Origin of the sequence: Flavobacterium branchiophilum NBRC 15030 = ATCC 35035, from assembly GCF_002217205.1 — a bacterium.
Taxonomy (GTDB): domain Bacteria; phylum Bacteroidota; class Bacteroidia; order Flavobacteriales; family Flavobacteriaceae; genus Flavobacterium; species Flavobacterium branchiophilum.
In genome coordinates this window covers 1-41,829 of sequence record NZ_MUGT01000030.1, presented here as the reverse complement: position 1 = coordinate 41,829, position 41,829 = coordinate 1, and the positions used below count along the sequence as shown (strand labels likewise).

Below are 41,829 nucleotides of genomic sequence, written 5' to 3'. Positions count from 1 at the left end.
TGTATATTTGGTATTACTACAACTTAAATTTTTCAAAAAAATTCTATAAGGCAGGGAAGGTATTGTTATTTATATCAAACACATGTGTAAAATCGCCCCATTATAATGATTCCTTAAAAGGGTTGCGTTCGTTCCAAATGGTTTTAGGCTCTAAAAAATCAAATAGTCGTGGCATCAAATAATTGATCCATTTGTTTTCGTGCTTGATTAATCCAAATACGGTTACGGGTTTTGCACCAACAGCACTTTTGATTTCTAAAGCCGTTCTTGAAAAAATTACTTTTTGAAATTGATGCTTGATAGAATACCCCAACATGTCATATAACATGTTTAAATACAGCATTTTATCTTTTTGAATATGGTGGTTGTACCCTAAAAAATACGTGTCGATGTGTTGATTGTTTTGAATCAATGTATTGAAGCCAATTAAATGACCGTCTAAAAAATAGCCATAAAACAAAAAACAATCGCCTAAATTTTGTTTCAAATTGCTAAAATGATTTGGTGCCAAAAAAAAAGTATTGAAAGGAGCATTTTGTGCTACATGCTCATATAAATTATGGATAGCGGGTTCATGTGCCTTAATAGCTTCAAAATCCATTTGTAGTTTTGTTATACCCGTTGCTTTTTTTCTAGCTCTTTTGTATTGATCTCTATATTTTTTACTCAACAAGGCAGTATAATCCTCTATTGATTGCCATTGTACTGGAATTTCAAAAACCATGTTTGGTTGGGTCGAAAAAACAAAATAATCTTTATATAATGTTGTATCAAATTGTTCAATAGTTTCTTTATCAAAATCTTTAAATGATGTTAAATGAATGGCAACACCTTTTTTAAGATAATTTTTGATGAGCATTTCCGACGCTTGCCGCAGCCAATACAAGCCTTCGCTCAACGGGATTGTTGCCGAAAAATAAAACGCATGTTGCCCCGTGAGCATGTTATTGCCCATAAACAATACATGCGAACTAAAATGTTTGAAAATAAAATTGCGAATACTTTTTTTTAAGCATTGGTCTCTATCTCCAAAGGATTTTAATTGATTCAAATCAACATATTGAGCCAAGGCAATACCTACTAAAAGGTTGTTTTGAAAAAATCCAAAAAAATGACATTTCATATTTTCGGGTGCCGATTGTTCTAATACTTTTAAATATTTTTTGGACAAAAAAATATTGTGTTGCCCCAATGCATCCCATTCTGAAGGGAGTTCGGAGGTGTATTGATACATTTTGAAAGTCCATTGGTTTGATTTTTCCATCTTTATTTTTGTTTAACTTTCAATTTTTGCCAGATTAGGATTTTATAGTCAATAAATAAACAACATTTGTAGTTTTATGATTTAATAGCTTTATTGTACCTTAAAATTTTTCAATACTTAAAACCATTTTTTATTCATTTGACCAAAAGTATAGATTGCACAGCACAAAACTTTGGCATATCAAATCATAGAAATAAGGGGCACCACGGCTTTTTAGGTGTTATAAAGAAATTTTATTAGCTAAAACTGTCTAATTCCTCTTGTACCATTTCCCATTGTACTAATAGGTCGTCCAATTCTTTTTTCTTTTTATGATATGCCGTAAAAAAATGGGCATCTTCTACATGTTTATCATAATTAGAAGCCAATGCTTTGTCGTCGTTTTGAATGTCTTTTTCCAATTGCTGAATTTGACTTTCTATTTTACTCAATTTATTTTGTAATGCTTTGCTCTTTTTTTGATCTTCATACGAAACCTTATTATTTTCTTTTGGAGTTTCACGCTTGATTTCTTCTTTTTTCTCCACTTCACGCATATTTTCCAAATTGCGTTGCTCCAAAAAATAGTTGATATCGCCAAGGTATTCTTTTATTTTTTGATCTTTAAATTCATACACAATATTAGACATTCCTTGCAAAAAATCCCTATCGTGCGACACTAATAATAGGGTGCCTTCAAATTTTTGTAAAGCGGCTTTCAACACGTTTTTAGACTTGATGTCCAAATGGTTTGTGGGTTCGTCCATTAGCAATACGTTGATGGGTTGGAGTAGTAATTTACACAAAGCCAATCGGTTACGTTCGCCACCAGAAAGTACTTTTACCTTTTTTTCCACATCGTCGCCTCTAAACAAAAACGACCCCAACATATCCCGAACTTTACTTCTGTTGGTATCCGTTGCGGCATCTTCCATGGTTTGGAGCAAAGTTATTTCGCCATCTAAATATTCGGCCTGATTTTGTGCAAAATACCCCAATTGTACATTGTGCCCCAGTTTGATAGTTCCTGTATATTCAAATTCATCGACAATTGCTTTGATAAACGTAGATTTGCCTTGTCCGTTTTGGCCAACAAAGGCAATTTTGCTGCCCCGTTCTACTAAAAGATTGATGTTTTCCAAAATAATTTTATCGCCATAACTTTTGCCAACATTTTCGGCCTCTACAACCACTTTTCCTGGTACTTTCGACAATGGAAAGGCAATATTCATAACCGAATTGTCGTCTTCATCAACCTCAATTCGCTCCACTTTATCCAATTTTTTTATCAACGATTGTGCCATAGAGGCTTTCGAAGCTTTGGCCCTAAATTTTTCTATCAATTTTTCGGTTTCCTCAATTTTTTTCTGCTGGTTTTTTTGAGTAGCCAATTGTTTTTCTCTTATTTCATGCCGCAATTCTAAATATTGCGAATAAGGTTTGTTAAAATCATACGCTTTGCCCAGCGAAATTTCGATAGTACGGTTTGTTACATTATCCAAAAACATTTTATCATGCGAAACAATGACCACTACACCAGGATAGCTACGCAAAAAATTTTCGAGCCAAATGATACTTTCTATATCCAAGTGGTTTGTGGGTTCGTCCAGCAATAAAATGTCGTTGGACTGCAGCAACAATTTGGCCAACTCAATTCGCATTCGCCATCCACCCGAAAAAGTTTCGGTTTGATTGTTAAACACCTCCCGTTTAAAACCCAATCCCAACAATATTTTCTCGGTATCGCCCACATAATTATAGCCTCCTAATAATTCAAACCGATGGGTTAAATCTGAAAGCTCTTCAATAATTTGCGAATATGCCTCGCTCTCATAATCTGTTCGGCTAACCAATTGGTGGTTTACCTCTTCTAGTTTTCGCTCTACTTCTTTTATATCTGTAAATGCCTGATAAGCCTCTTCCAAAACAGTTCTACCTCGTTCAAAATCAATATCTTGACGTAAAAAACCAATCCGAACTTCTTTCTCCGTGGCAATACTACCAGAGTCGGGGGCAATGTCTTTGGCCAATATCTTCAGCATGGTCGATTTTCCTGCACCATTTTTCCCTACCAGACCCACTCGATCGCCAGCACCCATTCTAAAAGTTACTTCTTCAAACAAGTAAGTTCCACCAAACGAAACCGATAAATTGTGTATGTTTAACATAATTATGTGACTATTGTTACAATTCAAAAAATACAATTACGTACCTTTGCTAAAAATTTATGCAAATGTTAAAAAAAGGATCCAAATTATATAGTATTTTTACAGGAACTTGTCCACAATGTCAAAAAGAAAATATGTATGTAGATAAAAACCTACTACATTTTTCAAATATATTAAAAATGAACGACAATTGCAGCCATTGTGGTTTGCAATATCAAATAGAGCCTTCATTTTTCTACGGTGCCATGTATGTAAGTTATGGTTTAAATGTAGCAGTAGGCATAGCTACTTTTATTATTGCTTATTATTTTTTAAATTTATCACAAATGCAAAGTTTTTTCACCATTATAGGTGTTTTAGTTTTGTCATTTCCAATGATTGCCAGAATGGCTCGTAATATTTATATCAATATTTTTATAAAATATGATAAAAAATACGAAAGCAACAATTAATTTATGTTGCTATTATATATTACATCGCTTAAATTGTTCTCGATACGACTTTTGAAACTATTGTTTAATCTACAAAAAAAATGTATTTTTGCAACTTCAAAAAAATAAATCTATTGTAGATGATAGTCCAAAAATCACGAGAACAAATTGAGTTGATGCGAGAAAGTGCCCTAATTGTTTCTAAAACATTAGGGATGATAGCAACAGAAATCAAAGAAGGAGTAACCACCTTATATTTAGACAAAAGAGCCGAAGAGTTTATCCGCGATCATGGAGCTGTTCCTAGTTTTTTAGGACTATATGGATTTCCTAACTCTTTGTGTATGAGCCCAAATGCTCAAGTAGTTCACGGCATCCCAAACAACAAACCACTTCAAAATGGCGATGTCATTTCTGTAGATTGTGGTGCTTATAAAAATGGCTTTCATGGGGATCATGCTTACTCATTTGAAATTGGCGAAGTAGCTCCAGAAGTCAAAAAATTATTGCAAATTACCAAAGAAAGTTTATACATAGGCATCAAACAGTTCAAAGCCGGCAATAGGGTAGGCGATGTAGGAGCTGCAATTCAAAACTACTGCGAATCGCATGGCTACGGTGTAGTCCGAGAATTAGTAGGGCATGGCGTTGGTCAAAAAATGCACGAAGCACCAGAAATGCCCAATTACGGCAAGCGTGGCAAAGGCAAACTTTTTGTAGAAGGTATGGTGGTAGCCATAGAACCCATGATCAATTTGGGTACCCGAAACGTCAAACAGCTCAAAGACGGTTGGACAATCCTAACAGCAGATGGCAAACCCAGTGCTCATTTTGAACACGATGTAGCCATCATAAACGGCAAACCAGAACTCCTTTCAACCTTCAAATATGTATATGAAGCCCTTGGAATTGTAAGCAACGAAGAAGATGAATTTCGTCAAAATCCGCTTTTAGTCTAATTATAAATTAATCAAAGCTTCAAAAAAATGAAAATCACTACGGCCGAATTTATTATTAGCAATTCAGATGTAAGCAAATGCCCTGCCGAATTTTTACCAGAATATGCCTTTATCGGAAGATCAAATGTAGGTAAATCATCGTTAATCAACATGCTTACCAACCATAAAAATTTAGCCAAAACATCGGGCAAACCAGGAAAAACACAACTAATCAACCATTTCAAAATCAACAACAATTGGTTTTTGGTCGATTTGCCAGGCTACGGATATGCCCGAGTATCCAAAAAAACCAAATCAGTTTTTCAACAATTCATAACCGATTATTTCGAAAAAAGACAACAACTCGTTTGTGCCTTCGTATTGATAGACATCAGGCTTGAAGCACAAAACATCGACATAGAATTCATGAGCTACATGGGCGAAAGCGAAATCCCTTTCTGTATCATTTTTACCAAAGCCGACAAACTAAGCAAAACCAAAATAGACTCCAATATTGCGGCCTACAAAAAAGCCATGATAAAAAACAATTGGACCGAAATGCCACAACATTTCATCACCTCCTCGCTTGATGCCACAGGCAAAGAAACCGTTTTAAACTATATTGAAGCCGTAAACAAAGACGTTTTTGGCAACGATTTCTAAAACATCAACCACCTTAACTATAAAACCCGCATCAAAAATAGCATAAACCAAGCCAAAATAGTCAATACACCATCCCATCCACCAAAAATATTGAACTTATACCTAATAAATACCATATTTGGTATAATAAACCATTTCAAATCAATAGGAGTTCATCCAGCTTTCCATTACAAGTCCTCCATCCAAAAGGGTTTTTTGTTTGCCACAAAAGGAGCTTCCGCTGGTCGCTCTTTTGTAGCAACAAAAAATCCCTTTTGGATTCTCGTACTTTTCATTACAATCTGGGCTAGGGCACCCCGTTTATCAAACAAACCCTTTCTTCAACAACAAACAAAATAATACAACCACAAATTTTGAAGATCAATTTTCAATAAACCATACAACTTTACCAAAAAAACAATCAGCAATCCACACAAAGTGGCAAAGCCAAAACATTTTCAAAAAAAACAAATATATCGAGCCATGTTACATATATATTTTTGAAAAAATATTCAAAAAATAAACAAATCGAAGTATAAAAGAAGCAAAAAAACAACCCTAAAAAACGCAAATAGTACCATTCCAAAACAAAAAAATAAGCCATTGAAAATGAATAGATTAATAAAAAACAGTAAAATCAGAAAGAACAAAAATTAACTTTAAATTATTATTTGGTAGTTACAAAATAAATTGTATCTTTGCACGCTCGAAAGAAAAGGTGTAACATCTTTTCTAATTATCTAATTAATAAATGTTTAATATGTCTGGGTTAATCGGAAGAAAAATTGGCATGACCAGTATCTTTGACGAAAATGGAAAAAACATTCCATGTACCGTAATAGAAGCTGGCCCATGCGTTGTTACCCAAGTCAGAACCAAAGCGGTCGACGGGTACGAAGCGTTGCAACTTGGTTTCGATGACAAAAACGAGAAACATTCCACCAAAGCGGCTTTAGGTCACTTTAAAAAGGCTGGAACTGTTGCTAAGAAAAAAGTCGTTGAATTCCAGGATTTTGCAACCGAACAAAAATTAGGAGATCTAATAGATGTTTCTATTTTTGAAGAAGGCGAGTTTGTAGATGTACAAGGCGTTTCAAAAGGAAAAGGTTTTCAGGGGGTAGTAAAACGTCACGGATTTGGTGGTGTTGGTCAATCTACTCACGGACAACACAACCGATTGAGAGCCCCAGGATCTGTAGGAGCTTCATCTTATCCATCACGAGTATTCAAAGGAATGCGAATGGCTGGAAGAATGGGAGGAGAAAATGTAAAAGTTCAAAACCTTAGAGTTTTAAAAGTAGTAGCTGAAAAGAACCTACTTGTAATCAAAGGATGCGTTCCTGGATGTAAAAACTCTTACGTAATCATTCAGAAGTAATGGAAGTAAAAGTATTAGATTTCAACGGAAAAGATACTGGAAGAAAAGTACAACTTTCTGATTCAGTATTCGCAATCGAACCTAACAAACACGCTGTATATCTTGATGTAAAGCAATATCTTGCAAACCAACGTCAAGGAACGCACAAAGCCAAAGAAAGAGCAGAAGTAGCGGGAAGTACACGTAAAATTAAAAAACAAAAAGGGACAGGAACTGCAAGAGCAGGAAGCAAAAAAAGCCCATTGTTTAAAGGTGGTGGAACGGTTTTTGGACCAAGACCAAGAAGTTATTCATTCAAATTGAATAAAAACTTGAAAAGATTGGCCAGAAAATCAGCGTTCTCAATCAAAGCCAAAGAATCAAACATTATTGTTGTAGAAGACTTTAGTTTTGAAGCTCCAAGCACTAAAAATTTCACTAATGTTTTGAAAGCTTTAGGGTTAGAAAATAAAAAATCTTTATTTGTATTGGGAGATTCAAATAAAAATGTATATTTGTCCTCACGCAATTTAAAGGCTTCTAGTGTTGTAACTAATTCAGAATTAAGCACTTATGCAATTTTGAACGCTAATAACTTAGTGCTTTTGGAAGGTTCTTTAGAAGGAATTGAAGAAAATTTAAGCAAATAATAGGAAAATGAGCATTATAATTAAGCCTATAGTAACTGAAAAAGTAACCAAAGAAAGTGAAGTTTTGAATCGCTATGGTTTTTTCGTGAACAAAAAAGCAAACAAAGTTGAAATCAGAAAAGCAGTTGAAGCTATATATGGTGTAAGCGTTGTAAGTGTAAACACGATGAATGTAAGACCAGATAGAACAACAAAATACACTAAAAGTGGTTTAATCAGCGGAAAAACAAATGCAGAGAAAAAAGCATTTGTACAAGTAAAAGAAGGAGAATCAATTGATTTTTACAACAATATCTAAGATACAATGTCAGTAAGAAAATTAAAACCTATTACCCCAGGTCAGCGATTTAGAGTTGTGAATGGTTATGACGCCATTACAACTGATAAGCCGGAACGCTCTTTGATAGCACCGATAAAAAACTCTGGAGGTAGAAATAGTCAAGGAAAGATGACCATGCGTTATACGGGTGGTGGTCATAAGCAACGTTATCGTATCATCGATTTTAAAAGAACTAAAGTTGGAATTCCAGCCACAGTAAAATCTATTGAGTACGATCCAAACAGAACTGCTTTTATAGCTTTGTTAGCTTATGCTGATGGAGAAAAAACTTACGTTATTGCTCAAAATGGTTTGAAAGTAGGTCAGAAATTAGTTTCTGGACCAGATTCACAACCAGAAATTGGCAATACACTACCATTAAGCAAAATACCATTAGGAACCGTAATTTCATGTATTGAATTACGTCCAGGACAAGGAGCTGTTATCGCTCGTTCTGCGGGTACATTTGCACAATTAATGGCAAGAGACGGAAAATTTGCAACAATCAAAATGCCATCAGGCGAAACAAGATTAATCTTGTTGACTTGCTCTGCAACTATTGGAGCAGTATCAAATTCTGATCATCAATTAGTAGTATCTGGAAAAGCAGGTAGAACAAGATGGTTAGGAAGACGACCAAGAACAAGACCTGTAGCAATGAACCCTGTTGATCACCCTATGGGAGGTGGAGAAGGCCGTTCTTCTGGAGGACATCCACGTTCAAGAAAAGGAATACCTGCAAAAGGTTATAGAACGCGTTCTAAGAAAAATCCGAGTAACAAGTATATTGTAGAACGTAGAAAGAAATAAGTAAGATATGGCACGTTCATTAAAAAAAGGACCTTTCGTTCATTATAAGTTAGACAAGAAAGTTCAAGAAAACATAGAAAAAGGAAACAAAGGAGTAGTAAAGACTTGGTCTAGAGCTTCGATGATAACACCAGACTTTGTTGGACAAACAATCGCAGTTCATAACGGTCGTCAATTTGTACCAGTTTACGTAACAGAAAACATGGTAGGACACAAACTAGGAGAGTTTTCACCAACTAGATCTTTTAGAGGTCATGCTGGAGCAAAAAATAAAGGTAAAAAATAAGAAGCAATGGGAGTTCGTAAAAGAGAAACAGCAGATGCAAGAAAAGAGGCTAACAAGTCTATTGCTTTTGCAAAATTGAATAACTGCCCTACTTCACCTAGAAAAATGCGCTTAGTAGCAGATCTAGTAAGAGGACAGAAGGTAGAAAGAGCACTAAATATATTAAGATTTAGTACAAAAGAGGCATCAAGAAAATTAGAAAAATTAGTATTATCTGCTATCAACAATTGGGAGCAAAAAAATGCTGATGCTAATTTAGAAGAAGCAGGCCTTTTTGTTAAAGAGATCAGGGTAGATGGAGGAATGATGTTAAAAAGACTTCGTCCAGCACCTCAAGGTCGTGCACACAGAATAAGAAAACGTTCTAACCACGTAACCATCGTATTAGGACAAATAGATAACACACAAAGCAATTCATAAGCAGCATGGGACAAAAGACAAATCCAATTGGAAATAGACTTGGTATCATCAGAGGATGGGATTCAAACTGGTTCGGTGGAAATGATTATGGCGATAAATTAGCCGAAGATTATAAAATCAGAAAGTACATTCATGCTCGTTTATCAAAAGCAAGTGTATCAAAAGTAATTATTGAAAGAACTTTAAAACTTGTAACCGTTACTATCACTACGGCCAGACCTGGTATCATTATCGGAAAAGGTGGTCAAGAGGTAGACAAGTTGAAAGAAGAACTTAAAAAAGTTACTGACAAAGAGGTACAAATCAATATCTTTGAAATCAAAAGACCTGAATTAGATGCTTATTTAGTTGCAACAAGCATCTGCCGTCAAATTGAAAGCCGTATTTCATACAGAAGAGCTATTAAAATGGCAATTGCTTCAACCATGCGAATGAACGCAGAAGGAATTAAAGTTTTAATATCTGGACGTTTGAATGGAGCTGAAATGGCACGTTCAGAAGGTTTTAAAGAAGGAAGAATACCGCTATCAACTTTTAGAGCTGATATTGATTATGCTTTGGCAGAAGCGCATACTACTTATGGTAGAATGGGTATCAAAGTATGGATCATGAAAGGTGAAGTTTATGGGAAGAGAGATCTTTCTCCACTAGCTGGAATGGATAAAAAACAATCTGGAACCGGTGGTGGTAAAGGTGGAGATGCTCCAAGAGGCAAATCTAACTTTAATAAAGGTGGAAAATCAGACGCTCGTAAAAGAAAGTAATTATTTAAATTAAAGAAAAATGTTACAGCCTAAAAGAACAAAATACCGTAAGGTACAAAAAGGTAGAATGAAAGGTAACTCTCAAAGAGGTCATGAACTTTCTAATGGCATGTTTGGAATCAAATCTGTACATGAAGATGGAATGTTTTTAACATCACGTCAAATAGAGGCCGCTCGTATTGCAGCAACTCGTTTCATGAAAAGAGAGGGTCAGTTATGGATCAAAATTTTCCCAGACAAACCAATTACAAAAAAGCCTCTTGAAGTACGTATGGGTAAAGGTAAAGGAGCCGTAGAATATTGGGCTGCCGTTGTTAAACCTGGAAAAATTATGTTTGAAGTTGGTGGTGTGCCATTGTCTGTTGCAAAAGAAGCATTAAGATTGGCAGCTCAAAAATTACCAGTAAAAACAAAATTTGTCGTTGCTAGAGATTTCGAAGCATAATTAATATTATATTATGAAACAATCAGAAATAAAAAATCTTTCTGCAGCGGAGTTGCAAGAGAAATTAAGCCAAACCAAAAAAGTATATGCTGATTTGAAAATGGCTCACGCTATCTCACCAATTGAAAACCCACTTCAAATTAGAAGTATAAGACGATCAATTGCTCGAATAGCTACAGAACTTACTAAAAGAGAGTTACAATAATTGTATTCTGCTGAAAGATGGAAAAAAGAAATTTAAGAAAAGAGAGAATTGGTGTTGTTACTTCAAACAAAATGGATAAATCTATTGTAGTTGCTGAAGTACGTAAAGTAAAACACCCTTTATACGGTAAGTTCGTGTTGAAAACAAAAAAATATGTTGCACACGACGAAACAAACGACTGTAACATTGGAGATACTGTAAAGATAAGCGAAACTCGCCCTTTGAGTAAATCTAAATGTTGGAGATTAGTTGAAATCATTGAAAGAGCTAAATAATTATGGTACAACAAGAATCAAGACTAAAAGTAGCAGATAACACGGGAGCAAAAGAAGTTTTAACTATCCGTGTTTTAGGAGGTACCAAAAGAAGGTATGCCTCTGTTGGAGACAAGATTGTAGTTTCTATTAAAGATGCAACTCCAAACGGAAACGTAAAAAAAGGAGCTGTTTCAACTGCAGTTGTTGTACGTACCAAAAAAGAAGTAAGAAGAGCCGATGGTTCATATATCAGATTTGATGACAACGCTTGTGTGTTGTTAAACGCAGCTGGTGAAATGAGAGGCACTCGTGTTTTTGGTCCGGTAGCAAGAGAACTTCGTGAAAAACAATTCATGAAAATTGTATCATTAGCACCTGAAGTGCTTTAATTATTATTGAAATGATAAAGCTAAAAATTAAAACAGGAGACATCGTAAGAGTAATTGCTGGAGACCACAAAGGGGCAGAAGGCAAAGTACTAAAAGTGGATCGTGAGAAAAACAAAGCGATTGTAGAGGCTGTAAATATGGTTTCTAAACATACAAAACCAAGTGCAAAAAATCCACAAGGTGGTATTGTGAAAAAAGAAGCTCCTATTCAAATTTCAAACATAGCTCTAATTGATCCTAAAACAAAGGAAACTACTAGAGTTGGAATAAGAATAGAAGGAGATAAAAAAGTAAGATTTTCAAAAAAATCTAATCAAGTATTATAGTAATGGCTTATATACCTAGACTAAAAGATGAATATAAGAGCAGAGTTATTGCTGCTCTTACAGAAGAATTCGGTTACAAAAACGTAATGCAAGTTCCAAAATTGGAAAAAATCGTTTTGAGTAAAGGAGTTGGTGCAGCAGTATCTGACAAAAAATTAATTGACTATGCAGTTGATGAATTGACTAAGATTACTGGACAAAAAGCAGTTTCCACTATTTCTAAAAAAGACGTTGCGTCTTTTAAATTAAGAAAAGGAATGCCAATTGGTGCAAAAGTAACATTGCGTGGCGAAAGAATGTATGAGTTTTTAGATAGACTAATTACATCAGCATTGCCACGAGTTAGAGACTTTAGCGGAATTAAAGCTACTGGTTTTGACGGACGAGGAAATTACAACCTTGGTGTTTTAGAACAAATCATTTTCCCTGAAATTGATATTGATAAAGTAAATAAAATATCTGGTATGGATATCACTTTTGTTACGTCTGCAAGTACAGATAAAGAAGCAAAATCTTTGTTATCTCAATTAGGATTACCTTTTAAAAAGAATTAAGACATGGCAAAAGAATCAATGAAAGCCCGTGAGGTAAAAAGAGAAAAAACTGTTGCAAAGTATGCCGAAAAAAGAAAAGCTTTATTAGAAGCTGGAGATTATGAAGGTTTACAAAAATTACCTAAAAATGCTTCGCCAGTTCGTTTACACAATCGTTGTAAATTAACTGGAAGACCTAGAGGGTATATGCGTCAGTTTGGTATTTCTCGTGTTACATTCCGTGAAATGGCTAACCAAGGATTAATTCCTGGAGTTAAAAAAGCGAGCTGGTAATTGCCAGAAAGAGCTGTTTTAAAATTAATTTAATTGATTTTAGGTTCAATAAAATAATTTTATTGAAAACCGGAATCGCAAATATAAAGTAAATGAATACAGATCCTATTGCAGATTATTTAACAAGAATTAGAAATGCGGTAGCAGCTAACCACAAAGTGGTGCAAATACCTGCTTCTAATCTTAAAAAAGAAATCACCAAGATTTTATTTGATCAAGGATATATTTTAAGTTACAAATTTGAAGAGAACGCTGTACAAGGTTCAATCAAAATTGCTTTGAAGTATGATAAAGATACTAAAGAGCCTGTAATTAAAGATATTCAAAGAATTAGTAAACCTGGTTTACGTAAATATGCGGGTGCTTCTAAACTTCCTAGAATCCTTAACGGATTAGGAATTGCTATTGTTTCAACTTCTAAAGGTTTAATGACTGGAAAGCAAGCAAAACAATTGAATGTTGGTGGAGAAGTAATTTGTTACGTATACTAATAATTAAGACTACAATATGTCAAGAATAGGTAAAAATCCAATTGTAGTTCCAGCCGGAGTAACAGTAGATGTTCAGGAAGGTGTAATTACAGTAAAAGGAAAATTAGGTCAACTAACACAAGAGTTTTCGGATGTAAGTGTAAAAGTTGAAGGCGATCAAGTTATAGTAGAAAGATCGTCTGATCATAAAAACCATAGAGCAAAACACGGTTTGTACAGATCATTAGTCAATAATATGATTATTGGAGTGTCTGAAGGTTTTACCAAATCTTTGGAGTTGGTTGGAGTTGGTTATAGAGCTTCAAATCAAGGTCAAAAATTAGATTTGGCTCTTGGATTCTCACACAATATTATTTTAGAAGTAGCTCCTGAGGTAACTTTGGAAACTATTTCAGAAAAAGGGAAGAATCCAATTGTGAAATTAACATCATTTGACAAACAACTTTTGGGTCAAATTGCGGCAAAAATTAGAGGTTTCCGTAAACCAGAACCTTACAAAGGAAAAGGTGTTAAATTCGTAGGTGAAGTATTAAGAAGAAAAGCAGGTAAATCAGCTTAAAAAATAAGATTATGTCATTAACAAAATCTGATAGAAGACAGAGAATTAGATATAGAATAAGAAAAACAATTAGTGGTACTACTGCTAAACCTAGACTTTCTGTATTTAGAAGTAATAAAGAAATTTATGCTCAATTAATTGACGACGTAAATGGAGTTACTTTGTTAGCTGCATCTTCAAGAGAAAAAGAAATAGGAAAAGGTACGAATGTTGAAGTAGCTTCAGCTGTTGGTAAACTTGTTGCCGAAAAGGCTTTAAAAGCTGGAATCGAAACAGTAACATTTGATAGAGGAGGTTATTTATATCATGGTCGTATTAAATCATTAGCAGAAGGCGCAAGAGCTGCTGGACTTAAATTCTAATATATATGTCTAATAAATACAAGAATGTAGAGTTTGTAAAACCAAGTGGATTAGAATTAAAAGATCGTTTGGTAAGTGTAAATCGTGTTACTAAAGTTACAAAAGGGGGTAGAGCATTTGGCTTTTCTGCTATTGTAGTGGTTGGTGATGAAAATGGTGTAGTGGGTCATGGTTTAGGAAAATCTAAAGATGTATCTGAAGCGATTGCTAAAGCAGTTGAAGATGCTAAGAAAAATTTAGTAAAAATTCCTTTGAATGGTCAATCTGTACCACACGAACAAAAAGGTAAATTTGGTGGTGCACGTGTATTTTTAATTCCTGCCTCTCATGGTACTGGAGTTATTGCTGGTGGTGCTGTTCGTTCAGTACTTGAATCAGTAGGTATTCATGATGTATTATCAAAATCTCAAGGATCGTCTAACCCTCACAACGTAGTAAAAGCTACTTTTGATGCATTATTGCAAATGAGAAGTGCTCATACGGTTGCAAAACAAAGAGGGGTTTCATTAGAAAAAGTTTTTAAAGGTTAATTCAACGGAAATTATGGCTAAGTTATTAGTAAAACAAGTTAGAAGTAAAATCAATTGTCCTCTTACACAAAAAAGAGGATTAGAGGCTTTAGGACTTCGTAAAATGGGACAAGTAGTAGAGCATGAATCAAATGCTACTATACTTGGGATGATAAACAAAGTAAAACACTTAGTTTCTGTTGAAGAAGCTAAATAATTAATTACAGTTATGAATTTAAGTAATTTACAACCTGCTGAAGGATCAACACACAATCAAAATAAAAGATTAGGTAGAGGCGAAGGTTCTGGAAAAGGTGGTACTTCTGCAAGAGGACACAAAGGAGCAAAATCACGTTCTGGTTATTCAAAAAAGATTGGTTTTGAAGGTGGTCAAATGCCACTTCAAAGACGTGTGCCTAAGTTTGGTTTTAAAAACATTAATCGTAAAAATTACGAAGGTGTAAATTTAGATACGCTTCAATTATTAGTTGATAATGGTGCGATTCAAGATACTGTTGATATGTCAGTATTTGTTCAAAATCGTTTAGCTACTAAAAATGAAATTGTTAAAATTTTAGGTAGAGGCGAGCTTAAAGCAAAATTAAAAGTAACTGCTCATAAATTTACTGCTTCTGCAAAAGCTGCTATTGAAGCAGCAGGTGGTGAAGCTGTAACATTGTAAAATTCAATCAAGATGAAGAAATTTATTGAATCATTTATTAATGTTTGGAAAATCGAAGAACTAAAAAATAGAATCCTCATTACTTTGGGGCTTCTATTAGTTTATCGATTTGGAGCGCATGTTACGCTTCCAGGTATTGATGCTACAAAATTAGATCAACTTTCAAATCAAACTAGTGAAGGTATTGGTTGGTTAATCAACGTTTTTACAGGTGGTGCGTTTTCTAAAGCTTCTGTATTTGCATTAGGTATTATGCCTTATATATCTGCTTCTATTGTGGTGCAGTTAATGGGAATTGCTATTCCTTATTTGCAAAAACTTCAAAAAGATGGCGAGAGCGGAAGAAAGAAAATTAACCAAATTACCCGTTGGTTAACTATTTTGATTACATTAGTACAAGGTCCAGGTTATATTTATAATCTTTACAGAACGATACCAAATGCAATTATTTCTTCAACTAATCCAGAGTTGATTTCTGAGTTTTCTTTCCTATTTTCATCCGTAACGATATTAGTAACAGGGACTATTTTTGCTATGTGGTTGGGTGAAAAAATTACAGACAAAGGTATCGGAAATGGTATTTCTTTGTTGATAATGATTGGAATTTTGGCTAGAATGCCTCAAGCTTTTATTCAAGAGTTCTCGTCTGTTGTTTCTCAAAATAATGGAGGACCTATGTTAATTGTTTTTGAAATAATTATTTGGTTTTTAGTAATCATTGCTTGTGTATTGCTAGTGATGGCTGTTCGTAAAATACCTGTACAGTATGCAAGACGTACTGCTTCGGGCGATTTTGAACAAGATATGCTAGATGCTAACAGACAATGGATTCCATTAAAATTAAATGCTTCGGGAGTTATGCCAATAATTTTTGCTCAGGCTATTATGTTTATACCTTCTGCAATTGCAGGATTGTCTAAAACATCTGAAACTGCTCAATCTATTAGTGCAGCTTTTAGTAATATTTTTGGACTATGGTATAATGTTGTTTTTGCTACATTGATTGTTGTATTTACCTATTTATATACTGCAATTACAGTTCCAACCAATAAAATGGCAGATGATTTAAAAAGAAGCGGTGGTTTTATCCCTGGAATTAAGCCAGGTGCAGAAACATCTGACTTTTTAGACCACTTAATGTCATTAATTACTTTGCCAGGTGCATTATTTTTAGCATTGATAGCTATATTTCCAGCAATTGTTGTAAATTTGCTCAATGTTCAACAATCATGGGCATTATTCTTTGGAGGTACCTCTTTAATTATTATGGTAGGTGTTGTTATTGATACTATTCAACAAATTAACACTTATTTATTGAATAAAGAATATGATGGTTTAATGAAAACAGGCAAAAATAGAAAAGCATTAGCTTAATATTATGGCAAAACAATCAGCAATAGAACAAGACGGATCGATAATCGAAGCATTATCTAATGCAATGTTTCGAGTAGAATTAGAAAATGGACATATTGTAATAGCTCATATTTCTGGAAAAATGCGTATGCATTATATTAAATTATTACCTGGTGATAAAGTTAAGTTAGAAATGAGTCCTTACGATTTGTCAAAAGCAAGAATTACTTATAGATATTAAATAAGCAATAAGCAATAGGCAAGTACATTTTATGTTTAGCGTAAGGCATATAGCAAAAAGCAATTAAAAAATGAAAGTAAGAGCATCAGTTAAAAAAAGAAGTGCCGAGTGCATTATTGTACGTCGTAAAGGCAGATTATACGTGATTAACAAAAAGAATCCTAGATTTAAACAAAGACAAGGATAATTATGGCAAGAATTGCAGGGGTAGATATCCCAAAAAACAAGAGAGGTGTTATTGCACTTACCTATATCTTCGGAATAGGAAATAGTAGAGCTATTGAGATTTTAGATAAAGCTCAAGTTAGCCAAGACAAGAAAGTTAATGAATGGAATGACGACGAAATTGGAGCCATCAGGGATGCCGTTTCTTCTTTTAAAATTGAAGGAGAATTGCGTTCTGAAATATCTTTAAACATCAAACGTTTGATGGATATTGGATGCTACAGAGGAATCCGTCATAGATCTGGACTTCCATTAAGAGGTCAAAGAACTAAAAATAATTCTAGAACTAGAAAAGGTAAAAGAAAAACTGTTGCGAACAAGAAAAAAGCAACTAAATAATAAGTAATATGGCTAAAGCAACTGCAAAAAAACGTAAAGTTATTGTTGAGTCAACTGGAGAAGCTCATATTTCTGCTACTTTCAACAACATCATCATTTCTTTGACAAACAAAAAAGGTGAAGTGATTTCATGGTCTTCAGCTGGTAAAATGGGCTTCAGAGGTTCTAAAAAGAATACTCCTTATGCAGCTCAAATGGCCGCAGAAGATTGTAGTAAAGTAGCTCTTGAAGCTGGATTGAAAAAAGTTAAAGTTTATGTAAAAGGACCAGGTAACGGACGTGAGTCTGCTATACGTTCCATACATAATGGAGGAATTGAAGTTACAGAAATTATTGATGTAACACCAATGCCTCATAACGGATGTCGTCCTCCAAAAAGACGTAGAGTATAATTTTATAAAGTAAATAGTATAACAAGGTAGCAACATAATTATCGAAGGATTTGACCTGAATTCATAATTTCTACCTTAAATTTTTAAAAAAATGGCAAGATATACTGGTCCAAAAACCAAAATAGCACGTAAATTTGGCGAAGCGATTTTCGGAGACGATAAAGCATTCGAAAAAAGAAATTACCCACCAGGGCAACATGGTTTAGCTAAAAAGAGAGGTAAAAAATCTGAATATGCTGTCCAATTAATGGAGAAACAAAAAGCTAAATATTCTTATGGAATTTTAGAAAAGCAATTTAGAAATCTTTTTGAAAAAGCTTCTGCAACTAAAGGGGTAACTGGTGAAGTTCTTTTACAATTATGTGAAGCAAGATTAGATAATGTGGTTTTTAGAATGGGAATTGCTCCTTCAAGAAGAGCCGCAAGACAAATTGTATCTCACAGACATATTACAGTAAATGGAGAGTGTGTAAACATACCATCCTATCATTTAAAAGCTGGTGATGTAGTTGCCGTTCGTGAAAAATCTAAATCTTTAGAAACTATCGATCGTTCTTTATCTAACTCTAGCCATGTTTATGAATGGATAACTTGGAATAATGATAAAAAAGAAGGAACATTTGTATCTGTTCCTGCTAGAATTCAAATTCCAGAAAATATCAAAGAACAACTTATCGTCGAATTGTACAACAAATAATAATTGACTTAGTCGAAATTATGGCAATATTTAATTTTCAGAAGCCCGATAAAGTTATCATGATCGATTCAACCGATTTTGAAGGTAAATTTGAATTTAGACCTTTAGAACCTGGTTATGGATTGACTGTTGGTAATGCTCTTAGAAGAGTTATGCTTTCTGCTTTAGAAGGGTATGCAATTACCTCTGTAAGAATTGAAGGTGTAGATCATGAGTTCTCTACTATTTCTGGAGTAGTTGAAGATGTAACAGAAATTATTTTAAATCTTAAACAAGTTCGTTTCAAACGTCAGATTGATGAAGTTGATAATGAAACTGTTTCGATTTCAATTTCTGGAAAAGACAAACTTACTGCTGGAGATTTTCAAAAATTTATTTCTGGTTTTCAAGTATTGAATCCAGATTTGATTATTTGTAATTTAGATGCTAGTATCAAATTGAGTTTTGAGCTAACAATCGAAAAGGGTAGAGGTTATGTTCCTGCTGAAGAAAATAAAAAACAAAATGCAGCTATTGGAACTATTTTTACTGATTCTATTTTTACACCTGTAAAAAATGTAAAGTATTCCATTGAAAACTTTCGTGTTGAGCAAAAAACCGATTACGAAAAATTAGTTTTTGAAATTAAAACTGATGGTTCTATTCATCCAAAAGATGCTCTAACTGAAGCTGCAAAAGTGTTAATTCACCACTTTATGTTATTTTCTGATGAAAGAATTACTCTTGAGGCTGATGAAATTGCTCAAACAGAATCTTATGACGAAGAGTCTTTACACATGCGTCAGTTATTAAAAACGAAGCTTGTAGATATGGATTTGTCAGTAAGAGCTTTGAACTGTTTGAAAGCGGCAGAAGTTGAAACACTTGGAGATTTGGTATCCTTCAATAAACATGACCTTATGAAATTCCGAAATTTTGGTAAAAAATCTTTAACTGAACTTGATGAACTTGTTGCGGTTAAAAATTTAACTTTCGGAATGGATTTAACAAAATACAAATTAGATAAAGATTAATCTAGTCCACCTTTTGGTGAGATTAAATTTTACACAGCAATGAGACACGGAAAAAAATTCAATCATCTTAGCAGACAAACTGGGCATAGAAAATCTATGTTGGCTAATATGGCTTGTTCTCTTATTGAGCACAAACGTATAAACACTACTGTTGCTAAAGCAAAAGCGCTTAAACAATTTGTTGAGCCTTTAATAACAAAATCTAAACAAGATACAACACACAACCGTCGTATCTGTTTTGCAAACCTTCGTAATAAGTATGCTATAACTGAATTATTCAGAGAAGTAGCTGAAAAAGTAGGAGATCGTCCTGGTGGATACACCCGAATTATAAAAGTTGGTAATCGTTTGGGAGATAATGCTGATATGGCAATGATCGAACTTGTTGATTTTAACGAAATTTATAACGGTGGTAAAAAAGAAGTTAAAAAAGCTAAAAGCCGTCGTGGTGGTAAAGCTAAAAAAACAGAAGAAGTAGCTGAAAATCCTGCTACTGAAACTGAAACTACTGAATCTGCCGAATAATGATTTAATTGCATTAATATCAAAGGATAAACTTTATTAAGTTTGTCCTTTTTTTATGTTTTTACTTTATTTTTTCTTTTAATTTATTAATTTTGCATTTCAACTAACTACTAATGAAATACACAACAAGACAACAAGCAATCTTACTTTTAAGTGATGGAACAATATTTTATGGCAAATCTATTGGTATTAGCGGCAAAACTTTTGGTGAAGTTTGTTTTAATACTGGCATGACGGGATATCAGGAAATATTTACAGACCCATCATATTTTGGGCAAATTATGGTGGCTACCCATCCTCATATTGGTAATTATGGTGTAAATGATCAAGAAATTGAATCTCAAGACATTAAAATTGCAGGATTGGTATGTAAAAATTTTAGTTTTAATCATTCAAGACCAAGTGCTTCAGGATCATTAGAATCTTATTTTCAAAAACAAAATTTAATTTGTATTGCAGATGTAGATACTAGAGCACTTGTAAGTTACATTCGTGATAATGGGGCTATGAATGCAGTAATTTGTACGGACGATACCGATATTGAAACGCTTCAAGCTTTATTAGCTGCTGTTCCAAATATGAAAGGTTTAGAATTGGCTTCAAAAGTTTCAACTACAACACCTTATTATTTTGGTAATGAACTTGCTACATATAAAATTGCCGCTTTAGATTTGGGAATCAAAACTAATATTTTACGTAATTTAGCTAAACGTGATTGTTATATTAAAGTTTTTCCATATAACGCTTCATTTTCAGATTTATCTGCTTTTCAACCGGATGGTTATTTTTTGTCTAACGGACCTGGAGATCCAGAACCATTAGATAGTGCAATTGCAGTAGCAAAAGAAATTATGGCACAAAATTTACCTCTTTTTGGTATCTGTTTGGGGCATCAAGTTATTGCTTTAGCTAATGGAATCCCTACTTTTAAAATGTTTAATGGTCACCGAGGCATCAATCATCCTGTGCAAAATATTCAAACTGGTAAAGGCGAAATTACATCTCAAAATCATGGTTTTGCAGTCGATAAAAATGTATTGGATAGCAGTACTGATTTAGAAATCACACATCTACATTTGAATGACGGCACGGTAGCTGGAATGAAGATGACGCATAAAAATTGTTTTTCAGTACAATTTCATCCAGAATCGAGTCCAGGACCTCACGATTCTACATATTTATTTGATCAGTTTATAGACAATATAAAATTGGGACAACGCTAAATCGTTATCGTTAATAATATTATAAATTATTATATTATTGATAAAAAAATATAGAATATATTTGTAATTGTAAATTATAAAATCAACTTTAAAAATAATAATTATGAGCATTATAGTAAAAATTCATGCAAGACAAATTTTTGATTCACGTGGAAATCCTACTGTAGAAGTAGATGTTATTACAGAAAATGGTATTTTAGGTCGTGCGGCAGTTCCATCTGGTGCTTCTACTGGCGAACACGAAGCGGTTGAATTACGTGATGGTGGCAAAAACTTTTTAGGCAAAGGTGTCTTGAAAGCTGTAGAAAATGTGAATACTAAAATTGCAGAATCACTTGTTGGCTCTTCTGTTTTTGAGCAAAATGCCATAGACCAAATGATGATTGATTTAGATGGTACACCAAACAAATCTAATTTAGGTGCCAATGCTATACTTGGAGTTTCTTTAGCAGTAGCAAAAGCAGCAGCTAACGAATTAGGTTTGCCATTGTATCGTTATGTGGGTGGTGTTTCGGCCAACACGCTTCCGGTACCTATGATGAACATCATCAATGGAGGTTCTCATTCTGATGCTCCTATTGCATTTCAAGAGTTTATGATAATGCCCGTCAAAGCAACGTCTTTTTCACATGCTCTTCAAATGGGAACTGAAATTTTTCATAATTTGAAAAAAGTGCTTCATGATAGAGGCCTTTCTACAGCTGTAGGAGATGAAGGTGGTTTTGCACCAAACTTGGCTGGCGGAACAGAAGATGCTTTAGACACTATCAAACTGGCTGTTGAAAAAGCTGGTTATACCTTTGGAGACCAAATTATGGTTGCTTTAGATTGTGCTGCATCTGAATTTTATGTAGAAGGCAAGTATGATTATACAAAATTTGAAGGTGCAACCGGCAAGGTGAGAACCTCTCAAGAACAAGCAGATTACTTAGCGGATTTAGCATCAAAATATCCTATTATTTCAATTGAAGATGGAATGCAGGAAAACGACTGGGAAGGATGGAAATATCTTACAGAAAAAATAGGTAATAAAACACAATTAGTAGGAGATGATTTATTTGTTACTAATGTAGAAAGATTAGCTACTGGAATCGAAAAAGGTATTGCCAATTCTATTTTAGTTAAAGTAAATCAAATCGGAACATTAACTGAAACTATTGCTGCAGTAAATATGGCAAAAAACGCAGGCTACACTTCTGTAATGTCTCACCGTTCTGGAGAAACAGAAGACAATACAATTGCAGATTTAGCTGTTGCCCTCAACTGCGGACAAATTAAAACAGGATCAGCTTCTCGTTCAGATCGTATGGCAAAATACAATCAATTGATTCGTATTGAAGAGGAATTAGGTGCAACTGCTTATTTTCCTGGTGTAAAAGCATTCAAATAAATAGAGCTACATAATAATCAGCACTCGTTAAGTTATTATAACTTTTCGAGTGCTTTTTTTATTAATGACCCAATATTTTAACAGAAATATAATTTTTTATAAATTTTACGAAAACGTTTAAGTAAAAGTTTTTTTTTAATTTTTAATTTATTAAATTTGTTAAATTATTTTTATAAAAAGGAAAAACTTCAAACATATTATGTCAAAAACAGCAATTTTAGAATTAGATGGGAAAAAATATGAACTCCCAGTTATTATTGGTACAGAAAACGAAGTAGCCATAGACATCAATAAACTTAGAGATGTATCTGGTGCTATAACGATGGATCCAGGTTATAAAAACTCTGGTGTATGTAAATCAGATATTACTTTTCTTGATGGAGAAGAAGGAATATTGAGATATAGAGGTTATTCTATTGAAGATTTAGCCGAAAAAGCTGATTTTTTAGAGGTCTCTTATTTGGTTATTTTTGGAGAATTGCCAACCCAAAAACAATTAGAGGATTTTGAAAACGACATCCGAAAATATACATTGGTAAACGAAGAAATGAAAAATATCATTGATGGTTTTCCAAAAACAGCCCATCCAATGGGTGTTTTGTCTTCTTTAACAAGTGCCCTTACTGCATTTAACCCTAAATCGGTAAATGTTGAAAATGAAAAGGAAATGTATGAAGCCGTTTGCAAAACAATGGGTAAATTCCTTGTAATTGCCACATGGACATACAGAAAAAGTATGGGTTTCCCTTTGAATTATTATGACAATACCAAAGGATATGTTGAAAATTTTATGCGTTTGATGTTTGAATTACCAACAGGCCCTTATAAAATAGACCCCGTAGTTATTGCTGCTTTGGATAAATTATTTATTCTTCACGCAGATCACGAACAAAATTGTTCTACCTCTACCGTTCGTATGGTGGGTTCTTCTCATGCAGGTTTATTTGCTTCTATTTCGGCTGGTGTTTCAGCTCTTTGGGGACCACTTCATGGAGGTGCAAATCAAGCCGTGTTGGAAATGTTAGAAGAAATTCAAAAAGATGGTGGAGATGCCGACAAATATTTGGCAAAAGCCAAAGATAAAGAAGATCCTTTCCGTTTGATGGGATTTGGTCACCGTGTGTATAAAAACTTCGATCCAAGAGCTAAAATCATCAAAAAAGCTGCAGACGAGGTTTTGGCTACACTAGGTGTAAACGACCCTATTCTTCAAATTGCTAAAAAATTGGAAGAATCTGCTTTAGTGGATGATTATTTTGTCTCTAGAAAATTATATCCAAATGTCGATTTCTATTCAGGTATTATTTATCGTGCTTTAGGAATTCCAACCGATATGTTTACGGTACTTTTTGCGATTGGCCGTTTGCCAGGTTGGATTGCACAATGGAAAGAAATGCGTGTAAACAAAGAACCAATTGGACGCCCAAGACAAGTATATACAGGTTATGCACTTCGTGATTTCAAAGAAATGGACAAAAGATAAAAATTTATTTTTTTTAATAAAAAAGCCTCAAGTAATATTATATTTGAGGCTTTTTCTTGTATTAAAATCATTTCCATCCCATTTTATGACAATCAAAAAAAGGTACTTCTAAATTTGCTAATTGAATCTAGCACATTTTGAAAAATAAAAATTTATTTTTTATTATTGGTTTTATTTTATTATTTTTGGATTGTCAAATGAACACCCATATATAACAAACCTGAAGAATACCTAAAATAAGGAAACGAGGTATATCTTATGTGGGATTATTGTTACATAAGTTACCAAAAATCAAAAGTAAGCAAAAGGAATTTTTTATATTTAACATTAAAAATAATATAAAAATTACAATATTGAGAATATTTATTTTAAAAACTACAAAATTTTGTTAAATTTGCACAACTAAACTTTCAAAAAACGTAAACATTTTGCCAATGCCTCATCATACACGTGTTATCATTACCGATTTAGACGGAACTTTACTCAACAACAATCATTCCATTTCAGACTTTACTAAGCAAGTGTTTCAAGAACTCTATTTGAAAGATTATTTGTTTATTGTAGCCACAGGCCGTCACCATTTGGATGCGCTTCCGTTAGTAGAAAAGCTAGGAGTGCCGCTTTATTTGGTAACCTCAAACGGGGCCAGAATACACTCCCCAAATAAACAATTGATGTATGCCAAAAATATGGATTCCCAAAAGGTAGCCTCTATTTTGTCATTACACTTTGATCCAGAAGTTACTATGGTAATGTTTAAAGAAGATTATTGGCAAACAAATCAAGTAAACGAAAAATTGAATAGTTTTCAAAAAGTAGTAACATACCATCCGCAAATAGTTGATTTTAAGGCTATTACAGATTTTGATGCCATTAAAATATTTTTTTCTCACGACGACCATCAAAAGTTACAAAAAATCCAAAAACAAATTTTAGAGATTCATCCAAACGAGTTCAATCATGCTTTTAGTTTGCCCATTTGTTTGGAATTTATGGACAAAACAGTGGATAAAAGTCATGCCATTGCACAAATATTGGCAAAAGAAGGTTACTCGTTTTATGAAACTATTTCGTTTGGCGATGGTTTTAATGATGAAAAAATGTTGCTAGCATCACACAAAGCTTGTATAATGGGTAATGCTCCTCTATCTTTAAAAGAAAAATTAGCCCATTTGGAAGTGATTCAAACGAACCATCAAGATGGAGTAGCAACTTATTTGAATCAATATTTTTTAGTATAAATGCTGTTTATTACCGTGTTTAGCGTTAGTGATAGTAGTGAAAAGGTACCTACGAGGGGTTTGGTTAGCAGAACAATCAAATTATTTTATGATTGAAAGGCAACAAAATTATGTTTTCTGTTTCTTTTTTCGAGCTGCGGGAAACAATACGTTGTTTAAAATCAGTCTGAATCCTGGTGAATTAGGGTGCAAGTCTAAAACCGTTGGGGCATCTCCCACACGGTGTTGGTAGTCTTCGGGGTCGTGTCCGCCGTAGTAAGTAAACATGCCTTTGCCCTTTTCGCCATGCAAATAACGGACTTCGCCATTTACTTCGTTCGTTGCCAAAACTAAAACATTTGTTTTAATCAACGACGCATCAAATGAAGTGGTTTGCCCCATAAATCCTTTGATCAATTGCGTATGATTTTGACACAGCATGGTAGGTATTGCATCCCATTTTGCAGAAAAATCCATCAGTGTAAAATAGTCTTTTTCCATCGGAATTTTACGTTTTTCGGTCATATCGATATCCGAAAATTCATAATGATCTGGTTTTCTGTCCAATGTAAAATTTTTAAATGCAAAGCTATTAACATCGTGTATTTTCGATTGATAATTAGAGTCACTTGGGTCGCCATCAAACATGGTTTCGCAAATATCGGTACCCTCTGCCGCAAGTGCTATGTCGAAACTATCTGTTGCCGAACACATTGCAAATAAAAAGCCTCCTCCAATAACATAATCCCTTATCTTTTTGGCTACTGCCAATTTTTCTTCAGATACTTTATTATAACCCAACTTTTGGGCTAACAATTCGGCCTCTTGTTTTTGCTCCATATACCATGGAGCATTTCTATAAGCCCCATAAAACTTTCCGTATTGTCCCGTAAAATCTTCGTGGTGCAGGTGCAACCATTCGTATAACAACAATTGATCGCCCAAAACTTCTTCGTCATATATAGCCGTAAACGGAATTTCGGCATACGTAAGCACCATCGTAACAGCATCGTCCCACGGCTGTTTGCCTTTTGGTGTATAAACGGCAATTTTGGGAGCTTTTTCCAGCACTACGGCTTCCATGTTTTGAGACGGACTGGCTATTTCAGCCAATAGCGACGCCTGTTCTGCATCCGATAAAATTTCAAAACTCACACCCCTTACTTGACATTCTTTCCGAATTTCGGCTGCATCGGGCAACAAAAACGAACCCCCTCTAAAATTCAACAACCAACTAGCTTTGTAGTCTTTGCTTAGCACCCAATAGGTTATACCGTATGCTTTTAAATGGTTTTTTTGGGTCGTTTCGTCCATTGGCAACAAGATAAAACTTGCCCTTGAAAGTACGCTAATACTTATAAATAATAAAACAAATACACCTTTTAATTTCATTTTGCAATACAATTTAATTACCCAACGAAGGTAATGTTTTTTTATTCAATTCGTTTTTTGTTCAAAAAAAAAACCAATACCATTATTCATGCGAGGGCTCAATATGAATCAAAACATGTCCAATATTAGGTATCTTCAATCGTAAATAATCTTTTAAATTGTGGGCCAAGTCGTGCCCTGCTTTTACCGAAATATTGGCATCTACAATGGCATGCAAATCCACATGATACTGCATTCCCGCTTTGCGAATAAAACATTTTTCGGTGTCTATAATCCCCAAAACCTCTTTAGAATACTGCCTAATTTCTACAATCAAGTCGTCATATAAATGTTCGTCCATAATTTCGCCCAAAGCGGGTCTAAAAATCAAATAACTATTATAAATAATAAAACCAGAAGCCAACAAAGCCGCCCAATCATCGGCTGCTTCATATCCTTTGCCCAAATACAAGGCCATCGCAATCCCAATAAAAGCCGCAACAGACGTTATAGCATCACTCCGATGATGCCACGCATCGGCTATAAGCGATGAGCTATTGGTAGCCTTGCCTTTTTGCATAACCAATCTAAACGAAAACTCTTTCCACAAAATAATGCCTCCAAGGATATACAAGGTCCAAGTTTTGGGCAATTGGTGTGGTGTTTGAATATTGATAATACTTTCGTGAGCAATAAAAACGGCCGACGCTATAAGAAACCCCACCACAATAAAAGTAATCAATGGCTCGGCTCTGCCATGTCCATACGGATGGTTGTCGTCTGCCGGTCTGTTGGCATATTTTATCCCAAAAAGCACCAAAAATGACGCAAAAATATCCGTTGTCGATTCAATAGCATCGGCAATTAAGGCATACGAATTACCAAAAATCCCTGCAAAACCCTTTACCAACGCCAATCCAGCATTGCCCAAAATACTAAAATAAGTTGCCTTTATTGCAGTTTGTTCATTTGTCATCTAATAATTATAAATAAATATTTAATAAAAATACCGTTTTGCTCCTTGCTCTTCTCCGTCGAATAGCCAAAAAACAAAACGATATCAAGTCATAATCATGGCAAAAGGTGTTTGCTACAAATAGGTCGTTCATTTGGGCGTGCCCCTCCGTAAACTACGGGTCGGGCTATCCGTTACAATCTTTTTTGCCCCAAAAAGACGGGACAAAAAAGGATTTTCACTACTATCCCTCACGCAACACGGGGTTCCAACAAAATTGGTACAAAACAACCTACCCATCTTACAAACGAACAATATGTGCCCCAATGGCCCGCAAGCGTTCATCTATTTTTTCGTAACCTCTGTCTATTTGCTCAATGTTTTGAATGGTACTTGTTCCTTTTGCCGAAAGGGCCGCTATCAACAACGAAATACCCGCTCTAATGTCTGGCGAACTCATTACAGTGGCTTTCAATTGCGACTCAAAATTGTGTCCCATAACCACCGCTCGGTGTGGATCACACAACATGATTTTGGCTCCCATATCGATCAATTTGTCCACAAAAAACAAACGGCTTTCAAACATTTTTTGATGTATCAATACATCGCCTTTTGCCTGTGTAGCCACTACTAAAATTATGCTCAACAAATCAGGCGTAAAACCTGGCCAAGGAGCATCGGCAATGGTAAGTATCGACCCGTCAATATCGGTTTTTACTTCATAACCATTTGTATGTGCTGGTATATAAATGTCATCTCCTTTTTTCTCTATCGTAATTCCTAATTTTCTAAATGTACTTGGTATAATACCCAAGTTTTCCCAACTCACATTCTTGATAGTAATTTCCGATTTTGTCATGGCAGCAAGACCAATCCACGATCCTATTTCGATCATGTCGGGCAAAATGCGGTGTTCGCATCCACCAAGGGCTTCAACCCCTTCAATGGTTAATAAGTTTGAACCAACGCCACTAATTTTTGCCCCCATCAAATTAAGCATTTTACAAAGTTGTTGCAAATAAGGTTCGCAAGCAGCATTGTAAATAGTTGTTACCCCCTCTGCCAATACAGCTGCCATAACAATATTAGCAGTACCAGTTACAGAGGCTTCGTCTAACAACATATAAGTACCTTTGAGCTTTTCGCTGGTTTCTACACCATAAAAATGATCCTCTCGGTTGTATCTAAATTTTGCCCCCAAATTGATAAACCCTTCAAAATGAGTATCTAATCGTCGTCTTCCTATTTTGTCCCCTCCAGGTTTTGGTATATATCCTTTGCCAAATCGGGCCAACAAAGGCCCCACGATCATGATCGACCCTCGGAGCGACCCCCCTTCTTTTTTAAAGGCTTCTGTTTCCAAATAGCCCACATTTACTTCGTCCGACTGAAATGTCATGCTGCTTGGGCCATTTTTTTGAATTTTAACCCCCAAATTACCTAAAAGGGTAATGAGTTTATTAACATCTATAATGTCAGGGATATTATGGATGGTTACTTTTTCTGGCGTTAAAAGTACGGCACACAAAATTTGTAATGCTTCATTTTTAGCCCCTTGAGGCGTGATGGCTCCTTTTAGGCTTTTGCCTCCTTCAATTTTAAATGTCCCCATTTTTATTTTAATGCTTTTGGTTATCTTTTTAGTTTAGTTTTATTGTTGCCAAGTCAAAATTTGAGGTGTTAAAACTTCGACTTCATTTTTTTGGGTATAATTTTGCTGTTTTTTGGTCCTTTATTAGGAACAATTTTTTGATTAGTATTAGGAACAATTTTGTTTGAAACCCTCTTGTTTGTACGTATCAATTCGTTGGTGTTCAACAGTTCTTCTGTGCTTTGCATCAAGTTAAGTTTACCTTCAGACAATTCATACAAATGTTCAAAAATCACTGCATCGGTTACAGTATCTTTGTTCCAACTCAAGTACGATTTTTTCATGTGATTGGCAATTACTTTTACCAAAGCACTTTTCATTTCGCCCTCTTCCCATTTATTGGCCACATCAATCATGTATTTGATATTGTTGCCATAAAATCGGTATTTTGGATAATTTTGAGGATATTGCAACGCATCGGGTTTCATTTGCAAAACCTCTCGAGACGGAATAGGATATGGCGAATTTACATTGATTTTGAAATCAGACATAATAAACAATTGGTCCCATAACTTATGCTGAAAATCGGGAACATCTCTCAAATGAGGGTTCAAACTTCCCATAACTTGAATAATGTATTGGGCGGCTTTATTTCGCTCTTCATCATCTGCAATGGCAGTAGCTTGATTGATCAGTTTTTGCAAATGACGACCGTATTCTGGAATGATAAGATGCTGTCTTTCAGAGTTGTATTCTAAATTGAACACCACATCTTTGGCATTTTCTTTAATATAATTCATATTTTGTATTGAAAATAATAATTCGTTGGATATTATAAGCTCATAAAACCAAGCAGTTTTATAATGAAACAATGCCTTCTATTGTAGATACTTCTTTGTATTTTGAAATGACTTCGTCGGCATCTTTCATCGTTACATCTACAGAAATACTGGTAAACTTGCCCGTTTTGGACTTGGTGGTTTTGATAACAGCCCCCATACAATTAAATGCCTCCTCAACTTTTAAAACATTGTCATTCAAACTAGGTACTATAAATTTGTACAAATAAGTGGCTGGCCAAGTGTTGCTATTATCCAATTCTACCTTGAGTCGTTCATAAAATGCCGCTGTTTCTTTTGCTTTATTGTCTTCCATTTTTTTAATAAAATAAAAGCAAAGATACATTTTTGATTTGNNCTACGGAACTATTTTTTTTGAATAATTTAAGCAAAAAAGATAGCAGATTGGGCTATTTATTGGCGTTTTTGGATTAAATTTGTGATGTGGATTTTTTCATCATGGCGGGTGTGTTTATCTCTCTAAATTTCTTGGGAGATATACCTTTTTTCATTAGAAAAATGCGATTAAAATAACTCAAAGTTTCAAATCCGCAGGAATAGGAAATTTGATTGACGGTTGCATCCGATTGCAATAACAACCTGCTGGCTTCGTTGATTCGCAATTCGTTTACGTAATCGGAAAGCGTTTTTCCAGTTGCTTTTTTGAAAAATTTACAAAAATTACTTTCGGTAACATGAATCAATTCGGCAACCGCTTGCAAAGTTATTTTCTGATGAAAATTGTCCTGCAAAAAAGTACACACTTTGTTGATTCGCAATTCATTTTTTTTAGAAACTACATTATGAAAGGTGTTTGGAGCAATATATTTTGCTGGCATTTGAGCCAATTTGTCTAAAAGAGCAATAAATCGCATCACTTTTTCCATTCCTTGCAAATGGGGTAATTCCAAAATTGCAGTTACCATTTCTTTTTCGGGCGGAAAAACCAAACCTCTAGCTGCCTGTTCTAACATATTTTTTATGGCAATTCCTTCTTGTAATTTCAAAAATGGTAGCATAAAATCCATAGAAAACTGAATTACTACGGCATCAGATTCGGTGTCGTTGTCTGTTTTTCCTGTCCAAGTGTGAGGCAAATTGCTTCCCAACAATACCAAATCGCCTGCAGAAAAAGACTCGTAAGAATTGCCCACAATGCGATACCCATTGCCTTGTACAATATACGTCAGCTCCCATTCGGGATGATAATGCCATTTGAACTCAAAAAATGGAACTTGATACCGATAGGCACGAAAACTCGAGTTTCCATTATTAGATGAAATATTTTCTAAAATTGCTTTCATTGATGTAAAATTTATTTGATAGCATCCTAACTTTTATAGCCTTTTATTCCAATGTATTTTTTTGCACGAATGAGTTGTTAATGGCTAGTCATAATTGCAAATTTACTTCATCAAACAAAAATAATCAAATAAAATTCAATATAGTGTTAGTATTGAACAATTTTATGCTAATTTATTCCATCAATAAAAAATAATTTTGTGTTTCAATTAAACGAAATTTATTTAGAATATATTTTTCTCAAAATTTAAAACTTTGACAAATATTTCAAAAAACAGAAAAAATTTCAGAATTAAGGAATAACTAGAATTTAAAAAATGGAACAACATAAAAAAAACCTATTTGTATTTATCCTACTTCTTTCTTTTTTTACAAATGCTCAAAACAGCAAACACGTAAACCCTTTCATTGGAACCGATGGCACAGGACACACCTTTCCCGGTCCTTCAATGCCATTTGGAATGGTGCAACCCGGACCAGACAATGCAACTTCGGGCTGGAATCATACCAGTGGTTATCAATATAAAGACACCTTGCTTTTGGGTTTTTCGCAAATGCGTTTCAGTGGCACAGGCATTGGCGAAATGGGAAATATTTTGTTGCTTCCTTTTGATGAAAAACAACCTCATTTCAAAAATAGCTATCATAAAAACACCGAAAAAGCCAGCGTTGGCTATTATTCCCTAACCAAAAAAGACGGTGTTCAAGTAGAATTAAGTTGTTCCGAACGAGTAGCTTTTCATCGATATACTTATCCTGATGTTCATGCTAAATTGTTGCTCGATTTCCAGCATGGAATTCAATTTTTGAATGATAGCTTGGTTTTGGAAAGCGATATAAAAATTGAAAATAACAACACTATTTCGGGCTATTGCAAAACGAAAGCTTGGGTAACAAAAAAGTATTTTTTCACCATTCAATTTGAAACCCCTTTTTCAAAAATAGAGCAACTTCCAAGAGGTTCGAAAGAAAATGCACCCAAATTTCATTTGGATTTTGATTTAGCCAAAAATAAACTTTTGAACATCAAAATTGCACTTTCCACAGTGAGTGTTGAAGGGGCAAAATTGAACCTGCAAACCGAAATACCACATTGGAATTTTGAACAAGTGAAACACCATGCAGCAAAAGCTTGGGAAAACTATTTGAGTAGAATTTGCATCAAAGCAACTGCCAAACAAAAAGCACTATTTTATACCTCGCTCTATCATTTATTGCTGCAACCTTCCAATATTGCTGATGTGGATGGCAATTATCGCGGGGCTGATGATTCAATTTCTAAAGCACCCAACAACGCCTATTATTCCACTTTATCCATTTGGGATATTTATAGAGGTGCTTTTCCATTACTACAAATTATTGCTCCTGAAAAAATTGATGGCATTGTGAATACACTACTTTTGCATCACAAAGCAGCAGGTTTTCTACCCATTTGGACGGCTTGGGGGCAAGATAATTATTGCATGATTGGCAACCACGCTATTCCGATGCTTTTATCGGCATATTCTAATGGTTTTCAAGGGTTTGACCCAAATGAGGCTTTAGCAGCAATGATTGAAACTTCAACCAAAAGTCACATTAATTCCGATTGGGAGTTGTATCAAAAATACGGCTATTATCCGTTTGATAAATTGGACAATGAAGCCGTTTCAAGAACCTTGGAAAGTGGGTATGATGATTGGTGTGTGGCGCAAATGGCAAAAAAATTAGACAATTTGCCAATAGAAAATGAATTTAATAAAAGAGCTCATTATTATAAAAATTTATTTGACCCTGAAACACAATTATTTCGAGGCAAAGACAGTAATGGTAATTGGAGAATGCCTTTTGATCCGCTAACAGCCACTTCGCCCATGAACAACCCAGGTGATTATACTGAAGCCAATGCCTGGCAATATTTCTGGACACCTGCACAATTTGATGTGGAAGGCATGAAAAATCTTTTGGGTGGAAAAACCACATTCACCAAAAAATTAAATGATTTTTTCACTGTTGAAAGTATAAATCCAAATAAATTTTTAGGTCAAGAAGCGCTAATTGGGCAATATGCACATGGCAATGAACCGAGTCATCATATTGTTTACTTATATGCTTTTTCAGACACTCCTAAAGTGGGGCAAAAATACATTCATAAAATCATCAACGACTTTCACAACAACACCCCAGATGGCATGATTGGAAACGACGATTGCGGTCAAATGTCGGCTTGGTATATTTTATCTACATTAGGATTTTATCCTGTGAATCCAGCAAATGGCGAATTTGTTTTGGGAGCTCCTCAAGTGAAAAAGGCCGTTTTGCATCTACCCAACCATAAAACATTTACCATAAAAGCGTCTCATTTTTCAAAAGAAAACAACTTGCAAGAGCAGGCAAAATTAAACGGAAACGTACTAAAAAACCCGATTATTCACTTTAAAGATATACGAAATGGGGGAACACTTCATTTTTCGATGACTAACCACTAAACACTACTTCAGATGAAAAAAATAATTGCAATAACTTTGATTTTAGGAACCATGACTATTCAATCCCAAGAAAAACAAAACGAAAAATACAGCTTGTTTCCCTTTGGTAGCATCAAACCTACGGGTTGGTTGAAAGACCAAATGCAAAAAGACGTGGCAGGATTTGTGGGCAATTTGGATCAATTGGTGCCCGCTTTGATTCAGGATCCCATTTATTGCACCCAACGCTTGCACCAACACAGCGAAGTCAAAGATTTGGGCAACAACAAAGAAGGCGATGCTGAAGGAAGTGAGCAATACAAATGGTGGAACAGCGAAACCCAATCCAATTGGTGGGACGGTTATATCAGAAATGTGATTTTATTGAACGACAAATCAGGGCTGAAAAAAGTGGAAAAATACATTCAAAACATCTTAAAATCCCAAGATGCAGATGGGTATTTAGGTATTTATGATACCGATTTGCGCTATAATTTCCAATCGGAGAACGGCGAATTGTGGGCGAAAGCCACGCTTTATCGAGGGTTGTTGGCTTATTATGAGTATTCTAAAGACAAAAAAGTTTGGAATGCCTTAGAAAAAGCGGTTGCCAATGTCATGAAAAACTATCCCATCCATGCCTCTAGTCCCTATTCCTCTGGGAAGGAATTCAACGGAGGTGTTTCACATGGTTTGACCTTTACGGATGTTTTGGACAAAATGTATCAAATTACGGGTGATACTAAATATACCGATTATGCTTTGTTTTTGTATCAAGATTTTTGCAACACCTATCAATCGGAAAAAGATGTACAATTGCAAAATATTCTGAATCCTGAGTACAAATTGCAATCGCATGGGGTGCATACTTATGAGCATTTACGCCCCTTGCTAGTGGCAACTTATGCATCAAAAAACGCAGCAATGCAAACCGCTTTGAAACTGTATTTGCAACGGATTGAAAAAACAACCACTGCCACAGGAGGTGCCATTGGCGATGAATGGATTGCCGAACGAACTGCTGATGCCACGCACACGGGCTATGAATATTGTTCCTTGCACGAATTGCTAGATAGCTATTCCGTTTTGTTGCAAAAACAAGGCGATTTCAAAACGGCAGAAGCCATGGAAACGATTTTTTATAATGCGGCACAAGGATCCAGGCATCCCGAGCATTCTTGTATTGCCTATCTCAAAACGGATAATTCGTTTGAAATGATGGGTACCAAAAATGGTGAAGTGGAACCCCACCGCAACCAAACCCGATACAAATATTCGCCTGCACACCAAGATGTAGCGGTTTGTTGCAATCCCAATGCCGGTAGAATTACGCCTTATTTTATTGAAAAATCTTGGCTCAAAGAAAATGAAACTACCTTTGTTCAACTGCTATTGATGCCCAATGTGTTGGAAACAAAAATTAGAAATAAAACTATAAAAATTGAAACCATAACGGATTATCCCAATAAAAACAGCTTTGTTTATGAAATTTCCAACCCAACTGAAGTGGCATTTACACTAAAAATTAGAAAACCCGCTTGGGCAAAAGAAATTTTAACTACAGAAAACTATGTTTTGGATGGAGATTGCATTGTTTTTCAAAAGAAATTTAAGAAGAAAGACCGCATTTCTATAGCCTTTAAAGCAGAAATTGAAATTGTAGAAGACCACAACAAAGAAAAATATTTTCGATATGGGGCCTTGTTTTTTGCCAAACCCATTGCCGCTATGGAACAAAAAGGGAAAACCTATTTCACGAATTTCAGTGATTTCAACTACAAACCAATAGAAAACCAACGCTATCAATTTATAGAAAATCATCAAGCCAACTATGAGAATGGAAAAATTATTTTGAATGCCAAAAACACCACGACCAATCAAGTGGAAACCCTTACTTTAATTCCATTTGGAAAAACCATTTTGAGACAAGTGAGTTTTTAAAAATTAGTAAAATTTAAAAAAATAAATCAATCCATATTCAAGAAATGTAACAAATAATTCTGAAAAGGAACTAATACCATAAATTAAAAATCAATAAACTATGAAAACACCATTTAACAAATTTATTTACTTAGGATTCCTAATTTTGGGTACCTATCAAGCAATTTTTAATCACGATTATGTGCAAGCTGCTTCCTCCTTTGGAATTGGTTTGGCATTTGACCCATTCGATCCGGAGCAAAAATGGAACGACAGACCGCAATGGCAAAAAGCTGTGCTGCTTATTCATCTTGGAATAACCGCTGTTTTATTTGGATATGGAATTGGGTTTCATGAAAAATAATTCTAATAGAAGTCTTCTGGATTGCAAAAAATATTCCCACTATTTTTTCATACAAAAAAAAACACCTCTATTAATAAAGGTGGTTTTTTATATAAAAAAAGCGGTTTATAACTATGAAAACATATCCTTTACCTTTTCAAAAAATGATTTCTCACTTTTTTCAGGATTTGGCAAAAAGTTTTCGTCGTTTAAATATTTTTCAAAAAATTGACGTTGTTCTTTGTTCAAAGTTTTTGGTGTCCAAACATTAACATGTACAAGTAAATCGCCATTGCCATAGCCATTTAAGCTAGGGATACCTTTGCCTTTCAATCTCAAAATTTTACCAGATTGAATACCTTCTTCCAGTTTGATTCGTACTTTTCCGCTTACAGCCTCAATGTCTTTTGAAGCTCCCAAAACAGCTTCAGACAAGCTGATGTACAAGTCATAATGTAGGTTTTCGCCTTCACGTTTCAAAAAGTCATGTTCTACCTCTTCTATGGCAACAATCAAATCGCCAGGTACACTATTGCCAGGAGCATCGTTTCCTTTGTTTGACACTTTTAGTTGCATTCCATCAACTACACCTGCTGGAATTTTGATAGACACAGTTTCTTCTTCTTGCACCATCCCTTGAGCATCGGCATGAGATGGTTTTTTGTCCAGTGTTTGTCCAGTTCCGCCACAAGTTGGGCAGGTAGAAGCCGACTGCATACGACCCAAAATGGTGTTGGTTACTCGCATTACCTGACCTTGTCCGTTGCAAGTGCCACAAGTTTTATAGGTTACGCCTTGTGCCTGAATTTTTCGTTTTACTTTTACTTTCTTTTCTACGCCATTGGCTATTTCTTCAAGAGTCAGTTTTACTTTGATTCGCAAATTGCTCCCTTTCATACGGCGTTGTCCGCCGCCACCGCCAAATCCGCCAAATCCGCCGCCACCAAAAATGTCGCCAAATTGACTAAAAATGTCATCCATGTTCATACCACCAAAACCGCCGCCACCGCCGCCGTTTTCAAAGGCTTGATGTCCGTATTGGTCATATTTAGCTTTCTTTTGTGGGTCGCTCAAAATTTCATAAGCCTCTGCAGCTTTTTTGAAATTTTCTTCAGCTACTGCATCGCCTGGGTTTTTATCTGGGTGAAATTCTATGGCTTTTTTTCGGTAAGCTTTTTTTATTTCGGCTTCCGTTGCATTTCTATTAATGCCCAATATTTCGTAAAAATCTTTTTTCATTTGTGTAAATTTTTTTAACAATACTCACTTTTGATGTGCAAGAGTCAGCTGTTTTTTTCTCATTGGGTTTGTTGTTTTCTAAAACAAAGCGTGGATTTTAATACACTATTTCTTTCAATTAGAATTAATTACCAATTACAACTTTTGGAAAACGAATAATTTTTTCGCCAAGTTTATAACCTTTTTCTATAACATCTACAATTTTACCTTTTAAGTTTGGCGAAGGTGCTGGAATTTGGGTTATGGCCTCTGCAAAATCGGCATCAAATAAATCGCCTGCCCCAATTTCTATTGCTTCTAATCCTTTTGATACCAAGGTCGATTTTAATTTTTCGTGTATCAATTCGACTCCTTGTGTCAAAATGTCATTTTCTGATTTCTTGATTTCAATTAAAGCCCTGTCAAAATCATCTAAAATAGGCAATAAAGATTGTAAAACATCCTGATTGGCTGTTTTAAACAATTCTATTCTTTCTTTGGTAGTCCGTTTTTTGTAATTTTCGAATTCGGCAAAAAGACGCAAAAACTTGTCTTTTTCGGCAGCCAAATCTTTGGTTAATTGTTCTTCAATACTTAATTCTTCAACTAGCGTTTCCTCGGTTGTAGTGTTTTCAATCGTTGTGTCGTCTAATTCTTTTTCTATTTCAGTATTTTCAGTACTCATCTTTGTTTTATTTTTGAATATGTTTTTAAATTTCATTTATTGTATGTTATCAAAATTACTGCCAAACCTTAAAAAATGTCAAATTGTCATTGTTTTAACTTCGTATATTTTTTTGTTTTTAAAATTGTAGGCAAAAAAAATATTTTACCTTTGGCAAAAATATATATAAAGTGCGAATAAACCGTTATAAAAAAGAATTTTTAGACAACATCAAACTAGCAACTCCAGTAGTTTTTGGTATGCTCGGACACACCCTTATCGGGATTGTTGATAATTTTATGGTGGGCAATTTAGGTGCTACAGAGTTGGCAGCTGTATCTTTGGGCAACAGTTTTATTTTTATTGGAATGTCTATTGGCATCGGGTTTTCTACTGCCATAACCCCTTTGGCTTCTGAAGCATTGGCAGAAAAAAACGACAAAAAATGCCGTTCGATTTTTCATCACGGACTGTTGTTAAGTATTATTTTAGGGATAGTGTTATTTGTGCTCATTGTGTTGTCCAAACCATTGATGCTTTTGATGAACCAACCCAAAGCCGTTGTCGATTTGGCCACTCCTTATATCGATTGGGTAGCATTTTCGTTGATACCCGTAATTATTTTTCAGGGCTACAAACAATTTTCCGATGGTTTATCGCTTACAAAATATGCCATGTATGCCGTGTATTTGACCAACGTGGTTCATGTTATAGCCAATTGGATGTTAATTTATGGATTTTGGATTTTTCCAAAAATGGGTGTTGTGGGGGCTGCACTTGGAACTGTTGTTTCCAGACTGATGATGGTAGTATTTATGCACTATTTGATGAAAAACAACCACACACTACAACCTTATTTTAAGCATTTTAGTTTCAAAGAAATCAAAAAATCGGTGCTCAAAAAAATTGTAAAACTTGGGGCACCATCTGCCATGCAAATGCTTTTTGAAGTTACCCTTTTTACGGCAGCTATATGGCTTTCGGGTAGTTTGGGCAAAAACAGTCAAGCGGCCAATCAAATAGCCCTAACACTCGCTTCAACTACCTTTATGTTTGCCATGGGGCTCAACGTTACAGCCATGATCCGATTGAGTTATCTAAAAGGACTTCAGGACATCAAAGGGCTTCTTTTTACGGCAAAATCTATTTTTATGTTGGCCATTATGCTCGAAACTTTTTTTGCTATTATTTTTATTGTATTTCATCAATATTTACCCCATTTGTTTCTCAATATGAACGATGCCAATCAAGCTTTGGACAACACACAAGTAATCGAAATTACATCCAAATTACTCTTAATTGCTGCGTTTTTTCAAATATCTGATGGCATCCAAGTTGTTGTTTTAGGAGCCTTGAGGGGGCTTCAAGATGTAAATGTACCAATGTATATTACCTTTGTAGCCTATTGGGTTGTGGGATTTCCCATATCATACTATCTTGGTAAGCACACCACGCTGGCCGCTACAGGTATTTGGATAGGCCTTTTGGCGGGGCTAACCTTTGCAGCCGTTTTTTTGTATGTTAGGTTTTATTCGCTTACCAAAAAAATGACGGCATCAAAGCAGTTGTCTTAATCTAATTTTTTTAAATAAAGATTACAATATAAAAAACAATTGTAGTACATTCAAATACCACAATCAAAGCCATTGGATTCAAAACTTGATTATCTGATGAAAAGCCTACTTCTACTACTTGATATAAATGGATACCAAAAAATAATAAAGAAAATATGAAATATGAAAAATAGATTTTTTAGTAAAATAGAATAATATTCGTAAATTTTAAGTAGCCGCAAAAAAAATGACATACAATTTGAAAGCAGCTTATATACGTCAAATAATATTGATTTATAACAATTTATCAATTTAATATAAAAACAAAGAACAATTTTTATAAAAAAATTGCTCTTTATTTTAAAAATATTAAGCTGTTTTTTTTCTCAGCTCCCAAACATAGAATAAACAAAGCATAAGACTCGAAATTAACCCTGAATAGGGTAGGTATAAACCTGTATTTTTGTCTATTGCTTGGTTATTGAGTTCGTAAATTTCGACCCCAAGTTTAATTAAAGAAAGACAAAATATAGAAAGTAACAATGGCTTTCTATATTTTTCAATAATTGTATTCATAACTAAGGAATTTAAGTATTACAAATTTAAAACATTTAGTGTTTGGTTGGTAAAAAAAAGTAATTTTTTTTACATCAAATGATATTTGTTTAAACATGAATACTGTATCAAGGCGGCATACCATTACCAATATTTGAAACTCAAGACTTGTTTGCCTGATCAAACCTCCCGTATAATAAAGTCCCGTAGGGACAATTCATTTTGTAGCAACGGATTTCAATCCGTTGGTGAAAATATAATAACGGATTTCAATCCGTTGGTGAAAATATAGCAACGGATTTCAATCCGTTGGTGAAAATATAACAACGGATTTCAATCTGTTGGTAAAAATATAGCAACGGATTTTAATCCGTTCAAAAAACATTTTTTCGATTTGGATTTTTTCAAAAAGCAATTATTAATTGGTTTGGATTTTTTCAAAAATTAATGTTTTATTGATTTGGATTTTTTTTAAATAAATTATAAAAAACTCATTTTCAATATTTTATAAAAAAATAATTTCCCTCAAAAACTTCAAAACTTTTGAGGGAATTATTTGCTTTCTATTGCGATTTTTGAAACGATTTGAATTGCTCCAACAAGCCCAATATTTTTGATTTCCCAACGGGGTTCATCGAGTGACAATAAAACGCTGGACAAGCCAAATGATTATCCATACAATAGTCAACAAGCCAATTGGCACAATCAAATCCTGTTTTTTCTTGAGGGCTTTCAACGTCCGACAAATCGTGGTCAAATGAAACACAATCCGGAAGGCCGTTTTGGGTAATCCATTCCACAAATTCAGTATAACTGCGAACAATAATCCAGTCTTTTTCCAAAAAAACAGGATTAAAAGGGTATGGATAAGCCTCGGATGGAATTCGCAAATCATCCAAAAACAGATAGGAGGGAGGTGTATTTTTCATTTTATTTTTTTGTTTCTACCACCATTTATTTGTGTGGGTTTCCAATTAAAATTTATTAAATTTTGTTTTTGAACCATTAAGATATTAAGTTTCATTAAGTCTTAATTACCTTAATTTCTTAATGGTTTAAATTTTTGAATAGTTGTTTTATAATTTTATACATTTGTTAAAAACCCACACATTTCGTGGTAGAACCTATTTTTTGTTACGATTTAAAGTCATTTTTTGATTTGAATAAGCATTAACCAAAAACCTAAAACAAATCACGCATACAATCCCACCGCTTCAAGCAATCTCGCCTTTACTTTTTTCTGCAAACTTTTTGGTTCCAACACTTTCACATTGGCGCCCATCGAGAGGAGTTCCATCACAAAATCGTGGGTGGGACAAACAAACAATTCCAAAACAAGCTCCGTTGCTGTTTCCGAAACAATTTTTTGCGAATGGTGCAACGGCAAGGACTTGATATAATTACCCTGTTCCCGAGTTAGCCAAAGCCGAATTTTTTCGGGGGCTTCTTCGCCACTAATGATGCCAAAAGAGTGCTTGAATTTTTCTTCGGGATTAAACAATTTGGGATATTCAAAACGTCTCGAACTAATTTCCAAATCCGAAATCCGATCCAGTCCAAACGATTTAATAGCACCGTCATTCGGGTCTTCGGCTATCAAATACCAACGTTGGCGGGCTTCTTTTAAAACCAATGGGCGCAACACACGCTGGAATTTTTCATGGTCAAAAGCCCAAAATTTTTCATACACCAGGCTCACTTCCACTTGTTTCTGAATGGCATGCAGCAAACCATACATGTTTTCGGCACCCAGCGACTTTCTTTTTTCCAAAATCAAATGATTTGCCACCGAGTCCGAAACACTCAAAGCATTGAAAATCTGACTCGTTTCCATCAAGCGGTTGGTGTTGCCTTCATCAGCTTCTTGAATAATTTTATCGAGTTATTTAC

At 34.7% G+C, this 41,829-nt stretch carries 51 protein-coding genes; 39 read left to right on the top strand and 12 right to left on the bottom strand.

Going from position 1 to position 41,829, the window contains the following annotated elements; genetic code table 11:
* Positions 1-100: 100 nt before the first annotated feature.
* Both B0A58_RS04245 and B0A58_RS04240 read right to left on the bottom strand, forming a co-directional pair.
* Positions 101-1,264 carry a GNAT family N-acetyltransferase gene (locus B0A58_RS04245; protein WP_089080003.1) on the bottom strand — a complete coding sequence of 388 codons (1,164 nt, stop codon included), beginning with the start codon at positions 1,262-1,264 and terminating at the stop codon, positions 101-103.
* 236 nt (positions 1,265-1,500) lie between these two features.
* Entirely contained in the window at positions 1,501-3,411 is a 1,911-nt protein-coding gene (locus B0A58_RS04240; RefSeq protein WP_014085027.1) for an ABC-F family ATP-binding cassette domain-containing protein, read from the bottom strand.
* Between the two features lie 65 nt (positions 3,412-3,476).
* Here B0A58_RS04240 and B0A58_RS04235 point away from each other — a divergent pair, with 65 nt between their 5' ends.
* From B0A58_RS04235 to B0A58_RS04060, 35 genes are all read left to right on the top strand, one after another.
* Positions 3,477-3,863, top strand: a complete 387-nt coding sequence (locus tag B0A58_RS04235) for a DUF983 domain-containing protein (RefSeq protein ID WP_089080009.1) — start codon at positions 3,477-3,479, stop codon at positions 3,861-3,863.
* Positions 3,864-3,982: 119 nt separating this feature from the next.
* Positions 3,983-4,801 carry a type I methionyl aminopeptidase gene (map, locus tag B0A58_RS04230; protein ID WP_014085025.1) on the top strand — a complete coding sequence of 273 codons (819 nt, stop codon included), beginning with the start codon at positions 3,983-3,985 and terminating at the stop codon, positions 4,799-4,801.
* Between the two features lie 27 nt (positions 4,802-4,828).
* Entirely contained in the window at positions 4,829-5,443 is a 615-nt protein-coding gene (yihA, locus tag B0A58_RS04225; protein ID WP_014085024.1) for a ribosome biogenesis GTP-binding protein YihA/YsxC, read from the top strand.
* A gap of 739 nt (positions 5,444-6,182) precedes the next feature.
* Positions 6,183-6,800: a 50S ribosomal protein L3 gene (gene rplC, locus B0A58_RS04215; protein WP_014085023.1), complete on the top strand. Its 618-nt coding sequence runs from the start codon at positions 6,183-6,185 to the stop codon at positions 6,798-6,800.
* Positions 6,800-7,429: a 50S ribosomal protein L4 gene (rplD, locus tag B0A58_RS04210; protein WP_014085022.1), complete on the top strand. Its 630-nt coding sequence runs from the start codon at positions 6,800-6,802 to the stop codon at positions 7,427-7,429. The genes rplC and rplD overlap by 1 nt, the downstream gene beginning before the upstream one ends.
* A 7-nt stretch (positions 7,430-7,436) precedes the next feature.
* Positions 7,437-7,727 carry a 50S ribosomal protein L23 gene (gene rplW, locus B0A58_RS04205; protein WP_089080001.1) on the top strand — a complete coding sequence of 97 codons (291 nt, stop codon included), beginning with the start codon at positions 7,437-7,439 and terminating at the stop codon, positions 7,725-7,727.
* 6 nt (positions 7,728-7,733) lie between these two features.
* Positions 7,734-8,558, top strand: coding sequence for a 50S ribosomal protein L2 (gene rplB, locus B0A58_RS04200; RefSeq protein WP_014085020.1), 825 nt, complete (start codon positions 7,734-7,736; stop codon positions 8,556-8,558).
* A gap of 7 nt (positions 8,559-8,565) precedes the next feature.
* Complete coding sequence (gene rpsS, locus B0A58_RS04195; protein WP_014085019.1) at positions 8,566-8,844, top strand: 30S ribosomal protein S19; 279 nt, start codon at positions 8,566-8,568, stop codon at positions 8,842-8,844.
* A gap of 6 nt (positions 8,845-8,850) precedes the next feature.
* Positions 8,851-9,264 carry a 50S ribosomal protein L22 gene (gene rplV, locus B0A58_RS04190; protein WP_089080000.1) on the top strand — a complete coding sequence of 138 codons (414 nt, stop codon included), beginning with the start codon at positions 8,851-8,853 and terminating at the stop codon, positions 9,262-9,264.
* A gap of 5 nt (positions 9,265-9,269) precedes the next feature.
* On the top strand, positions 9,270-10,028 hold the full coding sequence (rpsC, locus tag B0A58_RS04185) for a 30S ribosomal protein S3 (RefSeq protein WP_014085017.1): 759 nt from the start codon (positions 9,270-9,272) through the stop codon (positions 10,026-10,028).
* A 19-nt stretch (positions 10,029-10,047) separates the two neighbouring features.
* Positions 10,048-10,473, top strand: coding sequence for a 50S ribosomal protein L16 (rplP, locus tag B0A58_RS04180; protein WP_014085016.1), 426 nt, complete (start codon positions 10,048-10,050; stop codon positions 10,471-10,473).
* A 13-nt stretch (positions 10,474-10,486) separates the two neighbouring features.
* Entirely contained in the window at positions 10,487-10,678 is a 192-nt protein-coding gene (gene rpmC / locus B0A58_RS04175) for a 50S ribosomal protein L29 (protein WP_014085015.1), read from the top strand.
* Between the two features lie 17 nt (positions 10,679-10,695).
* A complete protein-coding gene (gene rpsQ, locus B0A58_RS04170) occupies positions 10,696-10,953 on the top strand; it encodes a 30S ribosomal protein S17 (RefSeq protein ID WP_014085014.1) in 258 nt (85 codons plus the stop codon).
* A 2-nt stretch (positions 10,954-10,955) separates the two neighbouring features.
* Entirely contained in the window at positions 10,956-11,324 is a 369-nt protein-coding gene (rplN, locus tag B0A58_RS04165; protein ID WP_007803649.1) for a 50S ribosomal protein L14, read from the top strand.
* A gap of 11 nt (positions 11,325-11,335) precedes the next feature.
* A complete protein-coding gene (gene rplX, locus B0A58_RS04160; RefSeq protein WP_014085013.1) occupies positions 11,336-11,650 on the top strand; it encodes a 50S ribosomal protein L24 in 315 nt (104 codons plus the stop codon).
* Between the two features lie 2 nt (positions 11,651-11,652).
* The gene (gene rplE, locus B0A58_RS04155; protein WP_014085012.1) at positions 11,653-12,204 is read left to right on the top strand and encodes a 50S ribosomal protein L5; all 552 of its coding nucleotides are present in this window, start codon (positions 11,653-11,655) and stop codon (positions 12,202-12,204) included.
* Positions 12,205-12,207: 3 nt separating this feature from the next.
* Positions 12,208-12,477 carry a 30S ribosomal protein S14 gene (rpsN, locus tag B0A58_RS04150; RefSeq protein ID WP_014085011.1) on the top strand — a complete coding sequence of 90 codons (270 nt, stop codon included), beginning with the start codon at positions 12,208-12,210 and terminating at the stop codon, positions 12,475-12,477.
* A gap of 92 nt (positions 12,478-12,569) precedes the next feature.
* Positions 12,570-12,968, top strand: a complete 399-nt coding sequence (gene rpsH / locus B0A58_RS04145) for a 30S ribosomal protein S8 (RefSeq protein WP_014085010.1) — start codon at positions 12,570-12,572, stop codon at positions 12,966-12,968.
* 16 nt (positions 12,969-12,984) lie between these two features.
* Positions 12,985-13,527 carry a 50S ribosomal protein L6 gene (rplF, locus tag B0A58_RS04140; RefSeq protein ID WP_014085009.1) on the top strand — a complete coding sequence of 181 codons (543 nt, stop codon included), beginning with the start codon at positions 12,985-12,987 and terminating at the stop codon, positions 13,525-13,527.
* Positions 13,528-13,538: 11 nt separating this feature from the next.
* Positions 13,539-13,889: a 50S ribosomal protein L18 gene (gene rplR, locus B0A58_RS04135; RefSeq protein ID WP_014085008.1), complete on the top strand. Its 351-nt coding sequence runs from the start codon at positions 13,539-13,541 to the stop codon at positions 13,887-13,889.
* A gap of 5 nt (positions 13,890-13,894) precedes the next feature.
* Positions 13,895-14,419, top strand: a complete 525-nt coding sequence (rpsE, locus tag B0A58_RS04130) for a 30S ribosomal protein S5 (protein WP_014085007.1) — start codon at positions 13,895-13,897, stop codon at positions 14,417-14,419.
* Positions 14,420-14,432: 13 nt separating this feature from the next.
* Positions 14,433-14,615: a 50S ribosomal protein L30 gene (gene rpmD, locus B0A58_RS04125; protein WP_014085006.1), complete on the top strand. Its 183-nt coding sequence runs from the start codon at positions 14,433-14,435 to the stop codon at positions 14,613-14,615.
* Positions 14,616-14,627: 12 nt separating this feature from the next.
* The gene (gene rplO, locus B0A58_RS04120) at positions 14,628-15,080 is read left to right on the top strand and encodes a 50S ribosomal protein L15 (protein ID WP_014085005.1); all 453 of its coding nucleotides are present in this window, start codon (positions 14,628-14,630) and stop codon (positions 15,078-15,080) included.
* Positions 15,081-15,092: 12 nt separating this feature from the next.
* Complete coding sequence (gene secY, locus B0A58_RS04115) at positions 15,093-16,454, top strand: preprotein translocase subunit SecY (protein ID WP_014085004.1); 1,362 nt, start codon at positions 15,093-15,095, stop codon at positions 16,452-16,454.
* A 4-nt stretch (positions 16,455-16,458) separates the two neighbouring features.
* Positions 16,459-16,674, top strand: a complete 216-nt coding sequence (infA, locus tag B0A58_RS04110; protein WP_007136545.1) for a translation initiation factor IF-1 — start codon at positions 16,459-16,461, stop codon at positions 16,672-16,674.
* Between the two features lie 70 nt (positions 16,675-16,744).
* Positions 16,745-16,861, top strand: a complete 117-nt coding sequence (gene ykgO, locus B0A58_RS04105; RefSeq protein ID WP_002987490.1) for a type B 50S ribosomal protein L36 — start codon at positions 16,745-16,747, stop codon at positions 16,859-16,861.
* 2 nt (positions 16,862-16,863) lie between these two features.
* Positions 16,864-17,238, top strand: coding sequence for a 30S ribosomal protein S13 (gene rpsM, locus B0A58_RS04100; RefSeq protein WP_014085003.1), 375 nt, complete (start codon positions 16,864-16,866; stop codon positions 17,236-17,238).
* An 8-nt stretch (positions 17,239-17,246) separates the two neighbouring features.
* On the top strand, positions 17,247-17,630 hold the full coding sequence (gene rpsK / locus B0A58_RS04095; protein ID WP_007803677.1) for a 30S ribosomal protein S11: 384 nt from the start codon (positions 17,247-17,249) through the stop codon (positions 17,628-17,630).
* Between the two features lie 91 nt (positions 17,631-17,721).
* Entirely contained in the window at positions 17,722-18,327 is a 606-nt protein-coding gene (gene rpsD / locus B0A58_RS04090) for a 30S ribosomal protein S4 (RefSeq protein ID WP_014085002.1), read from the top strand.
* A gap of 20 nt (positions 18,328-18,347) precedes the next feature.
* Positions 18,348-19,340, top strand: coding sequence for a DNA-directed RNA polymerase subunit alpha (locus tag B0A58_RS04085; RefSeq protein WP_014085001.1), 993 nt, complete (start codon positions 18,348-18,350; stop codon positions 19,338-19,340).
* 39 nt (positions 19,341-19,379) lie between these two features.
* A complete protein-coding gene (gene rplQ / locus B0A58_RS04080; protein ID WP_089079999.1) occupies positions 19,380-19,865 on the top strand; it encodes a 50S ribosomal protein L17 in 486 nt (161 codons plus the stop codon).
* A 113-nt stretch (positions 19,866-19,978) separates the two neighbouring features.
* Positions 19,979-21,088 (top strand): glutamine-hydrolyzing carbamoyl-phosphate synthase small subunit, encoded by a 1,110-nt coding sequence (carA, locus tag B0A58_RS04075; RefSeq protein WP_089079998.1) that lies wholly within the window; start codon positions 19,979-19,981, stop codon positions 21,086-21,088.
* Between the two features lie 103 nt (positions 21,089-21,191).
* The gene (eno, locus tag B0A58_RS04070) at positions 21,192-22,478 is read left to right on the top strand and encodes a phosphopyruvate hydratase (RefSeq protein WP_014084998.1); all 1,287 of its coding nucleotides are present in this window, start codon (positions 21,192-21,194) and stop codon (positions 22,476-22,478) included.
* 199 nt (positions 22,479-22,677) lie between these two features.
* Positions 22,678-23,961 (top strand): citrate synthase, encoded by a 1,284-nt coding sequence (locus B0A58_RS04065; RefSeq protein ID WP_089079997.1) that lies wholly within the window; start codon positions 22,678-22,680, stop codon positions 23,959-23,961.
* Between the two features lie 434 nt (positions 23,962-24,395).
* On the top strand, positions 24,396-25,202 hold the full coding sequence (locus B0A58_RS04060; protein WP_089079996.1) for a Cof-type HAD-IIB family hydrolase: 807 nt from the start codon (positions 24,396-24,398) through the stop codon (positions 25,200-25,202).
* A gap of 108 nt (positions 25,203-25,310) precedes the next feature.
* Here B0A58_RS04060 and B0A58_RS04055 read toward each other — a convergent pair whose 3' ends face one another.
* The 6 genes from B0A58_RS04055 to B0A58_RS04030 all read right to left on the bottom strand — a co-directional run bounded on the left by B0A58_RS04055 (position 25,311) and on the right by B0A58_RS04030 (position 31,241).
* The gene (locus tag B0A58_RS04055; protein WP_089079995.1) at positions 25,311-26,573 is read right to left on the bottom strand and encodes an asparagine synthetase B; all 1,263 of its coding nucleotides are present in this window, start codon (positions 26,571-26,573) and stop codon (positions 25,311-25,313) included.
* 82 nt (positions 26,574-26,655) lie between these two features.
* A complete protein-coding gene (locus tag B0A58_RS04050; RefSeq protein WP_014084994.1) occupies positions 26,656-27,528 on the bottom strand; it encodes a cation diffusion facilitator family transporter in 873 nt (290 codons plus the stop codon).
* A gap of 280 nt (positions 27,529-27,808) precedes the next feature.
* Positions 27,809-29,119, bottom strand: coding sequence for a UDP-N-acetylglucosamine 1-carboxyvinyltransferase (murA, locus tag B0A58_RS04045; RefSeq protein WP_014084993.1), 1,311 nt, complete (start codon positions 29,117-29,119; stop codon positions 27,809-27,811).
* A gap of 68 nt (positions 29,120-29,187) precedes the next feature.
* A complete protein-coding gene (locus tag B0A58_RS04040; RefSeq protein WP_014084992.1) occupies positions 29,188-29,898 on the bottom strand; it encodes a DUF4290 domain-containing protein in 711 nt (236 codons plus the stop codon).
* Positions 29,899-29,956: 58 nt separating this feature from the next.
* Positions 29,957-30,253, bottom strand: a complete 297-nt coding sequence (locus B0A58_RS04035) for a DUF493 family protein (protein ID WP_014084991.1) — start codon at positions 30,251-30,253, stop codon at positions 29,957-29,959.
* Positions 30,254-30,368: 115 nt separating this feature from the next.
* Positions 30,369-31,241: an AraC family transcriptional regulator gene (locus B0A58_RS04030; RefSeq protein WP_089079994.1), complete on the bottom strand. Its 873-nt coding sequence runs from the start codon at positions 31,239-31,241 to the stop codon at positions 30,369-30,371.
* Between the two features lie 315 nt (positions 31,242-31,556).
* On the opposite strand from B0A58_RS04030, the gene B0A58_RS04025 reads away from it, so the two are divergent.
* From B0A58_RS04025 to B0A58_RS04015, 3 genes are all read left to right on the top strand, one after another.
* Positions 31,557-33,707 (top strand): GH92 family glycosyl hydrolase, encoded by a 2,151-nt coding sequence (locus B0A58_RS04025; protein ID WP_089079993.1) that lies wholly within the window; start codon positions 31,557-31,559, stop codon positions 33,705-33,707.
* 12 nt (positions 33,708-33,719) lie between these two features.
* Positions 33,720-35,627: a beta-L-arabinofuranosidase domain-containing protein gene (locus B0A58_RS04020; RefSeq protein ID WP_089079992.1), complete on the top strand. Its 1,908-nt coding sequence runs from the start codon at positions 33,720-33,722 to the stop codon at positions 35,625-35,627.
* 100 nt (positions 35,628-35,727) lie between these two features.
* Positions 35,728-35,970 carry a hypothetical protein gene (locus B0A58_RS04015; RefSeq protein WP_089079991.1) on the top strand — a complete coding sequence of 81 codons (243 nt, stop codon included), beginning with the start codon at positions 35,728-35,730 and terminating at the stop codon, positions 35,968-35,970.
* A gap of 111 nt (positions 35,971-36,081) precedes the next feature.
* Here the strand turns inward: B0A58_RS04015 and dnaJ are convergent, their stop codons facing one another.
* On the bottom strand, positions 36,082-37,188 hold the full coding sequence (gene dnaJ / locus B0A58_RS04010) for a molecular chaperone DnaJ (RefSeq protein WP_089079990.1): 1,107 nt from the start codon (positions 37,186-37,188) through the stop codon (positions 36,082-36,084).
* A gap of 124 nt (positions 37,189-37,312) precedes the next feature.
* Positions 37,313-37,888: a nucleotide exchange factor GrpE gene (locus B0A58_RS04005; RefSeq protein WP_014084985.1), complete on the bottom strand. Its 576-nt coding sequence runs from the start codon at positions 37,886-37,888 to the stop codon at positions 37,313-37,315.
* Between the two features lie 134 nt (positions 37,889-38,022).
* Between B0A58_RS04005 and B0A58_RS04000 the strand changes: the two genes are divergently transcribed.
* On the top strand, positions 38,023-39,405 hold the full coding sequence (locus tag B0A58_RS04000) for an MATE family efflux transporter (protein ID WP_089079989.1): 1,383 nt from the start codon (positions 38,023-38,025) through the stop codon (positions 39,403-39,405).
* A 1,097-nt stretch (positions 39,406-40,502) separates the two neighbouring features.
* On the opposite strand, the gene B0A58_RS03990 is transcribed toward B0A58_RS04000, so the two are convergent.
* Positions 40,503-40,868 carry a cyclic-phosphate processing receiver domain-containing protein gene (locus B0A58_RS03990; protein WP_089079987.1) on the bottom strand — a complete coding sequence of 122 codons (366 nt, stop codon included), beginning with the start codon at positions 40,866-40,868 and terminating at the stop codon, positions 40,503-40,505.
* A 263-nt stretch (positions 40,869-41,131) separates the two neighbouring features.
* A complete protein-coding gene (locus tag B0A58_RS03985; protein WP_243389442.1) occupies positions 41,132-41,773 on the bottom strand; it encodes a helix-turn-helix transcriptional regulator in 642 nt (213 codons plus the stop codon).
* Positions 41,774-41,829: the final 56 nt, after the last annotated feature.

What these genes read in the sequence shown, in the direction of transcription:
- rplE (WP_014085012.1), top strand. Translation starts at nt 11,653, where the DNA reads ATGGCTTATATACCTAGACTAAAAGATGAATATAAGAGCAGAGTTATT.
- murA (WP_014084993.1), bottom strand. Translation starts at nt 29,119, where the DNA reads ATGGGGACATTTAAAATTGAAGGAGGCAAAAGCCTAAAAGGAGCCATC.
- rplP (WP_014085016.1), top strand. Translation starts at nt 10,048, where the DNA reads ATGTTACAGCCTAAAAGAACAAAATACCGTAAGGTACAAAAAGGTAGA.
- B0A58_RS04030 (WP_089079994.1), bottom strand. Translation starts at nt 31,241, where the DNA reads ATGAAAGCAATTTTAGAAAATATTTCATCTAATAATGGAAACTCGAGT.
- rplB (WP_014085020.1), top strand. Translation starts at nt 7,734, where the DNA reads ATGTCAGTAAGAAAATTAAAACCTATTACCCCAGGTCAGCGATTTAGA.
- rpsK (WP_007803677.1), top strand. Translation starts at nt 17,247, where the DNA reads ATGGCTAAAGCAACTGCAAAAAAACGTAAAGTTATTGTTGAGTCAACT.
- rplC (WP_014085023.1), top strand. Translation starts at nt 6,183, where the DNA reads ATGTCTGGGTTAATCGGAAGAAAAATTGGCATGACCAGTATCTTTGAC.
- carA (WP_089079998.1), top strand. Translation starts at nt 19,979, where the DNA reads ATGAAATACACAACAAGACAACAAGCAATCTTACTTTTAAGTGATGGA.
- B0A58_RS04245 (WP_089080003.1), bottom strand. Translation starts at nt 1,264, where the DNA reads ATGGAAAAATCAAACCAATGGACTTTCAAAATGTATCAATACACCTCC.
- ykgO (WP_002987490.1), top strand. Translation starts at nt 16,745, where the DNA reads ATGAAAGTAAGAGCATCAGTTAAAAAAAGAAGTGCCGAGTGCATTATT.
- B0A58_RS04240 (WP_014085027.1), bottom strand. Translation starts at nt 3,411, where the DNA reads ATGTTAAACATACACAATTTATCGGTTTCGTTTGGTGGAACTTACTTG.
- rpmD (WP_014085006.1), top strand. Translation starts at nt 14,433, where the DNA reads ATGGCTAAGTTATTAGTAAAACAAGTTAGAAGTAAAATCAATTGTCCT.
- B0A58_RS03985 (WP_243389442.1), bottom strand. Translation starts at nt 41,773, where the DNA reads ATGGAAACGAGTCAGATTTTCAATGCTTTGAGTGTTTCGGACTCGGTG.
- B0A58_RS04085 (WP_014085001.1), top strand. Translation starts at nt 18,348, where the DNA reads ATGGCAATATTTAATTTTCAGAAGCCCGATAAAGTTATCATGATCGAT.
- rpsD (WP_014085002.1), top strand. Translation starts at nt 17,722, where the DNA reads ATGGCAAGATATACTGGTCCAAAAACCAAAATAGCACGTAAATTTGGC.
- rpsM (WP_014085003.1), top strand. Translation starts at nt 16,864, where the DNA reads ATGGCAAGAATTGCAGGGGTAGATATCCCAAAAAACAAGAGAGGTGTT.
- B0A58_RS04020 (WP_089079992.1), top strand. Translation starts at nt 33,720, where the DNA reads ATGAAAAAAATAATTGCAATAACTTTGATTTTAGGAACCATGACTATT.
- map (WP_014085025.1), top strand. Translation starts at nt 3,983, where the DNA reads ATGATAGTCCAAAAATCACGAGAACAAATTGAGTTGATGCGAGAAAGT.
- B0A58_RS04050 (WP_014084994.1), bottom strand. Translation starts at nt 27,528, where the DNA reads ATGACAAATGAACAAACTGCAATAAAGGCAACTTATTTTAGTATTTTG.
- rpmC (WP_014085015.1), top strand. Translation starts at nt 10,487, where the DNA reads ATGAAACAATCAGAAATAAAAAATCTTTCTGCAGCGGAGTTGCAAGAG.
- B0A58_RS04040 (WP_014084992.1), bottom strand. Translation starts at nt 29,898, where the DNA reads ATGAATTATATTAAAGAAAATGCCAAAGATGTGGTGTTCAATTTAGAA.
- B0A58_RS04035 (WP_014084991.1), bottom strand. Translation starts at nt 30,253, where the DNA reads ATGGAAGACAATAAAGCAAAAGAAACAGCGGCATTTTATGAACGACTC.
- rplQ (WP_089079999.1), top strand. Translation starts at nt 19,380, where the DNA reads ATGAGACACGGAAAAAAATTCAATCATCTTAGCAGACAAACTGGGCAT.
- rplX (WP_014085013.1), top strand. Translation starts at nt 11,336, where the DNA reads ATGATAAAGCTAAAAATTAAAACAGGAGACATCGTAAGAGTAATTGCT.
- B0A58_RS04235 (WP_089080009.1), top strand. Translation starts at nt 3,477, where the DNA reads ATGTTAAAAAAAGGATCCAAATTATATAGTATTTTTACAGGAACTTGT.
- rpsE (WP_014085007.1), top strand. Translation starts at nt 13,895, where the DNA reads ATGTCTAATAAATACAAGAATGTAGAGTTTGTAAAACCAAGTGGATTA.
- rpsS (WP_014085019.1), top strand. Translation starts at nt 8,566, where the DNA reads ATGGCACGTTCATTAAAAAAAGGACCTTTCGTTCATTATAAGTTAGAC.
- B0A58_RS04060 (WP_089079996.1), top strand. Translation starts at nt 24,396, where the DNA reads ATGCCTCATCATACACGTGTTATCATTACCGATTTAGACGGAACTTTA.
- rplR (WP_014085008.1), top strand. Translation starts at nt 13,539, where the DNA reads ATGTCATTAACAAAATCTGATAGAAGACAGAGAATTAGATATAGAATA.
- B0A58_RS04055 (WP_089079995.1), bottom strand. Translation starts at nt 26,573, where the DNA reads ATGAAATTAAAAGGTGTATTTGTTTTATTATTTATAAGTATTAGCGTA.
- B0A58_RS04005 (WP_014084985.1), bottom strand. Translation starts at nt 37,888, where the DNA reads ATGAAATTTAAAAACATATTCAAAAATAAAACAAAGATGAGTACTGAA.
- B0A58_RS03990 (WP_089079987.1), bottom strand. Translation starts at nt 40,868, where the DNA reads ATGAAAAATACACCTCCCTCCTATCTGTTTTTGGATGATTTGCGAATT.
- dnaJ (WP_089079990.1), bottom strand. Translation starts at nt 37,188, where the DNA reads ATGAAAAAAGATTTTTACGAAATATTGGGCATTAATAGAAATGCAACG.
- rplF (WP_014085009.1), top strand. Translation starts at nt 12,985, where the DNA reads ATGTCAAGAATAGGTAAAAATCCAATTGTAGTTCCAGCCGGAGTAACA.
- B0A58_RS04025 (WP_089079993.1), top strand. Translation starts at nt 31,557, where the DNA reads ATGGAACAACATAAAAAAAACCTATTTGTATTTATCCTACTTCTTTCT.
- rpsQ (WP_014085014.1), top strand. Translation starts at nt 10,696, where the DNA reads ATGGAAAAAAGAAATTTAAGAAAAGAGAGAATTGGTGTTGTTACTTCA.
- rplD (WP_014085022.1), top strand. Translation starts at nt 6,800, where the DNA reads ATGGAAGTAAAAGTATTAGATTTCAACGGAAAAGATACTGGAAGAAAA.
- B0A58_RS04065 (WP_089079997.1), top strand. Translation starts at nt 22,678, where the DNA reads ATGTCAAAAACAGCAATTTTAGAATTAGATGGGAAAAAATATGAACTC.
- infA (WP_007136545.1), top strand. Translation starts at nt 16,459, where the DNA reads ATGGCAAAACAATCAGCAATAGAACAAGACGGATCGATAATCGAAGCA.
- rpsC (WP_014085017.1), top strand. Translation starts at nt 9,270, where the DNA reads ATGGGACAAAAGACAAATCCAATTGGAAATAGACTTGGTATCATCAGA.
- rplW (WP_089080001.1), top strand. Translation starts at nt 7,437, where the DNA reads ATGAGCATTATAATTAAGCCTATAGTAACTGAAAAAGTAACCAAAGAA.
- rplV (WP_089080000.1), top strand. Translation starts at nt 8,851, where the DNA reads ATGGGAGTTCGTAAAAGAGAAACAGCAGATGCAAGAAAAGAGGCTAAC.
- secY (WP_014085004.1), top strand. Translation starts at nt 15,093, where the DNA reads ATGAAGAAATTTATTGAATCATTTATTAATGTTTGGAAAATCGAAGAA.
- eno (WP_014084998.1), top strand. Translation starts at nt 21,192, where the DNA reads ATGAGCATTATAGTAAAAATTCATGCAAGACAAATTTTTGATTCACGT.
- rplO (WP_014085005.1), top strand. Translation starts at nt 14,628, where the DNA reads ATGAATTTAAGTAATTTACAACCTGCTGAAGGATCAACACACAATCAA.
- rpsN (WP_014085011.1), top strand. Translation starts at nt 12,208, where the DNA reads ATGGCAAAAGAATCAATGAAAGCCCGTGAGGTAAAAAGAGAAAAAACT.
- rplN (WP_007803649.1), top strand. Translation starts at nt 10,956, where the DNA reads ATGGTACAACAAGAATCAAGACTAAAAGTAGCAGATAACACGGGAGCA.
- yihA (WP_014085024.1), top strand. Translation starts at nt 4,829, where the DNA reads ATGAAAATCACTACGGCCGAATTTATTATTAGCAATTCAGATGTAAGC.
- rpsH (WP_014085010.1), top strand. Translation starts at nt 12,570, where the DNA reads ATGAATACAGATCCTATTGCAGATTATTTAACAAGAATTAGAAATGCG.
- B0A58_RS04015 (WP_089079991.1), top strand. Translation starts at nt 35,728, where the DNA reads ATGAAAACACCATTTAACAAATTTATTTACTTAGGATTCCTAATTTTG.